Source organism: Acidovorax sp., assembly GCF_046314175.1.
Classification (GTDB): domain Bacteria; phylum Pseudomonadota; class Gammaproteobacteria; order Burkholderiales; family Burkholderiaceae_C; genus Acidovorax.
The window spans coordinates 1-54,007 of the sequence record NZ_JBKBXG010000032.1; the positions used below are offsets into that span (position 1 = coordinate 1).

General features: G+C 60.8%; 51 protein-coding genes, 1 tRNA gene and 2 pseudogenes. 20 read left to right on the top strand and 34 right to left on the bottom strand.

Annotated features, from left to right (window positions below; translation table 11 throughout):
• The 6 genes and pseudogenes from ACK4OE_RS11065 to ACK4OE_RS11090 all read left to right on the top strand — a co-directional run.
• A partial coding sequence (locus ACK4OE_RS11065; protein WP_409884866.1) for an RHS repeat-associated core domain-containing protein occupies nt 1-511 on the top strand: 511 nt, incomplete at its 5' end.
• A 4-nt stretch (nt 512-515) separates the two neighbouring features.
• On the top strand, nt 516-923 hold the full coding sequence (locus ACK4OE_RS11070) for a hypothetical protein (protein WP_409884867.1): 408 nt from the start codon (nt 516-518) through the stop codon (nt 921-923).
• 291 nt (nt 924-1,214) lie between these two features.
• Nucleotides 1,215-1,460 (top strand): annotated as a pseudogene (locus tag ACK4OE_RS11075) (NTF2 fold immunity protein).
• 28 nt (nt 1,461-1,488) lie between these two features.
• Nucleotides 1,489-1,947, top strand: coding sequence for a hypothetical protein (locus tag ACK4OE_RS11080; RefSeq protein WP_409884868.1), 459 nt, complete (start codon nt 1,489-1,491; stop codon nt 1,945-1,947).
• 49 nt (nt 1,948-1,996) lie between these two features.
• The gene (locus ACK4OE_RS11085; RefSeq protein ID WP_409884869.1) at nt 1,997-3,091 is read left to right on the top strand and encodes a PLP-dependent cysteine synthase family protein; all 1,095 of its coding nucleotides are present in this window, start codon (nt 1,997-1,999) and stop codon (nt 3,089-3,091) included.
• A gap of 9 nt (nt 3,092-3,100) precedes the next feature.
• Nucleotides 3,101-4,219 carry a lipocalin-like domain-containing protein gene (locus ACK4OE_RS11090; RefSeq protein WP_409884870.1) on the top strand — a complete coding sequence of 373 codons (1,119 nt, stop codon included), beginning with the start codon at nt 3,101-3,103 and terminating at the stop codon, nt 4,217-4,219.
• 126 nt (nt 4,220-4,345) lie between these two features.
• Here the strand turns inward: ACK4OE_RS11090 and ACK4OE_RS11095 are convergent, their stop codons facing one another.
• From ACK4OE_RS11095 to ACK4OE_RS11115, 5 genes are all read right to left on the bottom strand, one after another.
• A complete protein-coding gene (locus tag ACK4OE_RS11095) occupies nt 4,346-5,338 on the bottom strand; it encodes a branched-chain amino acid ABC transporter permease (RefSeq protein ID WP_409884871.1) in 993 nt (330 codons plus the stop codon).
• 12 nt (nt 5,339-5,350) lie between these two features.
• The gene (locus ACK4OE_RS11100) at nt 5,351-6,235 is read right to left on the bottom strand and encodes a branched-chain amino acid ABC transporter permease (RefSeq protein WP_409884872.1); all 885 of its coding nucleotides are present in this window, start codon (nt 6,233-6,235) and stop codon (nt 5,351-5,353) included.
• A gap of 99 nt (nt 6,236-6,334) precedes the next feature.
• A complete protein-coding gene (locus ACK4OE_RS11105) occupies nt 6,335-7,531 on the bottom strand; it encodes an ABC transporter substrate-binding protein (RefSeq protein ID WP_409884873.1) in 1,197 nt (398 codons plus the stop codon).
• A 61-nt stretch (nt 7,532-7,592) separates the two neighbouring features.
• On the bottom strand, nt 7,593-8,327 hold the full coding sequence (locus tag ACK4OE_RS11110) for an ABC transporter ATP-binding protein (protein ID WP_409884874.1): 735 nt from the start codon (nt 8,325-8,327) through the stop codon (nt 7,593-7,595).
• A 162-nt stretch (nt 8,328-8,489) separates the two neighbouring features.
• Nucleotides 8,490-9,260: an ABC transporter ATP-binding protein gene (locus tag ACK4OE_RS11115; protein ID WP_409884875.1), complete on the bottom strand. Its 771-nt coding sequence runs from the start codon at nt 9,258-9,260 to the stop codon at nt 8,490-8,492.
• A 414-nt stretch (nt 9,261-9,674) separates the two neighbouring features.
• On the opposite strand from ACK4OE_RS11115, the gene ACK4OE_RS11120 reads away from it, so the two are divergent.
• Complete coding sequence (locus tag ACK4OE_RS11120; RefSeq protein ID WP_409884876.1) at nt 9,675-11,489, top strand: ABC transporter transmembrane domain-containing protein; 1,815 nt, start codon at nt 9,675-9,677, stop codon at nt 11,487-11,489.
• Between the two features lie 226 nt (nt 11,490-11,715).
• Here the strand turns inward: ACK4OE_RS11120 and ACK4OE_RS11125 are convergent, their stop codons facing one another.
• From ACK4OE_RS11125 to rpsO, 22 genes are all read right to left on the bottom strand, one after another.
• On the bottom strand, nt 11,716-12,222 hold the full coding sequence (locus tag ACK4OE_RS11125) for a DUF1178 family protein (RefSeq protein ID WP_409884877.1): 507 nt from the start codon (nt 12,220-12,222) through the stop codon (nt 11,716-11,718).
• A gap of 27 nt (nt 12,223-12,249) precedes the next feature.
• A complete protein-coding gene (locus ACK4OE_RS11130; RefSeq protein ID WP_409884878.1) occupies nt 12,250-12,555 on the bottom strand; it encodes a DUF2818 family protein in 306 nt (101 codons plus the stop codon).
• A gap of 43 nt (nt 12,556-12,598) precedes the next feature.
• The gene (nuoN, locus tag ACK4OE_RS11135; RefSeq protein WP_409884879.1) at nt 12,599-14,092 is read right to left on the bottom strand and encodes an NADH-quinone oxidoreductase subunit NuoN; all 1,494 of its coding nucleotides are present in this window, start codon (nt 14,090-14,092) and stop codon (nt 12,599-12,601) included.
• 27 nt (nt 14,093-14,119) lie between these two features.
• A complete protein-coding gene (locus ACK4OE_RS11140; protein WP_409884880.1) occupies nt 14,120-15,595 on the bottom strand; it encodes an NADH-quinone oxidoreductase subunit M in 1,476 nt (491 codons plus the stop codon).
• Between the two features lie 13 nt (nt 15,596-15,608).
• A complete protein-coding gene (gene nuoL / locus ACK4OE_RS11145) occupies nt 15,609-17,666 on the bottom strand; it encodes an NADH-quinone oxidoreductase subunit L (protein WP_409884881.1) in 2,058 nt (685 codons plus the stop codon).
• A 31-nt stretch (nt 17,667-17,697) separates the two neighbouring features.
• Nucleotides 17,698-18,006: an NADH-quinone oxidoreductase subunit NuoK gene (gene nuoK, locus ACK4OE_RS11150; RefSeq protein WP_094285673.1), complete on the bottom strand. Its 309-nt coding sequence runs from the start codon at nt 18,004-18,006 to the stop codon at nt 17,698-17,700.
• A complete protein-coding gene (locus ACK4OE_RS11155; RefSeq protein WP_409884882.1) occupies nt 18,003-18,671 on the bottom strand; it encodes an NADH-quinone oxidoreductase subunit J in 669 nt (222 codons plus the stop codon). Before ACK4OE_RS11155 ends, nuoK begins: the two co-directional genes overlap by 4 nt.
• 52 nt (nt 18,672-18,723) lie before the next feature.
• Nucleotides 18,724-19,236, bottom strand: a complete 513-nt coding sequence (gene nuoI / locus ACK4OE_RS11160; protein WP_409884883.1) for an NADH-quinone oxidoreductase subunit NuoI — start codon at nt 19,234-19,236, stop codon at nt 18,724-18,726.
• Nucleotides 19,237-19,248: 12 nt separating this feature from the next.
• On the bottom strand, nt 19,249-20,325 hold the full coding sequence (gene nuoH / locus ACK4OE_RS11165) for an NADH-quinone oxidoreductase subunit NuoH (RefSeq protein WP_409884884.1): 1,077 nt from the start codon (nt 20,323-20,325) through the stop codon (nt 19,249-19,251).
• Complete coding sequence (gene nuoG / locus ACK4OE_RS11170) at nt 20,322-22,460, bottom strand: NADH-quinone oxidoreductase subunit NuoG (RefSeq protein WP_409884885.1); 2,139 nt, start codon at nt 22,458-22,460, stop codon at nt 20,322-20,324. The genes nuoH and nuoG overlap by 4 nt, the downstream gene beginning before the upstream one ends.
• Before the next feature lie 15 nt (nt 22,461-22,475).
• Nucleotides 22,476-23,837 (bottom strand): NADH-quinone oxidoreductase subunit NuoF, encoded by a 1,362-nt coding sequence (gene nuoF, locus ACK4OE_RS11175; protein WP_409884886.1) that lies wholly within the window; start codon nt 23,835-23,837, stop codon nt 22,476-22,478.
• Nucleotides 23,834-24,343, bottom strand: a complete 510-nt coding sequence (gene nuoE / locus ACK4OE_RS11180; RefSeq protein WP_409884887.1) for an NADH-quinone oxidoreductase subunit NuoE — start codon at nt 24,341-24,343, stop codon at nt 23,834-23,836. Before nuoE ends, nuoF begins: the two co-directional genes overlap by 4 nt.
• Nucleotides 24,340-25,593 carry an NADH-quinone oxidoreductase subunit D gene (locus ACK4OE_RS11185; protein WP_409884888.1) on the bottom strand — a complete coding sequence of 418 codons (1,254 nt, stop codon included), beginning with the start codon at nt 25,591-25,593 and terminating at the stop codon, nt 24,340-24,342. The genes nuoE and ACK4OE_RS11185 overlap by 4 nt, the downstream gene beginning before the upstream one ends.
• Nucleotides 25,594-25,619: 26 nt before the next feature.
• Nucleotides 25,620-26,228 carry an NADH-quinone oxidoreductase subunit C gene (locus tag ACK4OE_RS11190; RefSeq protein ID WP_409884889.1) on the bottom strand — a complete coding sequence of 203 codons (609 nt, stop codon included), beginning with the start codon at nt 26,226-26,228 and terminating at the stop codon, nt 25,620-25,622.
• A gap of 8 nt (nt 26,229-26,236) precedes the next feature.
• Complete coding sequence (locus tag ACK4OE_RS11195) at nt 26,237-26,716, bottom strand: NuoB/complex I 20 kDa subunit family protein (RefSeq protein ID WP_007849129.1); 480 nt, start codon at nt 26,714-26,716, stop codon at nt 26,237-26,239.
• Between the two features lie 27 nt (nt 26,717-26,743).
• Nucleotides 26,744-27,103 carry an NADH-quinone oxidoreductase subunit A gene (locus tag ACK4OE_RS11200; protein ID WP_409884890.1) on the bottom strand — a complete coding sequence of 120 codons (360 nt, stop codon included), beginning with the start codon at nt 27,101-27,103 and terminating at the stop codon, nt 26,744-26,746.
• A 74-nt stretch (nt 27,104-27,177) separates the two neighbouring features.
• Nucleotides 27,178-27,262, bottom strand: a tRNA-Leu gene (locus ACK4OE_RS11205).
• A gap of 114 nt (nt 27,263-27,376) precedes the next feature.
• Nucleotides 27,377-27,751 (bottom strand): preprotein translocase subunit SecG, encoded by a 375-nt coding sequence (gene secG, locus ACK4OE_RS11210; RefSeq protein WP_409884891.1) that lies wholly within the window; start codon nt 27,749-27,751, stop codon nt 27,377-27,379.
• A 39-nt stretch (nt 27,752-27,790) separates the two neighbouring features.
• A complete protein-coding gene (tpiA, locus tag ACK4OE_RS11215) occupies nt 27,791-28,540 on the bottom strand; it encodes a triose-phosphate isomerase (RefSeq protein WP_409884892.1) in 750 nt (249 codons plus the stop codon).
• Between the two features lie 2 nt (nt 28,541-28,542).
• Entirely contained in the window at nt 28,543-29,529 is a 987-nt protein-coding gene (locus ACK4OE_RS11220) for an NAD(P)H-quinone oxidoreductase (RefSeq protein ID WP_409884893.1), read from the bottom strand.
• A gap of 94 nt (nt 29,530-29,623) precedes the next feature.
• A complete protein-coding gene (gene pnp, locus ACK4OE_RS11225) occupies nt 29,624-31,870 on the bottom strand; it encodes a polyribonucleotide nucleotidyltransferase (protein WP_409884894.1) in 2,247 nt (748 codons plus the stop codon).
• Nucleotides 31,871-32,077: 207 nt separating this feature from the next.
• Nucleotides 32,078-32,344, bottom strand: a complete 267-nt coding sequence (gene rpsO, locus ACK4OE_RS11230; RefSeq protein WP_005793232.1) for a 30S ribosomal protein S15 — start codon at nt 32,342-32,344, stop codon at nt 32,078-32,080.
• Between the two features lie 346 nt (nt 32,345-32,690).
• On the opposite strand from rpsO, the gene ACK4OE_RS11235 reads away from it, so the two are divergent.
• The 10 genes and pseudogenes from ACK4OE_RS11235 (at nt 32,691) to ACK4OE_RS11280 (ending at nt 44,452) form a co-directional block, all read left to right on the top strand.
• The gene (locus ACK4OE_RS11235; RefSeq protein ID WP_409884895.1) at nt 32,691-33,017 is read left to right on the top strand and encodes a hypothetical protein; all 327 of its coding nucleotides are present in this window, start codon (nt 32,691-32,693) and stop codon (nt 33,015-33,017) included.
• Nucleotides 33,018-33,268: 251 nt separating this feature from the next.
• Nucleotides 33,269-33,844: a GspH/FimT family pseudopilin gene (locus ACK4OE_RS11240; protein WP_409884896.1), complete on the top strand. Its 576-nt coding sequence runs from the start codon at nt 33,269-33,271 to the stop codon at nt 33,842-33,844.
• Between the two features lie 37 nt (nt 33,845-33,881).
• Nucleotides 33,882-34,514, top strand: coding sequence for a type IV pilus modification protein PilV (pilV, locus tag ACK4OE_RS11245; protein ID WP_409884897.1), 633 nt, complete (start codon nt 33,882-33,884; stop codon nt 34,512-34,514).
• A gap of 68 nt (nt 34,515-34,582) precedes the next feature.
• Entirely contained in the window at nt 34,583-35,428 is an 846-nt protein-coding gene (locus tag ACK4OE_RS11250) for a PilW family protein (protein WP_409884898.1), read from the top strand.
• Nucleotides 35,429-35,430: 2 nt separating this feature from the next.
• Complete coding sequence (locus ACK4OE_RS11255) at nt 35,431-36,195, top strand: PilX N-terminal domain-containing pilus assembly protein (RefSeq protein WP_409884912.1); 765 nt, start codon at nt 35,431-35,433, stop codon at nt 36,193-36,195.
• Nucleotides 36,196-36,206: 11 nt separating this feature from the next.
• On the top strand, nt 36,207-39,536 hold the full coding sequence (locus tag ACK4OE_RS11260) for a pilus assembly protein (protein ID WP_409884899.1): 3,330 nt from the start codon (nt 36,207-36,209) through the stop codon (nt 39,534-39,536).
• A gap of 28 nt (nt 39,537-39,564) precedes the next feature.
• Nucleotides 39,565-40,002 carry a type IV pilin protein gene (locus tag ACK4OE_RS11265; protein WP_409884900.1) on the top strand — a complete coding sequence of 146 codons (438 nt, stop codon included), beginning with the start codon at nt 39,565-39,567 and terminating at the stop codon, nt 40,000-40,002.
• Nucleotides 40,003-40,043: 41 nt separating this feature from the next.
• Nucleotides 40,044-41,150, top strand: a complete 1,107-nt coding sequence (gene ribD / locus ACK4OE_RS11270; RefSeq protein ID WP_409884901.1) for a bifunctional diaminohydroxyphosphoribosylaminopyrimidine deaminase/5-amino-6-(5-phosphoribosylamino)uracil reductase RibD — start codon at nt 40,044-40,046, stop codon at nt 41,148-41,150.
• Between the two features lie 21 nt (nt 41,151-41,171).
• Nucleotides 41,172-42,077 (top strand): annotated as a pseudogene (locus tag ACK4OE_RS11275) (transposase); the annotation flags it as partial.
• Nucleotides 42,078-42,535: 458 nt separating this feature from the next.
• Nucleotides 42,536-44,452 (top strand): phospholipase D family protein, encoded by a 1,917-nt coding sequence (locus ACK4OE_RS11280; protein ID WP_409884902.1) that lies wholly within the window; start codon nt 42,536-42,538, stop codon nt 44,450-44,452.
• Between the two features lie 69 nt (nt 44,453-44,521).
• On the opposite strand, the gene ACK4OE_RS11285 is transcribed toward ACK4OE_RS11280, so the two are convergent.
• A complete protein-coding gene (locus tag ACK4OE_RS11285; RefSeq protein WP_409884903.1) occupies nt 44,522-45,484 on the bottom strand; it encodes a tRNA dihydrouridine synthase in 963 nt (320 codons plus the stop codon).
• Between the two features lie 274 nt (nt 45,485-45,758).
• Between ACK4OE_RS11285 and ACK4OE_RS11290 the strand changes: the two genes are divergently transcribed.
• Entirely contained in the window at nt 45,759-46,325 is a 567-nt protein-coding gene (locus tag ACK4OE_RS11290; RefSeq protein WP_409884904.1) for a hypothetical protein, read from the top strand.
• Between the two features lie 111 nt (nt 46,326-46,436).
• On the opposite strand, the gene ACK4OE_RS11295 is transcribed toward ACK4OE_RS11290, so the two are convergent.
• From ACK4OE_RS11295 to ACK4OE_RS11305, 3 genes are all read right to left on the bottom strand, one after another.
• Nucleotides 46,437-47,612: a methyltransferase gene (locus ACK4OE_RS11295; RefSeq protein ID WP_409884905.1), complete on the bottom strand. Its 1,176-nt coding sequence runs from the start codon at nt 47,610-47,612 to the stop codon at nt 46,437-46,439.
• A gap of 17 nt (nt 47,613-47,629) precedes the next feature.
• A complete protein-coding gene (locus ACK4OE_RS11300) occupies nt 47,630-48,151 on the bottom strand; it encodes a GNAT family N-acetyltransferase (protein WP_029414078.1) in 522 nt (173 codons plus the stop codon).
• Between the two features lie 200 nt (nt 48,152-48,351).
• The gene (locus ACK4OE_RS11305) at nt 48,352-48,954 is read right to left on the bottom strand and encodes a hypothetical protein (RefSeq protein WP_409884906.1); all 603 of its coding nucleotides are present in this window, start codon (nt 48,952-48,954) and stop codon (nt 48,352-48,354) included.
• 163 nt (nt 48,955-49,117) lie between these two features.
• On the opposite strand from ACK4OE_RS11305, the gene ACK4OE_RS11310 reads away from it, so the two are divergent.
• Complete coding sequence (locus ACK4OE_RS11310; protein WP_409884907.1) at nt 49,118-49,753, top strand: response regulator; 636 nt, start codon at nt 49,118-49,120, stop codon at nt 49,751-49,753.
• A complete protein-coding gene (locus ACK4OE_RS11315; RefSeq protein WP_409884908.1) occupies nt 49,740-51,608 on the top strand; it encodes a hybrid sensor histidine kinase/response regulator in 1,869 nt (622 codons plus the stop codon). The genes ACK4OE_RS11310 and ACK4OE_RS11315 overlap by 14 nt, the downstream gene beginning before the upstream one ends.
• Here the strand turns inward: ACK4OE_RS11315 and ACK4OE_RS11320 are convergent.
• The 3 genes from ACK4OE_RS11320 to ACK4OE_RS11330 form a co-directional block, all read right to left on the bottom strand.
• Nucleotides 51,580-53,019: a coniferyl aldehyde dehydrogenase gene (locus ACK4OE_RS11320; RefSeq protein WP_409884909.1), complete on the bottom strand. Its 1,440-nt coding sequence runs from the start codon at nt 53,017-53,019 to the stop codon at nt 51,580-51,582. The two genes, ACK4OE_RS11315 and ACK4OE_RS11320, sit on opposite strands and share 29 nt — an antisense overlap.
• Nucleotides 53,020-53,115: 96 nt before the next feature.
• Nucleotides 53,116-53,469 (bottom strand): hypothetical protein, encoded by a 354-nt coding sequence (locus tag ACK4OE_RS11325; protein WP_409884910.1) that lies wholly within the window; start codon nt 53,467-53,469, stop codon nt 53,116-53,118.
• Nucleotides 53,470-53,524: 55 nt separating this feature from the next.
• On the bottom strand, nt 53,525-54,007 hold a 483-nt coding region (locus ACK4OE_RS11330; RefSeq protein ID WP_409884911.1), incomplete at its 5' end, for an AAA family ATPase.

Genomic DNA, 54,007 nt, shown 5'->3' on the forward strand with positions numbered 1-54,007 from the left:
CCACCAACCGATCCGGTTCCAGGGGCAGCAGCTGGACCACGAGACGGGTCTTCACTACAACAGGTTCAGGTACTACGACCCGATGGTGGGGCAGTATGTGACTCAGGATCCTATTGGTCTTAGAGGTGGGACCAATAAATTGGTTTATCCAATTAATCCTACCATTTGGGTAGATCCTCTTGGCCTGGAGAAAGAAGGCGGCGGGATATGGGGATTGGGCCAGAGTATATTCAAATGGGCCGAGCGCAAGGAGAAAGCAGAAGACGCCATCGATGTTGGAAAATTGGCGCTAGAAAATAAAAAACTTGAAAAAGAATTGAATAAAAAAGAAGAGGAGCTAATGATGTGCCTAATGAAAACCCCAACGTGTCCAACTCATGAGATGAGTAAAATTGAGGACAGAACTTCTGAAATCAAGAAGAAAATTATTAAAAATACCGCCAAGATTACCAAGGTGCTCATGGAAACACCGGGGACGTCCGCTGGCGGTCCAATTTATAGTCCAAAATAATATCGTGAAAAAATCAAAAATATTTCTTTTGAGCGGTGCACTATTTTTTGGCGGGTGCCTTTCATATCTTATGGTTATAAAAATTTTGCTAATAGATAATATTCCGAAGCCGATTTGCGTGCGATCGGCATATGACTCGCTAGCGCGTTGGAATCGTGTTTCCATAAACTGCCAAGATGAAATTGGCAAGGTGCATACCGTAATTTTGCGTAGGGTGGGCTTTTTAAAGGAGCGGGTGTGGATCGAGCAGTCATTTGCGGACCAAGCTGAATCAGTAGATAGATTCCAATGTAAAAAATTTGGTGGGTTATATGCATGTTTTAATTTGCAAGAGAGATTGATGGTGACGGCGTCCAACAGAGAATCGGTGTTGTTTTTCTTGAAAGCTTTTGAGCGTAACGCTTTGCGCTAAAAAATATTCACCGCACAGGGGATTCTGCGGAATAGAATATTATTCCGAGATGAATATGTAATTCATACTCAGCAATGATAAAATAGCCGTCAGCAAAATTATCAAAATTTTTGGTGAATAGAAAATTTGAGATTATCAAACCGATCATTCAACTGGGCACGCAAATTTACGAAACAACGGGGTCAGTTCTTGCCTTTTTTTCAATTAGAACTGCAAAGATAAAATGAAATACCTATTCATCGTAATATTTTTTGGCTCATTTATTTCACCCCCTCCGCTGAAGCGCGCGATATGCGACACTTCTCACCTAAGGAAGGCTTCCTGCCTGATAAAGAAACTGCAATTGCAGTTGCAGAAATTATTCTGACCAAAATTTACGGGTCCGACCAAATAAAAGAGCAACGTCCTTTTTCCGCAAATTTGAAAGGTGATAAATAGGAGATATCGGGCTCCCTCCCCGCAAACAAAGTAGGTGGCACTGCGTATATAGAATTAAAAAAGAATGGGCAAGTAGTTCGCTTGAGTCACTCAAGGTAAACGGAGGTGGTGGAAGATATTGAGCATCATGATTTACTCATTCCCAATTATTTTCTGTGCCATTTTTGGATTGTCTTTCCCCACAGCTGCAGCCTCGAAAGATTGCACGTCTTGGCGCGGGATGCGCCAGCAGTTGTATAGCGCGACATCGCACTGGAGTGCACGCTGGCACAGTTCCGAGGACCCCACGCCTATCCACATTCACAAGAAAGGCGCAGAAATCACTGTCGAAGATCGCAATGGGCAGCGCACACTGGCGTGGAAAGACGCCGTCGAGGGACTTCATTTGCTGGCGTTGGAGTTTCACTTTCCCGCAGATCTGGCAACGTGCCCTCTCCCGAGACACGAAGCGATCCATGCTGACGGGGATATCACTATCACCATCAAAACCGCTTCCAACGGTGTTTTTGAATCGACACTCACGTTGAAGGGGCGGGCTGTTGGCTCTGCGACGCTGACGTTGCAAGAGGGGCTTCCACGCAGGTAACCAGATGGTCCGGGCAGAGGTAGTTGGGCGTCGCTGCGACAATCAGTCCATGAGCACGCCTATCCAGCACAAAAAAGCCTCCGAGCTCCTCGCCTTAAACGCCCCCTGGCTCCACGAAGCCATCGCCCGCATCGAAGCCGACTACCAGCGCAGCGCAGATACCCACCTGATCCCGCTGCGTCTGCCCGCTTTTTCCAAGCACGGTATCGACCTGTACCTCAAGGACGAATCGACCCACCCCACAGGCAGCCTCAAGCACCGCTTGGCGCGGTCGCTGTTTTTGTATGCGCTGTGCAATGGCTGGGTGCGTGAGGGCTCAACCATCGTGGAGTCGTCCAGCGGCTCGACGGCGGTGAGCGAAGCCTACTTTGCGCGGCTTTTGGGCCTGCCTTTTGTGGCGGTGATGCCACGCACCACGTCGCCAGAAAAGATTGCGCAGATCGAGTTCCATGGTGGGCGTTGCCACTTTGTGGACAGTGCGGGCGCGGTGTACGAAGCCGCCCGCACGATTGCCGCAGAGACGGGTGGGCACTACATGGACCAGTTCACCTATGCCGAACGCGCCACCGACTGGCGCGGCAACAACAACATTGCCGAGAGCATGTTCACGCAGATGGCGCGCGAGCCGCACCCGGTGCCGCGCTGGATTGTGGTGGGCGCGGGCACGGGCGGCACTAGCGCAACGATTGGGCGTTATGTGCGCTACCAGCGCCATGCCACCGAGGTGTGTGTGGCCGACCCGGCGGGTTCGGTGTTCAGCGCTTACCACCGCACGGGCGATACCACGCTGACGGCGCCGGGGTCGCGCATTGAGGGCATTGGCCGCCCGCGCGTGGAGCCGAGCTTTATCCGCACGCTGGTGGACCGCATGGTCGATGTGCCCGATGTGGAATCCGTCGCTGCGATGCGTGCGCTGTCGCAGTTGCTGGGGCGGCGCGTGGGGCCGTCTACCGGTACCAACTTTGTGGCCATGCTCGCGCTGGCCAGCGAGATGCGCGAGCGGGGCGAGCGCGGCTCGATCCTGTCGCTGCTGTGTGATGCGGGTGAGCGGTATCTGCCCACGTATTTCGACACGGAGTGGGTAGACCGGAGTTTTGGCGATTGCTCCGCAGCGCAGCAGAAATTGGATGCCTTGATCGGCTGAGCGCCCACCATGCACAGCACCACACGCCGCCAGTGGCTGATGTTGTCCAGCCTGCAAGCCGCCGGGTTGTGTGCGCTGTGGCCCGGTGGGGCACACGCCCTGCCCGCCCGCGCGCTGACCTTTCCACGTGACCATGGCAGCCACCCCGAACTGCGCACCGAGTGGTGGTACATCACGGGCCATGTGCAGGCGCAGGGCCAGCCCTGGGGCTTTCAGCTCACGTTCTTTCGCTCGCGGGTGGATGCTACGCAAAACCTGAAGTCGGCATTTGCTGCCAAGCAGCTGCTGTTCGCACACGCAGCGGTGACGGATGTGCAGGGCCAGCGCCTGCAACACGACCAGCGCATTGCGCGCGCGGGGTTTGGCGTGGCGCAGGCGAGCGAGGCAGACACCCGCATCCGCCTGCAAGACTGGACGCTAGTGCGCAGCGACACGGCGGGCAGCCAGGACGAACGCGGTGGAAGCCGGTATGCGGCGCAGATCAACAGTGGCGAGTTTGCGCTGGACCTGCAGTTCGACAGCACCCAGCCGGTGCTGCTGCAGGGCCAGCAGGGCCTGTCGCGCAAGGGGCCCGATGCGGAACAGGCCAGCTACTACTACAGCCAGCCGCAACTCGCGGTAACCGGGGCGCTGACGGTGGGCGGCAAGCGCATGGCCGTGACCCCGGGCAGTGGCCGCGCGTGGATGGACCACGAGTGGAGCGAAGCCCTGCTACACCCCGAGGCGCTGGGCTGGGACTGGATTGGCATGAACCTGAACGATGGCAGCGCGCTGACGGCGTTCCGGTTGCGCAGGGTCGATGGGTCGGCATTGTGGGCAGGCGGGTCGTTCCGCGCGCCAGGCCAGGCTGCGCAGATTTTTGAAGCGAACGCGGTGGCTTTTACCCCCGAGCGGTTCTGGACCAGCCCGCAAAGTGGCGCCCGCTACCCCGTGCAATGGCGGGTGGCCACGCCCGCGGGCGTTTTCAGCGTGCACGCGGTGCTGGACGCGCAAGAGTTGGACAGCCAGGGCTCCACGGGCGCCATCTACTGGGAGGGCTTGAGCGACCTGCGCGACGCGGGTGGCCGCACGGTGGGGCGTGGCTACCTGGAGATGACCGGGTACGCGAAGCCGATCAAGCTGGGGTAAACCACCGGCCTACCGGAAGGCGCTACTCCTTTGATAGCTGGTAGCGCTCATAAAAAAAGGACTTCAGATGGTTTTTTATCTGAAGTCCTTTGATATCAATCGCTAGCAGCTACCTATTCGATAGCATCATCCCCCGCTGGCACTGCGCCGTGCCATCCACGCAATGATCTCGCCCATGATGCCTCGGCGGAAGGCCAGCACGCAGATCACGAAGATCAGGCCGGTGACCATGGTGACCGATTCGCCCAGGGTTTTGAACCATTCGACGCTGGTCAACGCTGCGAGCAGGTTGCCAAACTCACCGATCTTGTTCTCCAGCAGCACCACCACGGCCGACCCGATGAGCGGGCCCGACAGCGTGCCCAGGCCGCCCACCAAAGTCATCAAGATGACCTGGCCAGAGGCCGTCCAGTGCACATCCGACAGCGTGGCAAAGCCCAGCACCAGGGTCTTGAGCGAACCCGCCAGCCCTGCTAGCGCAGCCGAGAGCACAAAGGCCAGCAGCTTGAAACGGTGCGTGTCGTAGCCCAGCGAGATGGCGCGCGGCTCGTTCTCTTTGATGCCCTTGAGCACCTGGCCAAACGGCGAATGGATGGTGCGCACGATGACAAGGAACGCCGCCACCACGATGACCAGCGCCACGTAGTACATGACCAGATCGTCCTTCAGATCGATCAAGCCAAAGAGCTTGCCGCGCGGTACGCCCTGCAATCCGTCTTCGCCACCGGTAAAGGGCGCCTGCAAGCAGACAAAGAACAGCATCTGGGCCAGCGCCAGCGTGATCATGGAGAAGTAAATGCCCTGGCGGCGAATGGCCAGCCAGCCAAACAGCAGGCCCAGCAGTGCGCCGCCGCCCGTGCCCAACAGCAGGCCCACCTCAGGCGTCAGGCCCCAGACCTTGATGGCATGGCCCGCCACGTAAGCGGCACCACCCAGAAACGCGGCATGGCCAAACGACAGCAGGCCCGTGTAGCCCAGCAGCAGGTTGAAGGCAGAAGCAAACAGTGCAAAGCACATGAGCTTCATCACAAAGATGGGATAGGCGCCCAGGAATGGCGCTGCGATCAGAGCCACCAAAAGCAGGCCGTAACCGATGAAGGCAAGATTCTTGGTATTCATGCTGGCAGCCCCTTATTTCTCTTTGCCGAACAGGCCGGCGGGGCGGATGAGGAGAACGATGACCATGATGACGAACACCACGGTGGACGATGCTTCGGGATAGAACACCTTGGTAAAGCCTTCGATGACACCCAGGCCCAACCCGGTCAGGATGGAGCCCATGATGGAACCCATGCCACCAATCACCACCACGGCGAACACGACGATGATGAGGTTCTGCCCCATGAGCGGTGTGACCTGATAGACCGGTGCGGCCAGCACGCCCGCAAACGCGGCAAGGGCGGCGCCAAAGGCATAGGTCAGCGTGACCATGACGGGCACGTTGATGCCGAACGCCTCAACCAGGCGGGGGTTCTCGGTGCCAGCGCGCAGGTAGGCGCCAAGCTTGGTTTTTTCGATCACATACCAGGTGGCCAGGCACACGACCACCGAGGCGACGACGACCCAGGCCCGGTAATTGGGCATGATCATGAAGCCGAGGTTGGTGGCGCCTTCTAGCAGCTCAGGCGTGTCGTAACCCAGGCCCGACACACCGTAGATGGAGCGGAACACGCCTTCAATCAGCAACGTGAGGCCGAGGGTGAGCAGCAGGCCATAAAGATGGTCGAGCTTGTAGATCCAGCGCAGCAGCAGGCGCTCGATCAACACCCCAAACAAGCCCACCACCAGCGGTGCCAACACCAGCATCAACCAGTAGTTGATGCCGAAGTAGTTCATGGCCATCCAGGTGATCAGGGCCCCGGTCATGAACAGCGCGCCATGCGCGAAGTTGATGACGTTCAGCAGGCCAAAGATCACGGCCAGCCCCAGGCTGAGAATTGCGTAAAACGATCCGTTGACCAGCCCTAACAGGAGCTGGCTCAACAGGCCGGGCAATGAGACACCAAAGATTTCCATGGGAGGCAGCAGCAGATGGAGAGAGTTCAGATCAGAGGGCCACAACCCGCCCGGCCAACCCATGGGGATGGCTGGGCGCGTTGACGATGCCTCAGGGGTTTACTTCCAGAGCGGGCACTTGCTCTCGGCCTTGGTGGTGAACACCGTGTCGCCGGGCAGCTTCTTGATCAGCTTGTAGTAGTCCCAAGGCTTGGTGGACTCCGAAGGCTTCTTCACTTCCATCAGGTACATGTCATGCACATAACGGCCATCGGCGCGGATCTGGCCTGAGCCGAAGAAGTCATTCATCTTCATGCCCTTCCAGGTCGCCATGACCTTGTCGGCATCTACCGTCTTGGCAGCTTCCACGGCCTTGAGGTAGTTCATGGTGGCAGAGTAATCGGCTGCCTGGATTTCGGTAGGCATGCGCTTTGTCTTTTCGAAGAACTTGGCAGCGAACTTGCGTGTGTCGTCGTTCAGGTCCCAGTACCAGCTGGTGGTGAACTGCAGGCCTTCGGTGTTGCGCAGGCCCAGACTGTGCACGTCGCTGATGAAGATCAGCAGGCCGGCCAGCTTCATGGTCTTGCCAATGCCAAACTCTTTGGCGGACTTGATGGCGTTGATGGTGTCGCCACCTGCATTGGCCAAGCCGAGGATCTGCGCCTTGGAGTTTTGCGCTTGCAGCAGGAAGGACGAGAAGTCCGACGCATTGAGCGGATGGCGCACGGTGCCCACCACGGTGCCGCCCTTGCCCTTGACCACCGTGCTGGTGTCGGCCTCCAGCGCATGTCCGAAAGCGTAGTCAGCAGTCAGGAAGTACCAGCTCTTGCCGCCCGAGTCCACGATCGCAGACCCTGTGCCTTTGGCAAGCGCGACGGTGTCGTAGGCATAGTGCACGGTGTAAGGCGTGCACTGGTCATTGGTCAGCGCCGAGCTGGCAGCGCCGTTGTTGATGTACACCCGCTTCTTCTCTGCAGCGACCTTGGCAGACGCCAGCGCCGTGCCGGAGTTGGTGCCACCGAACAGCATGGTCAGCCCTTGCGTATCGATCCATTCGCGCGCCTTGGAGGCTGCAATATCTGCCTTGTTCTGGTGGTCCGCGGTGAGCAGTTCAATAGGCATGCCCAGCACCTTGCCGCCAAAGTCGTCGATCGCCATCTGAATGGCGACCGCTCCGTTTTTGCCTTCCACGTCCGCGTACAGGCTGGACATATCGGTGATAAAGCCGATCTTGACCTTGTCTTGCGCGTGCGCGGCCGATGTGGCCAGGCCCGCCGCGCCCAGCATCAGTGCCAGCACTTTGAGTTGTTTCTTCATGGATTTGTCTCCTGTTGGTGTGGTGGAAGAAAACGGTGAGGGATTGGTGTGCAGACGGGGCTTAGACGCCCAGCAGCTCAGTCAGCACGGGCATCTTTTCTTCAAGCTCAGACGCGCCGAACTTCTCGACGATGCGGCCGTGCTCCATCACATAAAAGCGGTCGGCCAGCGGCGCGGCAAAGCGGAAGTTCTGCTCCACCATGACCACGGTGTAGCCTTTTTCGCGAAGCATCTTGATCATGCGGGCCAGGGCCTGCACGATGACCGGCGCCAAGCCTTCAGAAATTTCATCGAGCAGCAACAGGTTGGCCCCGGTGCGCAGAATGCGGGCCACGGCCAGCATCTGCTGCTCGCCACCCGACAGGCGCGTGCCCTGGCTGTTCTTGCGTTCTGCCAGGTTGGGGAACATGGCATAGATCTCTTGCACCGACATGCCGGGCGTGCCTGTCTTGAGGGCCGGTGGCAGCAGCAGGTTTTCTTCGCACGACAGGCTGGAGAAGATGCCGCGCTCTTCCGGGCAGTAGCCCACGCCCAGGTGCGCAATGCGGTGCGTGGCCATGTTCACGGTCTCTACGCCGTTAATCTTGACCGACCCCTTGCGCGCACCGGTGAGGCCCATGATGGCGCGCATGGTGGTGGTGCGGCCCGCGCCATTGCGCCCCAGCAGCGTGACGACTTCGCCAGGTTGCACAACGATGTCCACACCATGCAGCACATGCGATTCGCCGTACCAGGCTTCGAGGTTTTTGATTTCGAGGGCAGGCACGCCGTTGTTGTTGTTTGAAGGATTAGCCATCTCAGTTGTCCATTGCGTTCCGCGCTGTCTGTAGAAACCGGCACGCGCAAAGCCAGTGCCCCCGTGCAAGGGCCGCCCCGCCGCACTGGGGGCGTCCCCCTCCCGCATCGCGCAGCGAGGCGAGAGAGGGGGAAGGCGCGAAGCGACTAAGGGGGTGCTTCATTAATGCGCTCCCTGCAGTTGGCCATCTGTGGTGCCCATGTAGGCTTCCATCACCTGCGGGTTGTTTGAGACTTCCGCGTACGGCCCTTCGGCTAGCACCGCGCCACGCTGCAGCACGGTGATGCAGTCAGCTATTGTTGAGACCACCTTCATGTTGTGCTCCACCATCAGGATGGTGCGGCCCACAGAGACCTTTTTGATGAGCTGCGTAACGCGGTCCACGTCTTCATGGCCCATGCCCTGGGTGGGCTCGTCGAGCAGCATTAGCTCGGGCTCCATGGACAGCGTGGTGGCGATCTCCAGCGCACGTTTGCGGCCATAGGGCAGGTTCACGGTCACCTCGTCGGCCATGTCTTCCAGACCGACTTCGGTCAGCAACTGCATGGCCCGGTCGTTCAGCTGGTTCAGCGTGCGCTCGCTGCGCCAGAAGTGGAACGAGGTGCCCAGCTTGCGCTGCAGGCCCAGGCGCACGTTCTCCATCAGCGTGAGGTGAGGAAACACTGCCGAGATCTGGAACGACCGGATCACGCCGCGTCGAGCAATCTGTGCTGGTTGTTCGCGGGTGATGTCATGCCCGTTGAACCGGATAACGCCCGAGGTGGGCTCCAGAAATTTGGTCAGCAGGTTGAAGCACGTGGTCTTGCCTGCGCCATTGGGGCCGATCAGCGCATGGATGGATCCCCGGCGGACGGACAGATTCACATCACTGACAGCGGTGAAGCCTTTGAACTCTTTGGTCAGGCTGGTGGTTTCGAGGATGACGTCGCTCATTGCGCCTTGGCCGCTCCGTAGGGTGCTGAGGAAAGAGGAGCCTTGCTGCAAGGTCTCCGAGGATGTGTCTTTGTGTCGAATCGCAGTGCATGGTATGTCTCGTTACCCGTCGGTAGATACTGGGACTAATGCCTATGTATTAATGCCTAAGGGTCTTGCCCCACGCGCTCTCAACCAGGCGCGCAAAGGCCCTGCAGGGCCTACCAGCGCTTGTTTTGGTGGCGTGGCGAACGGCAGGCAGCACGGTGCACCCCGGCCCTCGGCGCTGCAGCTGACTGACTTTTTGCTTACATATTGCGGCGCCTGGAGCCGTGTGGTCATTCGGTGACGGGTAGCCATTGGCCTGCACCGGCTACAGCGACCCCTTAACCGACCAGGCTGCGCTGCACAAGCCCCGGGCCCTACACTGGCTGCATGGCATCTACCCCACCCAACCCTGCCCGCGGGGCGCCCCGCTCCCTGTCCGGCCTTCTCCCATTTCTGCGCCCCTACCGGCTGCGCATTGCGCTGTCAGGGGTGTTCCTGGTGCTTGCTGCGCTGGCCACGCTGGCGTTCCCACTCGCCTTGCGCAACCTGGTGGATGGTGGCCTGGTCAATGCCGACAAAGGCGAGCAGACCATGGCGCTGCGCAATCACTTCGAGGCGCTGTTTGCCGTGGCCGTCGCGTTGGGCGTGTTTTCGGCGGCACGCTTTTACATGGTCAGCTGGCTGGGCGAGCGCGTCACCGCCGACCTGCATGATGCGGTGTACAGCCATGTACTCAAACAAAGCCCGCAGTTTTTTGAAACCACGCAGACCGGTGAAGTGCTGTCGCGGCTGACGGCGGACACCACGCTGGTCCAGACAGTGGTGGGCTCATCCCTGTCGATGGGGCTGCGCAACGCGGTGATGGGCGTTGGTGCCTTGATCATGCTCGTGTGGACCAATCCGTATGTCATGTCGATCGTGATGCTGGCCGTGGTGCTGGTGGTGCTGCCCACCATGTGGATCGGGCGCCGGGTGCGGCGCCTGTCGCGTGACAGCCAGGACAGGGTGGCGGACTCGAGCGCCATCGCGGCCGAGGTGCTGAACGCGGTGCCCGTGGTGCAAAGCTACACGGCCGAGCCACGGGAGTCGGCACGCTTCAGACAGGCCACAGAAAACGCGTTCCAGGTGGCTGTCAAGCGCACCAAGGCACGGGCCGTTCTGGTCGCGTTCATCATCATCGCCAACGCGGCATTGTTGCTGTGGGGCCTGTACCGAGGCACTGAGGCCGTGCTGGCGGGGCAGATGACCGCCGGGCACCTGGGACAGACGGTGGTGTATGTCATCCTGCTTGCAGGTTCTGTGGCGGTGCTGGGCGAGGTGTATGGCGACCTGCTGCGTGCGGCCGGGGCCACCGAGCGGCTGATGGAATTGCTTGCCAGCCGATCACCCGTGGCAGACCCGGCCACGCCCCAAGCGCTGCCCACCTCTGACAAGGGGCTGGAGGTGGAGTTTGTGAACGTGCAGTTTCACTACCCCTCGCGCCCAGACCAACCCGCGCTGCATGATTTTTCGCTGCACCTGGCCCCCGGCGAAACGGTGGCCCTGGTGGGAGCCAGCGGCGCGGGCAAGACCACAGTGTTCCAGCTGCTGCAGCGTTTTTATGACGTGGACGCAGATGGTGACGGCAAAGCGCTGGGGCACATTCGGTTCAATGGCGTGGACATCCGCGACATGCGACTGGACACGCTGCGGGCCCACACGGGCACCGTGCCACAAGACGCGGTGATCTTCTCTGCATCGGCGCTGGAAAACATCCGCTACGGCAACCCCGACGCAACCGATGACGAGGTCAAGGCGGCCACCCGGTCTGCGTTTGCGCATGACTTCATCATGGCGTTGCCCGAGGGCTATGACACTTTTCTGGGAGAGCGCGGCGTACGCCTGTCGGGCGGCCAACGCCAACGCATTGCGATTGCCCGTGCCATGCTCAAGAACCCGCCGCTGCTGCTGTTAGATGAAGCCACCAGCGCGCTGGATGCCGAAAGCGAACGCATGGTGCAGGCTGCGCTGGACACTGCCATGCAGCGACACACAGGCCGCAGAACCACGCTGGTGATTGCGCACCGGCTAGCGACGGTACAGAACGCAGACCGCATCGTGGTGCTGGAACATGGCCGCATCGTTGAGCAAGGCACCCACACCGCGCTCATGGCGCAAGGCGGTGTGTATGCACGTCTTGCGGCGTTGCAGTTCACGGCGTGACATCGCGGGGCACATTTGCAAGCGGCAGACGCTGATGACAAGAGCGCTAGCCGCTACCCGGCCGCAAGCTGGGCAGCCGGCAACCCGGACAGGAAACCAGATCGCTACAAATAATATAGCTGCCAACGCTTATAGACAGAGCGCTAGAGCCCAAAAACACCAATACCACTGACCGACACACCCGCGGCGCAAGCCGTTTGCGGCCTTAAGCCTCAAGCCCTGATCCCTACTGCAGGGTCTCCTTGGCAGCGGCTGGCAACGGCAACGGCATCACAGCGATGCCTTCCTCCAGCAGCTCCACAGCCTCTTCGGCGGTAGCCTGCCCGCGGATGGCACGCTCCTCCACTTCGCCGTGGTGCATGCGGCGGGCTTCCTCGGCAAAGCGCCCTCCCACATCCTCGGTGCTGGCAACGATCTTACGCGCCAGTTGCATCCAAGCCGCCTGCAGGGCTGGTGGAAGCACGCTTGCATCCACCGGTAGCTGGGTGGATAAGGGTGCGCCAGAAGGTACTGGATTGGGTGACGCAGGTGTGCCGGACGAACCTGTCGCGGCCACAGGCTCACGCGCACCCAGGTTCAGCCGCGGGGCGCTCAAGCGTTTCTCGATGTGGTCATCCCCACACAACGGGCATTGCACCAAGCCACGTTGCCGCTGGTCCTGAAAGTCGTCTTCAGACCCGAACCAGCCCTCGAACACATGGGCCTGCCGACATTGGAGGTCGAGCACCTTCATCGCATGGGACGCAAATGGCTGCAGCCGTCAGCCGTGGCGGCGCAGCAGGTACCGGTAGATAAAACCTGGGAAGGCCAGGGTCACAAACAGCGTGCCGGTTATCGCATAGAACTCCCAGCCTTGTGGGGCAATCTGCCCCGCGCGCCGTTCCAGCAACAGCGCGAGACCGCCCACCACAAAGTACAGCAGGACCAGCTCCGCCAAACGCGCGACAAGCGCCTTGCGCTCACCGGCCACCGGTCCCACAACCAGCCAGCGGTGGTTGACAAACGGCAGGTTGGCAGCAATGAAGGCTGCCACGATGACCAGCCAGATAGAAGCAGTGAGCGACACAGATCAGCGAATCGTAAGCCGGGGAATCCTGAAGCGGGCTGCTTCAAGTCGCCAAGGCGCGCACTACGGCGTCAGCGCACAGGGTCATCAAACCACCGGGCAACAGACCCAGGCCGAGGATGAGTGCACCATTGATCGTGAGCACCACCCGCACATCCACCGGGGCAGACACGGTAGACGCGGTAAGGGGCGCGTCGAAATACATCACCTTGACCACACGCAGGTAGTAGAACGCACCAATCAACGACATGATCACCGCGAACACCGCCATGGCGATGTACAGGCTCTGGCCCGATGCTACCAGTGCCTGCAGCACCGACAGCTTGGCGTAAAAGCCCACCAGCGGCGGGATACCAGCCATCGAGAACAGGCATACCGCCATCACACCTGCATACAGCGGACTGCGTTGGTTGAGGCCCGCAAAGTCCGAGATCTCTTCACTCTCAAAACCTTCACGCGCCAGCAGCAGGATCACACCAAAAGCGGCCAGCGTGGTCAGCACATACGTCACCACATAGAACATGGACGCGCTGTACGCGTTCTCCACGGCTGTGGCGTCAACATTGCCGTTGATTACGCCCGACATCAAGCCCAGCAGCACAAATCCCATCTGAGAGATGGTCGAGTACGCCAGCATGCGCTTGAGGTTGGTCTGTGCGATAGCCGCCAGGTTACCCACCAGCAAGGAGCCAATCGCCAGCACTGCCAGCATCTGCTGCCAGTCAATCGCCAGGGGCAGCAGGCCGTCCACCAGCAGGCGGATGGTGATGGCGAACGCTGCCAACTTGGGGGCGCCACCGATCATCAAGGTAACCGCCGTTGGTGCGCCCTGGTAGACGTCAGGAATCCACATGTGAAATGGCACCACACCCAGCTTGAAAGCCAGGCCGGCCACCACGAACACCAGGCCGAACACCAGCACCTGGTGCTTGATCTGACCGGAGTTGACGGCCTTGAAAACCTGGCCGATATCGAGCGAGCCTGTAGCGCCATACACCATCGACAGGCCATACAACAGGAAGCCGCTGGCCATGGCGCCAAGCACAAAGTACTTCATGGCGGCTTCGGTGGCTGTGGCGTTGTCACGGCGCAATGCCACCAGGGCGTAACTCGACAGAGTCAGCAGTTCCAGGCCGAGATAGATCACGAGGAAGTTGTTGCCCGAGATCATGATGAACATGCCCAGCAGCGCAAACATTGACAGTGTGAACATCTCCCCGCCACGCAGCATGTCTCGGTCCGCCGCGTAAGGACGGCCATAGACCAACGTGATCATCATGGCCACGGTGGCAAAACATTTGAGCCAGTTGCCCATGGCGTCGCTCACCACCATGTTGCCAAAGCCATAAAACGTATTACCGCTGCTTGCGTACATGGCCTGCAGGGTTGCCACCACGGCCAGCGTGAGCATGGTCAGCACATAGGTACCCGTGCGGCGCGGGCTGTTCACGCCCAAATCGACCAGCGCAATCACGCAGGCCATGGTCACAAGCACAATTTCGGGGTAAATCGCTAGCCAGCTGATGTTGTCAATCATCTTCTTGAATCTCTCAGTTCAGTCTGGTCAGTTCAGCTTGGTCAGTGCGACATGCTTGAGCAGTTCCGCGACCGAAGTGTCCATCACATCCGTGAACGGACGTGGGTACAGGCCCATGGCAAGCACGGCAATCGCCAGCAGCGACATCACGAGGAATTCGCGGCTGTTGATGTCCTTCAATTCCTTGACGTGGTCATTGGCCACCGGGCCCAGGTACACACGCTTAAACATCCACAGCGTGTAAGCCGCACCAAAAATCAGGGCGGTGGACGCTGCCATACCAATCCAGAAGTTGGCCTTGACCGCACCCAGAATGACCATCCATTCGCCCACAAAACCAGCGGTGCCCGGGAGGCCGCAGTTGGCCATGGCGAACAACAACGCAAACGCGGTGAAGTTGGGCATGGTGTTCACAACGCCGCCATAGGAAGAGATCTCGCGGGAATGCACGCGGTCGTACAGCACACCAATGGACAGGAACATGGCGCCCGATACGAAGCCGTGGGCAATCATCTGAACAAGCCCGCCGGATACGCCCAGGTCATTGAAGATGAAGAAACCGAGTGTGACAAAGCCCATGTGCGCCACGGACGAGTAAGCCACCAGCTTCTTCATGTCCTTCTGGACCATGGCCACCAGGCCCACGTAGATCACGGCGGTCAGCGACAGGGCAATCATCAGCCAAGCCCATTCGCGAGACGCGTCAGGAGCGATGGGCATCGAGAAACGCAGAAAACCGTAGGCACCGAGCTTCAACATGATGGCCGCCAGCACAGCGGAGCCACCGGTGGGCGCCTCCACGTGAACGTCAGGCAGCCACGTATGAAACGGGAACATCGGCACCTTCACTGCAAACGCTGCAAAGAAGGCAAAGAACAGCATCGTCTGCGCCGTGCCGCTCAATGGCAACTGGTGCCAGGTGGCAATGTCAAAGCTGCCGCCCGATTGGTTGTACAGGAAGATCAGCGCAATCAGCATCAACAGCGAGCCGAGCAACGTGTACAGGAAAAACTTGAATGCCGCGTAGATCTTGTTAGGGCCACCCCAGATGCCGATGATCAGATACATCGGGATCAGCGTGGCTTCAAAGAAAACGTAGAACAGTATGCCGTCGAGCGCAGAGAACACGCCGATCATCAAACCCGACAGGATCAGGAACGCGCCCATGTACTGGTTCACGCGTTCGGTGATGGACTCCCACGACGCGATCACCACGATCACGGTGATGAAGGCGGTCAGCGGGACAAACCAGAACGATATGCCATCCACGCCCAGGTGGTAGTGCACATTGAAGCGTTCGATCCAGGCCGCCTTCTCGACGAACTGCATGGCCGCGGTTCCGATCTGGAAACCGTCATACAAAGGCAGCGTGACGAAGAAACCGATCAGCGCGCCTACCAGTGCCAGCCACCGTACGGCGCGGGCATGTTCATCCCGCCCCACGGCAAGCAGCAGCACACCGAAGGTAATCGGTGTCCAGATTGCAAGACTCAACAGACCCATTTTGTTGTTTTCCTTATTTGATGAGCTGCAGGATGACGTCGCCCCAGACGAACCAGGTCATCAGTGCGAACACGCCCAGGATCATGACCAGCGCGTAGTGGAAGATGAACCCGGACTGGAACCAGCGAACCACGCCAGACACACCCCGCACCAGCTTCCACGAGCCGTTCACTAAGCCCCCATCAATGATGGCTTGATCGCCGCCCTTCCACAGTCCCATGCCCAGCGCACGCGCTCCACGGGCCAGAATGTTTTCATTGATCCAGTCGAGGTAGTACTTGTTTTCGAGCAGGTTGTACAAGGGCATAACGCGCGCCTTGATGCCCGCGGGCAGCGCCGGGTTGACCATATACATGTAGTACGAGGCTGCGACGCCAGCCAGCGCCAACCAGAACGGTGCGGTCTGCAAGCCATGCAGCGCCATGCCGACAGGGCCATGGAAGATTTCAGCCAGCTTGACCATCGCGGGGTGCTTGGCTGCGTCCACAAAGATCACGTCCTTGAAGAAGTCTCCAAACAGCATGGGCTGGATGAACATGAAGCCCACCACCACCGAGGGAATGGCCAGCAGCACCAGCGGCACCGTCACCACCCAGGGGGATTCGTGCGGTTTGGCATCGTGCCCGTGGTGATCATCATGGCCGTGGTGGTCGTCGTGGTGCCCACCATGGTGTGCTTCGGGGTTCTGGTCGTAGCGCTCCTTGCCGTGGAACACCAGGAAGTACATGCGGAACGAATAGAACGCCGTGATGAAGACACCGGCCAACACCGCGTAGTAAGCAAAGCTTGCTGCTGGTAGGTTGCTGAAATGCACGGCCTCGATGATGCTGTCCTTGGAGTAAAAACCCGAGAACAGGGGTGTCCCGATCAGCGCCAGCGAACCCAGCAGCGAAGTGATCCAGGTGATGGGCATGTACTTGCGGACACCGCCCATCCAGCGGATGTCCTGGTTGTGGTGCATGCCCATGATGACTGAGCCCGCACCCAGAAACAGCAATGCTTTGAAGAACGCGTGCGTCATCAGGTGGAACACGGCCACCGAATACGCCGATGCGCCCAGGGCAACCGTCATGTAGCCGAGCTGGGACAGCGTGGAGTAAGCCACCACGCGCTTGATGTCGTTCTGAATGATGCCCAGGAAGCCCATGAACAGCGCCGTGATAGCACCAATCACCAGGATGAAATTGAGGGCTGTGTCAGAAAGCTCGAACAGGGGCGACATGCGCGCCACCATGAAGATGCCAGCTGTCACCATCGTCGCCGCGTGGATCAGCGCGGAGATGGGTGTTGGCCCTTCCATGGAATCAGGCAGCCAAACGTGCAGCGGAAACTGGGCAGACTTGCCCATAGCTCCAATGAAGAGGCAGATACAGATCACGGTGATCAGCATCCAATCGGTGCCAGGAAAAGCCGTTCCACCCAATTCGCCGGACTTGGCAAACACTTCGCCGTAGTTCAGGGTACCTGCGTAGGCAGCAATCAGGCCAATACCCAAGATGAAGCCGAAATCGCCAACGCGGTTGACCAGGAACGCCTTCATGTTGGCGAAGATGGCCGTGGGCTTATTGAACCAGAAGCCGATCAGCAGGTAGGACACCAACCCAACGGCTTCCCAGCCAAAGAACAACTGGAGCAGGTTGTTGCTCATGACCAGCATGAGCATCGAGAACGTGAACAGAGAGATGTAGGCGAAAAAGCGGTTATACCCTTCGTCTTCTTCCATGTAGCCGATGGTGTAGATGTGCACCATCAACGACACGAAGGTCACCACGACCATCATCATTGCGGTGAGGCTGTCCACCAGGAAGCCCACTTCCATCTTCAGGCCACCCACCACCATCCAGGTGTAGAGGGTTTCATTGAAACGGGCGCCATCCACGGCAACGCTCTTGAGCGTCATCGCCGACAGAATAAATGCCACGAGAACACCGAGGATCGTCAGGGTATGGCTCAGGCGGCGGCCGATCCAGTTACCACCGAAGGTCGTACCGAAGATACCGGCCAGCAAAGCGCCCGCCAGCGGAGCCAGCGGCACGGCCAGGAGCGTTGAAGCAGAGAGGGTTTGACTCATTCTTGAGAACCTTGGGAATACAGGTGGCTCATCAACCCTTGAGGGTGTTGAGATCTTCCGCGTTGATGCTGGACTTGTTGCGGAACAACAGCACCAGAATGGCCAGGCCAATGGCCGACTCGGCGGCGGCGACGGTCAAGATGAAGAACACGAACACCTGCCCGTGCATGTCTCCCAGGTAATAGGAGAAAGCAACGAAGTTCATGTTGACGGCCAGCAGCATCAGCTCGATGGCCATCAGCAGCACGATCAGGTTCTTGCGGTTCAGGAAGATCCCGATCACAGCTAACGCGAACAGCATCGCGCCCAGCGAGAGAAAATGTCCCAAGGTCAGTGTCATGGCTTCTTCTCCTCCGCTGAGGGCTCGGTCAACGCTGCAGGCGCAGGCTTCTGGGTTGCCGTCACTTTCACCAGTTCGAGACGATCACTGGCGCGCACGCGAACCTGCTGCGATGGATTGATGGCCTTGCTGTCCTTGCGCTGGCGCAGTGTCAATGCAATCGCGGCAATCATCGCCACCAGTAGGATCACAGCGGCAATTTCGACAGGGTAGAGATACTCGGTATAGAGCAATATGCCCAGCGCCTTAGTGTTCGAGTATTGAACAGCCTGGCCTGCTGCATTCACCGCGGCGACGGCCGCCTTGGGCTCATCCATCCCGCGAAAACCGCCCATGAGCACAGCAGCCATTTCCAGAGCAATCAGCGCGCCTATGGTGGCAGCCAGCGGAAAGTGTTTCCAGAACCCTTTGCGAACGGAGTCGATGTGGACATCCAACATCATCACCACAAAAAGGAACAGCACCATGACCGCTCCGAGATACACCAGCACCAGTGCAATCGCCAGAAACTCTGCCTTGAGCAACAGCCATACCGCGGCGGCTTGCGAGAAAGCGAGGATGAGGTACAGCACTGCATGCACGGGATTGCGCGCAGTGATAACCCGGAAGGCTGCAAAAAGCAGCACGACCGAGAAAAAGTAAAAGAAACCAGTCTTGGCGTCCATGAATCGGGTCTTTATAGAAGTCTGGCGGAAGGAGATTGGGGCTCGCTACCGCTCAGCGGTACTTGGCGTCTGCCGCCTTGGCCGCAGCAATCTCACCCTCGTACCGGTCACCGACGGCCAGAAGCATGTCTTTCGTGAAGTACAGGTCCCCACGCTTTTCACCGTGGTACTCAAAGATGTGCGTTTCGACAATCGAATCCACGGGGCAGCTTTCTTCGCAGAAACCGCAGAAGATGCATTTGGTCAGATCAATGTCGTAGCGTGTGGTGCGACGCGAACCGTCACTGCGTACGTCCGACTCGATCGTGATCGCCATGGCGGGACACACCGCTTCGCACAGCTTGCAGGCAATGCAGCGTTCCTCGCCGTTGTCATAGCGGCGCAACGCATGCAAGCCGCGAAAACGTGGCGACAGGGGCGTCTTTTCTTCGGGGAACTGCACGGTCACCTTGCGGCGGAACGCGTAGCGACCCGTCAGGGCCATGCCCTTGAGCAGCTCCACGAGCATGAAGCTCTTGAAGAAATCCTTGAACGAAAAAGGTGCAGCAGCAGCAACAGCAGTCATATGTGTCCCCGCTTATTTCCAGATATTCCAGGGCGAGAGCAACCACCCGCCCACGATGACCAGACACACCAATGTGACTGGGATAAAGATCTTCCAGCCCAGACGCATGATCTGGTCATAACGGAAGCGGGGGAAGGTCGCACGGATCCAGATGAACATGGACACCACGAGGAATGTCTTGAGACCCAGCCAGATCCAGCCCGGAATGAACGAGAGCATCTCGAACGGAGGCAGCCACCCGCCCAGGAACATCAACACGGCCAGGATGGACACCAGCCACATGCTTGCGTATTCAGCCAGGAAGAAGATCGCAAAGCCCATGCCGGAATACTCCACCATGTGGCCCGCCACAATTTCCGCCTCTCCTTCAACAACGTCAAACGGGTGACGGTTCGTTTCAGCGACACCCGAGATCAGGTAGACCAGAAAAATAGGCAGCAAGGGCAGCCAGTTCCAGGACAAGAAGTTCAGGCCCTGGTCTGCGGCCATTCCACGCGCCTGCCCCATCACGATTTCGGTCAGGTTCATGCTGCCTGACACCATGATCACGACCAGGAAGCAAAATCCCATCGCGATTTCATAGCTCACCATCTGGGCAGAAGCGCGCAGGGCGCCCAAGAACGCATACTTGGAGTTCGATGCCCAGCCGGCGATGATCACACCATAGACCTCAATGGAGGTGATCGCCATCACCAGCAGCAAGCCAGCGTTGACGTTGGCCAAAGCCACATCGGGACCAAACGGAATCGCAACCCAGGCGGCGAGCGCAGGCATGATGGCCATAACCGGCCCCAGCACGAACAAGCCCTTGCTTGCAGCGGCGGGCTGAATAATTTCCTTGGTCAGCAGCTTTAAGGCATCGGCAATAGGCTGCAGCAGACCCAAGGGCCCCACCCGGTTGGGACCATGGCGCACTTGCATGAAACCCAGCAGTTTGCGTTCCCAGAGCGTAAGGTAGGCAACGGCCCCCATCAGCGGCGCCAGAATACAGACGATCTTGAGCAGGATCCAGAGCACAGGCCAGGCCGCGCCCGTCCACCATGCGAAGGGCAGGAGGTTCAGCCCGCCGTTGTACAGCGCATCAATCATGCTGCCACTCCTTCGCCAGCGGCCATGCGCGCGTCTGCCGTCAGTTGCAGCGACGTGGCGCGGCGCACCAGGCCATCGAGCTGGTAAATCGAAGCGACAGCGGGCTCGGCCACGCTGGCCGCACCTGCTGCGGGCGGGTAGCCTACGGCGTTGGACAGCTGCTCGGCCGCCAGCATGGCCAGTTGGCCCGCCGGGGCGTTGGTGGCACGCGCCAGCACGTCCTGCGAGGTCTCAAAGTCGAAGCCCGGCACGCCAAGCACGTTGGCCAGTACGCGCAGCACCTTCCAGGCGGGGCGCGTGTCGCCCAGCGGGCGCACCACGGCGTGGAAGCTCTGCAGGCGCCCTTCGGCGTTGACGAAGCTGCCCGAGGTTTCGGTGAACGGCGCGATGGGCAGCAGCACGTCGCTGATGTCCATGTTGGCCTTGAAGGGGCTCAGGGTCACAACCATCTGCGCCTGGCCGATGGCGGCGCTGGCCTGGGCACCGTTGGCCGCGTCGAACGCGGGTTCGGTGTTGAGCAGTAGCACGGCCTTGAGGCCGCCGGCCAGCATCTGGCCTGCGTTCAGGCCGCTGCCCACTGGGTGGGCGCCAGCGAACTGGGCACCCACGGTGTTGGCGGCCTCGGTGAGGTAGCCGACGGTGGCGCCGGTATGCTCGCCGATCCAGTTGGCCAGGGCCAGCAGCGCTGTGGCCTGGCCGTGGTGCGCAGCAGCGTTGCCCAGCAGCACGGCCTTGCGTTCACCACCCAGCAGCGAGCGGGCGATGGCCAGGCTGGCCTCGGAGGCTTCGGCTGCACACTGGGGGGCAACGACGTTCTTTTCCTGGGCGATGGCCGAGGCGATGGAGCCGAGGGCTTGCACCCAGTGGCTGGCGTTCTGCAGCAGTTGGTGCTTGATGGGCATGGCCCAGTCGCCCACGGAGGAGTCGACCACGCTCAGTTGGGCACCGTGGCGCACGGCATGGCGCACGCGCAGGGCGAACAGCGGATGGTCCTTGCGCAGGTTGGAGCCCACCACCAACACGCGTTGCAGCGTGGACAGAGAGGCGATGGAGGTGCCAAGCCAGCGGATACCTTCGGGCGCAGCGAATTCGGCGTTGCGCAGGCGGTAGTCGATGCTGTCGCTGCCCAGGCCACGCACTAGGGCGGAGGCGAGGTACAGCTCTTCGAGCGTACTGTGCGGGCTGACCAGGGCACCAATGCTGTTAGCGCCGTGGTCGGCCTTGATGTTCTTCAGGCCGTTCGCCACGTATTCCAGCGCGGTCTGCCAGTCGACGCTCTTCCAGACGCCACCCTGCTTGAGCATGGGCTGAGTCAGACGTTCGTCGCTGTTGAGCGATTCGTACGAGAAGCGGTCGCGGTCAGCGATCCAGCATTCGTTGACGGCTTCGTTCTCGAACGGCACGACGCGCATGACCTTGTGGTTCTTGACCTGAACAATCAAGTTGGCACCAGTGGAATCGTGCGGGCTGACCGAGCGGCGGCGCGACAGTTCCCAGGTGCGGGCGCTGTAGCGGAATGGCTTGCTCGTGAGCGCGCCCACGGGGCATATGTCGATCATGTTGCCCGACAGCTCGGAGTCGATCGTATCGCCCACCACGGTGGTGATCTCGGAGTGCTCGCCGCGGTGGATCATCCCCAGCTCCATCACGCCGGCCACTTCCTGGCCAAAGCGCACGCAGCGGGTGCAGTGGATGCAGCGGCTCATTTCCTGCATGGAAATCAGCGGCCCCACATCCTTGACGGGCACCACGCGCTTTTCTTCCTCGTAGCGCGAGGAGGAACCGCCATAGCCCACAGCCAGATCCTGCAGCTGGCACTCACCGCCCTGGTCGCAGATGGGGCAGTCCAGCGGATGGTTAATCAGCAGGAATTCCATGACCGACTGCTGCGCCTTGATGGCCTTGTCGCTCTTGGTGCGCACGATCATGCCCTGCGTCACCGGCGTGGCGCAGGCGGGCATGGGCTTGGGCGCCTTTTCCACGTCCACCAAGCACATGCGGCAATTGGCGGCGATGGACAGCTTCTTGTGGTAACAGAAATGGGGAATGTAGGTGCCGGCCTTTTCGGCTGCATGCATCACCATGCAGCCTTCGGCGACTTCTACCTTCTGTCCGTCGAGTTCGATTTCAACCATATGCGTTTCTCGCGATCAGGCGGAGGCAGAAGCCTGCGGGGTCTCTTTGCGGATCAGGGCTTCGAATTCCGGACGGAAGTGCTTGATCATGGCGCGCACCGGCATGGCCGCTGCGTCACCCAGCGCGCAGATAGTGCGCCCCTGGATGTTGTCTGCCACCGAATTGAGCAGATTCAGGTCGCCGTCGCGCCCCTGTCCATGCTGGATCCGGTCGATCACGCGCCACATCCAGCCCGTGCCCTCGCGGCACGGCGTGCACTGTCCGCAGGACTCATGCGAGTAAAAATAAGACAGACGCAGCAAGCTCTCGACCATGCTGCGGGAGTCGTCCATCACGATGACAGCGCCCGAGCCCAGCATGGAGCCAGCCTTGGCGATGGAGTCGTAATCCATCGTGCATTCCATGATGATGGAAGCAGGCAGCACCGGGGAGGACGAGCCGCCGGGAATCACTGCCTTGAGCTGGCGGCCCTTGCGCACGCCACCAGCGAGTTCGAGCAGTTTTGCAAACGGCGTACCCATCGGCACTTCGTAGTTGCCGGGCTTTTCTACGTCGCCCGAGACCGAGAAGATCTTGGTGCCGCCGTTGTTGGGCTTGCCGCATTCAAGGTAGGCCTGGCCACCATTACGGATGATCCAAGGCACGGCCGCGAAGGTTTCGGTGTTGTTGATGGTGGTGGGCTTGCCATACAGGCCGAAGCTGGCCGGGAACGGCGGCTTGAAGCGCGGCTGGCCCTTCTTGCCTTCGAGTGACTCGAGCAGCGCAGTTTCTTCGCCGCAGATGTAGGCACCGAAGCCGTGCGCCGCATGCAGCTGGAAACTGAAGTTGCTGCCCAGGATCTTGTCGCCCAGGTAGCCGGCAGCACGCGCCTCTTCGAGCGCTTCTTCGAAACGGTCGTAGGTCTGGAAGATTTCGCCGTGGATGTAGTTGTAGCCCACGGAGATACCCATCGCGTAGGCCGCGATGATCATGCCTTCGATGACGATGTGCGGGTTGAACTGAAGGATGTCACGGTCCTTGCAGGTGCCTGGCTCGCCTTCGTCGGAGTTGCACACGAGGTACTTCTGACCAGGGAACGAGCGGGGCATGAAGCTCCACTTGAGGCCGGTGGGAAAGCCTGCGCCACCACGGCCACGCAGGCCCGATTCCTTGACGGTGGCGATCACCTGGTCCTGGGTCAGGCCTGCGCCTGCGCCTTCGCCCTGCACCAGGATCTTGCGCAGCGCTTCGTAGCCGCCGCGCGCTTCGTAGTCCTTGATGCCCCAGTTCGTGCCGTCGAGCCCCGCAACGATCTGCGGGTTGATGTGGCGGTCGTGAAAGCAGGTCTGGACGCCCGTGGCCTGGAACTGCGAGAGGATCTGTGCGGCGGTGGTCATGCTTGTCCTTCCGCAGCCTTGAGGCCATCGACCAGCTGGTCGAGCTTGTCGTTGTCCATGAAGCTGCACATGGTGCGGTCGTTGACCAGCATCACAGGCGCATCGGCGCAGGCACCCAGGCATTCGCACTGCTGCAGCGTGAACAGGCCGTCCGGCGTGGTCTCGCCCATGGTCACGCCGAGTTTCTTCTCGAGGTGGTGCAGCGCCTTCTGGCCGTCCCGCAGCTGGCAAGGCAGGTTGGTGCAGACGTTGAGCTTGTACTTGCCCGTCGGCTGCTGGTTGTACATGTTGTAGAACGTGGTGACTTCGTGCACCGCGATCTGGGCCATGCCCAGGTAGTCGGCGATCACGGCCTCGCTCTCTGCGCTGACCCAGCCCTGCTCCTGCTGCACGATGGACAGGCAGGCCATCACGGCCGACTGCTTCTGCTCGGGCGGGTACTTGGCCACTTCGCGCGCAAAGCGGGCCAGCGTGGCATCGGTGATCTTGGTATTGCTGCTGTTCATCGGTCGATCTCCCCGAACACGATATCCATGGTGCCGATGATGGCCACGGCGTCGGCGATCATGTGACCGCGGGCCATTTCATCGAGCGTGGCCAGGTGCGCAAAGCCGGGCGCACGGATCTTCAGGCGGTAGGGCTTGTTGGCGCCATCGCTGACCAGGTAGATGCCAAACTCGCCCTTGGGGTGCTCCACGGCGGCATAGGCTTCGCCTTCGGGCACATGGAAACCTTCGGTGAAGAGCTTGAAATGGTGGATCAGCTCCTCCATGTTCGACTTCATGGATTCACGATCGGGCGCAGCCACCTTGTGGTTGTCGGTGATGACCGGGCCGGGGTTAGCGCGCAGCCAATCCACGCACTGCTTGATGATGCGGTTGGATTCGCGCATCTCCTGCACGCGCACGAGGTAACGGTCGTAGCAGTCGCCCGTCTTGCCCACCGGAATGTCGAAGTCCATGCGGTCGTAGACGTCGTAGGGCTGCGTCTTGCGCAGATCCCACGCGATGCCGGATCCGCGCAGCATGGGGCCAGTCATGCCCAGGTTTAGCGCGCGCTCTGGGGGCACCACACCAATGCCCACAGTGCGCTGCTTCCAGATGCGGTTGTCGGTGAGCAGTGTTTCATACTCGTCCACACAAGCTGGGAACCGCTGCGTGAAGTCGTCGATGAAATCGAGCATGGAACCCTGACGGTTCTTGTTCATGGCCTCCAGGGCCTTCGCGTTCTTGATCTTGCTGACTTTGTACTGCGGCATGGAATCCGGCAGGTCACGGTACACGCCGCCTGGACGGAAGTACGCCGCGTGCATACGTGCGCCGGAGACAGCCTCGTACATGTCGAACAGGTCTTCGCGCTCGCGGAAGGTGTAGATCAGGATCGTGGAGCTGCCGCAATCGTTGCCGTGCGAACCCAGCCACATCAGGTGGTTCAGCAGGCGGGTGATTTCGGAGAACATCACGCGGATGTACTGCGCGCGCTCAGGCACTTCCAGGCCCAGCAGCTTTTCGATAGCCAGGCAGTAGGCGTGCTCGTTGCACATCATGGACACATAGTCCAAGCGGTCCATGTAGGGCAGCGACTGGATATAGGTCTTGTGCTCGGCCAGCTTTTCAGTGGCGCGGTGCAAGAGGCCGATGTGCGGGTCGGCGCGCTGGACGACTTCGCCATCGAGCTCGAGCACCAGACGCAGCACGCCGTGCGCTGCAGGGTGCTGCGGCCCGAAGTTCAGGGAATAGTTCTTGATTTCAGCCATGGTGGGTCACGTGGGGCGCGGGCGCCTTAGTGCAGGCCTCCGTACTTGTCTTCGCGGATGATGCGCGGCGTGATCTCGCGCGGCTCAATCGAAACAGGCTCGTAGACCACCCGGCGCTGCTCTGCGTCGTATCGCATCTCGACATGGCCGGAAAGTGGGAAGTCCTTGCGGAAGGGATGGCCGATGAAGCCGTAGTCGGTCAGGATGCGGCGCAGGTCGTTGTGACCATCGAACACGATGCCGAACAGGTCGAACGCTTCGCGCTCGTACCAGTTGGCCGAGCTCCACAGCTCAGCAACCGAGGCTACCACCGGAAAATCGTCATCAACGCAGAACACCTTGACGCGCAGGCGCTGATTCAGGCTGACCGACAGCAGATGCGACACCACGCAATAGCGAGCGCCTTCATTGACTTCGTCGGCATAGGCCGAATAGTCCACACCGCATAGATCAATCAGTTGCTCAAACTGGCAGCCGGGCGCGTCGCGCAGCTGCTGCATGGCAGCCAGGTAGTCTGCGGCGGAGACTTCGACGGTGACCTCACCGAGGGCCACATGGATCTTGCGGACCTTGTCGCCCAGCACGGCGGCGACGGCTTCCTGGATTGCTTCAGGGCGAATGGCAACAGAAGTCATCATCAACCTCAGACGCGCGCAATGGTGTTGGTGCGGCGGATCTTCTGCTGCAACTGGATGATGCCGTAGATCAGCGCTTCGGCCGTGGGCGGGCAGCCAGGCACATAGACATCCACAGGCACGATGCGGTCGCAACCGCGCACCACGGAGTAACTGTAGTGGTAGTAGCCACCGCCATTGGCGCAAGAGCCCATCGACAGCACCCAGCGGGGCTCCGACATCTGGTCGTACACCTTGCGCAGGGCAGGCGCCATTTTGTTGCACAAGGTACCGGCCACGATCATCAGATCGGACTGACGGGGGCTGGCACGGAACACCTCCGCGCCAAAGCGACCGATGTCGTAGCGGGCAGCCGCTGCATGCATCATTTCGACCGCGCAGCAGGCCAGACCAAAGGTCATGGGCCACAGCGAACCGGTCTTGGCCCAATTCACCACAGAGTCATAGCTCGTGGTGATGAAGCCTTCCTTCATCACGCCTTCAATCATTGCATCAGTCCTTGTTGAAGTCCGCTGTCATTCCCAGTCGAGGGCGCCCTTTTTCCACTCGTAGACAAAGCCCACGACGAGGATAGTTAGGAAGATCAATACAGCAACAAAACCGGCGCCCCCCACCTCGTGGAGCGCCACAGCCCACGGTAGAAGAAACGCGATTTCGAGGTCAAACAAGATGAAGAGAATGGCAACAAGGTAGTAGCGCACATCGAATTTCATGCGCGCATCCTCGAAGGCTTCAAACCCACACTCGTAAGGGGAATTCTTTGCATCATCCGGCCGATTGGGACCCAGTATGTAACCGAGAACCAGAGGAACAACGCCTACAGCGATGCCAACCAAGATGAACAAAAGGACGGGGAGGTACTGATCGAGGTTCATCTTGAGGATGTGCTCACCGCTGTGGCCTTGCCCATCAAGACCCATGACTGGGTCCAGCGGGAAGGCCTTTGTTTTGGTGCCGTCGGCGAGACTCGAACTCGCACAGCTTTCGCCACTACCCCCTCAAGATAGCGTGTCTACCAATTTCACCACGACGGCTGATTTTTTTGTCCGAATGGCATGAGGAACCTTGCGGTTTTAGCTTTCCAGACAATCACGGATTCTACTCCGGAAAAACCCTGCTTCGACTTACGAAGCCCAATTTCAAACAGATTATTTGGTCGGAATCTGAGCTGCGCCCGAGGCTGGAACAGCAGGCGCAGCCGCAGCATCAGACGCCACTCCCGCAGGGGCACCAGCTGGCACTGCCGCGGCGGGCGACTCCAACACACTACCCGAACTGGCGGGACGCGCATTGCCAAAATACGCCAGCGCCAACGTCGCAACGAAGAACACCGCCGCAAGCACTGCGGTTGTGCGGGACAGGAAATTGGCACTGCCACTTGCGCCGAACAAACTGCCGGAGCTACCGCTTCCAAAGGCCGCGCCCATGTCCGCACCCTTACCGTGCTGAATCAGAATCAGGCCAATCATCGCCAGCGCCGTCAACATCTGCACGGCCAACACCACATTCACGATCGCATTCATTCTCTGTTCACTCCTGATTGATTAGATTCGAGCGCGGCCTCAACAGGCCGCCGCAATGATTTGTAGAAAGTCGGACGCTTTCAGCGACGCACCACCGACCAGACCGCCATCGATATCGGGCTGCGCCAGCAATTGCGCCGCGTTTCCAGCATTCATGCTGCCGCCGTACAAGAGACGAATGCGATCCGCGTGCTCACTTGCCGCCGACAACTGGGCGCGCAGCACTGCGTGCACCGCCTGCGCCTGCTCTGGCGAGGCAGTGCGCCCTGTGCCAATGGCCCAGACCGGCTCATAAGCCACCACCACCTCGCTGATGCAATGGCCATTGAGATGAATAACCGCCGCCAACTGCCGCTTGACTACGGTTTCGGTCTGCCCAGCTTCACGCTCTTGCAAGGTTTCCCCCACACAGACGATGGGCGTGATGCCCGCAGCCAGCGCACGCTGGGTTTTCTCTGCCACGGCCACATCGGTTTCGCTGTGGTACTGGCGGCGCTCCGAGTGCCCCACGAGCACATAGCACACTCCAAAGTCTTTCAGCATGGCTGCCGAAATCTCCCCGGTGTAAGCACCAGCTTCGTGTTGCGATACATCCTGCGCAGCCACCGCAATGCCAGACCCAGCAGCCAGAGACTGCACTTGTGCAAGGTAGGGCGCGGGCACAGCCACCGCGACATCGCACGCAGTGTTACCAATTTCAGCAATGAGCGCCTTCAGCAAGGCCTCGTTAGCAGCCAAGCGGCCATTCATCTTCCAGTTGCCCGCGATGAGTTTCTTCTTGCTGTTCATAATTACCAAGTCAAAACAATCTTGCCGATATGCTGGTTCGATTCCATCAGCGCATGGGCTTGCGAAGCATCGGCTGCCGCAAACGTGCTGTGAATGACAGGACGCACTTGACCAGAGGCAAGCAAGGGCCACACCTTCTCACGCAACGCGCTTGCAATCGCGCCCTTAAAGGCAACAGGACGCGGCCGCAAAGTCGAACCCGTGATCGTGATCCGGCGCCTAAGTACCAAACCGGCATTGAACTCGCTCTTGATGCCACCTTGTACAGCAATGATGACAATGCGGCCGTCTTCAGCGACACAGTCCACCTCGCGCGCCACATAATCACCCGCCACCATATCGAGTACCACGTCAACGCCTTTGCCCTCTGTGATGCGTTTGACCTCCGCCACAAAATCTTGCGACTTGTAGTTGATGGCGTGATGCGCTCCCAAATCCAGACACGCTGAGCATTTCTCATCGCTGCCGGCAGTAGCAATCACCGTCGCGCCAAAGGCACGCGCGAGCTGGATTGCGGTAACGCCGATCCCGCTGGTGCCGCCCTGCACCAAGAGGCTTTCGCCCGATTGCAGGCGACCTCGGTCAAAAACATTGCTCCACACGGTGAAGAACGTCTCGGGCAACGATGCGGCATCCACATCACTGAACCCGTCAGGCACCGGAAGGCACTGCGCCACAGGTGCGACACACCACTCGGCATAGCCCCCACCAGCGACCAGCGCGCAGACCCGGTCACCAACACGAATGCCCGCCTCTGCCATGGCAACTGCGTCACCCGACTCCACCACGCCGGCCACTTCGAGCCCCGGCAAATCCGAGGTACCCGCAGGGGGTGCATAGTGCCCCAGCCGCTGCAACACGTCCGGACGGTTGATACCACTGGCGCTCACGCGGATCAACAACTCCCCCGCACTGGCCTCGGGCATCGGGCGCTCGCCCATACGCAACACCTCAGGGGCGCCGAAGGATGTGATCTCAATAGCGCGCATATTCCGGCCCATTGAAGAAATATTGAACGATTTTGGGCGCTAGCGCTTTCTCACAAAGCGCTAGCAGCTATTAAATCAATAGCAATTCAGCGGTTTACCCGACCACCTGATCAGACGAACCGTCCGATGGCTGGGCCTGCTGTTGCTGCTGCTCAGCTGGCTGCCGACCGCCATCACGGCCATGGTCGCGCCGTGGCTCGCGGTCACCACGCTCAGCCGGTGCTGGACGATCGCTGCCGCCACCGGCAGGACGGTCGGCCAAGACCTTCATCGACAGCTTGACGCGACCCTTTTCATCAGTCTCCATGACCTTGACCTTGACGATCTGACCTTCGGTCAGGTAATCGCCCACGCGCTCGACACGCTCGTGCGCAATCTGGCTGATGTGCAGCAGGCCGTCCTTGCCGGGCAGCAGGTTGATCAAGGCGCCGAAGTCCAGAATCTTGGTCACAGGGCCTTCGTAGATCTTGCCGATCTCGACTTCTGCGGTGATCTGCTCGATGCGCTTCTTGGCGATTTCTGCCTTGTCAGCATCGGTCGCAGCGATGGTGATCGTGCCGTCTTCTTCGATGTTGATCTGGCAACCGGTCTCTTCGGTCAGCGCACGAATCACCGCCCCACCCTTGCCGATCACATCACGGATCTTCTCAGGGTTGATTTTCATGGTAAAAAGCTTGGGCGCGAAGCTGGAGACTTCGGTATTGGCCGTGCCCATGGCTTCTTGCATCTTGGACAGAATGTGCATGCGTGCTTCTTTGGCCTGGGCCAGAGCGACTTGCATGATCTCCTTGGTGATGCCCTGGATCTTGATGTCCATCTGCAGGGCAGTGATGCCGCCCGTGGTACCGGCCACCTTGAAGTCCATATCGCCCAAGTGATCTTCATCACCCAGGATGTCGGTCAGCACAGCAAAGCGGCTGGCATCCTTGATCAGGCCCATGGCAATACCTGCCACGTGCGCCTTCATAGGCACACCAGCGTCCATCAGCGACAGGCAACCGCCGCAGACCGAAGCCATGGACGAGGAGCCGTTAGATTCGGTGATTTCCGACACCACACGCATGGTGTAGGGAAACTCTTCCTTCGTGGGCAGCACGGCCACGAGCGCGCGCTTGGCCAGACGGCCATGACCGATTTCACGGCGCTTGGTCGAGCCCATGCGACCCACTTCGCCGGTGGCGAAGGGAGGCATGTTGTAGTGCATCATGAAGCGGTCTTCGTACTCGCCAGCCAGCGCATCAATGCGCTGTGCATCGCGCTCGGTGCCCAGCGTGGTCACGACCAGCGCCTGGGTCTCGCCACGCGTGAACAGCGACGAACCGTGGGCGCGCGGCAGCACGCTGCTGCGGATTTCGATAGGGCGCACGGTACGGGTGTCACGGCCATCAATACGGGGCTCGCCAGCCAGAATCTGGCTGCGAACAATGCCCGCTTCGATGTCAAACAACATGCCTTCGACCTTGACGGCGTCGAACTCGACACCTTCGGCCTTGAGACCGGCCATCACAGCGGCGTAGGACTCACGGCAAGCCTGGGTGCGGGCTTGTTTGTTGCGGATCTGGTACGCAGCACGCAGCTTGTCGTCGGCCAATGCGACCACCTTGGCAATCAGGGCTTCGTCCTTGGCGGGTGCTTCCCACTGCCACAGCGGTTTGCCCGCATCGCGGACCAATTCGTGGATGGCGTTGATGGCCACATTGCCCTGCTCGTGGCCAAACACCACGGCGCCCAACATGATTTCTTCGGACAGCTGCTGCGCTTCGGATTCGACCATCAGCACGGCAGCTTCGGTACCTGCAACGACCAAGTCCATTTGCGAGCTCTTGCGAGCCGTCTGGCCGGGGTTGAGCACGTATTCGCCATTGATGTAACCCACGCGGGCCGCACCGATGGGGCCATTGAACGGGATGCCGGAGATAGCCAGGGCAGCGCTCGTGGCAATCAAAGCCGCGATGTCAGCATCTACTTCGGGGTTCAGCGACACCGTGTGGATCACCACATGCACTTCGTTGAAGAAGCCTTCAGGAAACAGGGGGCGGATCGGACGGTCGATCAGGCGACTGGTCAGCGTTTCGTGCTCGCTAGGCTTGGCTTCGCGCTTGAAGAAGCTGCCGGGGATCTTGCCTGCGGCGTATGTCTTCTCGATGTAATCCACCGTCAAGGGGAAAAAGTCCTGGCCGGGCTTGGCGCCCTTGGATGCAACCACGGTGGCCAACACCACGGTGTCGTCAATATTGACCAGCACAGCGCCAGAGGCCTGGCGGGCGATCTCACCCGTTTCCATGATGACAGTCTTGTCACCCCATTGGAAAGTCTTAGTGACTTTGTTGAAAATGCTCATGTTCAGCTCCTGTTTTAATAGCTGGCAGCTCACTACCAGCTTGTTCTGGAGGGCAATTCAGAACACGATGCCATTCCAGTGAGGATGCCTGCCAGCGAGCGGCAGCAACCTCATTGGAATGACACAGCTTCGCTCTGTTTTGCATCTCCGAAGTAAAAAACGCCTGAGCTAGCGGACTAACCCAGGCGTTTTTGCATGCAATGAAGATTACTTACGCAGACCCAGCTTCGCGATCAGCGCGGTGTAACGGTCGGCGTCCTTGGCCTTGAGGTAGTCCAGCAGCTTACGACGACGGCTCACCATGCGCAGCAGGCCACGGCGACCGTGGTGGTCCTTGGCGTGTGTCTTGAAGTGGGGGGTCAGTTCGTTGATGCGTGCGGTCAGAAGGGCCACTTGAACTTCTGGGCTACCAGTGTCATTGGCAGCACGGGCGTTGGCCTTGACGACTTCGGCCTTGATGGAGGATGCGATCATTTATTTCCTTCAATAGTCCACGAACATGGCGTCGCGGAGGGAGTTTTACTTGCGCAAACGGCTGGAACGGCTGATTGCGTGCGTCTTACACGATGCAAAACCCTCGTATTATAACGCGAATGATGTGTCCGCGCACCTACACATGAAGTTGCTATCCGTAAGCAGCCTCCCCGGAAAGCCTGGCAGGCAGCTCTCGCAACGGCGCTGGGTGCGAACGTTCGATTCATCACCGCCATGCTTGAAGTTAGACGTAAATCTGACCCTCCGCAAGGGAGGGTGCGGCGACATCACTCAATCCGCCACACCGTGATTCAATTATCAACACTTTCAACATTCAAGAGGCTTCATGCATTCGATTAAAAACACCAATGCCGACATCGAGATCGACACTCAAAAATTAACCGACGTGCATTTACAAATTATTTTCGTGGCAGCCTGGCTGGCCCTGTGCCTCCTCGCGGGGCCCAATGCGGCACACGCAGCAGGGACCCACAGCGACACAACTAAAAAGACATCGGATACATCCCGATCCGACGCCCGAAAAAAAACCGTGAGCAAGGTCACCTACCAACGCAGTTCGTCGGAGGAGACGCCTGCCCAACGCGACCGCAGAATGCACCGGGAATGCAAAGGCATGCACAACGCTGGAGCCTGTCGGGGGTATACGCGGTGACTCGGCTATTCAGGCGTGGCTGCTGCCCACAGGGCGCATAAATCAGCCTAATTGGCAACTCGTGCGTTACGCGCACACGAGCAATGCACTAGTGCCGCCAAATGTCAATGATCGTTTCCGTGACATCGGTTTGCAACTACCGAGGGAGGTCGTGAACAAAGCCCACGGAAAACGCGCCGTTTATCCACAGGGAAACGCCATCCGTCCCCCTACTCACAGGTGGAACCAAGTTGAATTTTATGATTCAACACATGACCAACTGCACTACCGCCAACCAGCCTGAAATGTTGGCACGTGAGCGACAACCTCGCTACCGCCAAGATGGGTTCACCATGATTGAACTCATGGTGGTCGTGGCCATTTTGGCGGTATTGGCATCCCTCGCTGCCCCCAGTTTTCGCGACATGGTTGAGGGCTACCGCGTCCGGCAAGGCATTGAGGAGATGACCAGCACCATCTACTTTGCCCGGTCTGAGGCTATCAAACGGGGTGGCAACATTTCTGTAAGGCGCAACTGTGCTACTGGCGACGCCGATGATTGGGATTGCGGGTGGATCGTGTTCACAGATGCAGACAACAATGGCTCCCTGAATGGAACGGATGTCATCCTCCAGACTTTCCCCGTCTTAAACAACATGAATGTTGTGAACATCGGCGGCGGCGCGTTCTTCAGGGTAAACCGATGGGGCCAGCCCAACAGTTTGGGGGCTGCCAGTTTCGCAATCAACCCCAAACCCACGGGCGTATCTTCCCGACATGCGTCAGCCCTTTGCATGTCGTCCGGAGGGCGACTGCGTGTCGAAAAGAACACGGCAACTTGCGCCTGACGGAAATCTTCATTGCCACTTAGAGCCGTTTAACACCATGTTTTCACCACAAGGACCTCTACGCCAGCGCGGCTTCAGCCTGATTGAGTCGCTTGTTGCCATCGTCGTCATGGCCCTCGGAATCCTGGGCATCCTGGGGGTTCAGATGCGAACGCTAGCCGATACACAGACGGGTGTGCGCCGCGCCCAGGCCATTCGACTGATCGAGGATCTCAGCGAGCGCATCAAGCTCAACCCCAATGCTTTGGGCGCGACGGTCGTCACCAACCTGACCACGGGCCTGGGCGCAGTCAGTGGCATCATTCCCAATTGTTCGGCCGGCTGTACCGCAGAAGATTTCGCGCGATCTGAGTTGTCACGCTGGAAGACAACGGTGCAAAACACACTTCCACTGGGCGACGCTGTGGTTTTCACGGTGGCTGATGAAACCGATGTGAATAACCGTCGCCAACTGGGGGTCATGATCAGCTGGCGCGAAAACGAGCGCAATGCGGACTTGGCTCCTGTGTTCACCCCTGACAGCACGGGAACTGCGGGCGTTGCCTGCCCCGCAAATCGGATTTGCCACTTGCAGTACATCCAGCTGACTGCCCGCTGCGCTACCTACAACCTTTCCGGCGCTGCAACTCCCTTGGTGTTTTGCCCTCTTGCCCGCGGCGAGTTCACCTGAACTGCGCGCACCGTGCTGACCGGCGCCAAACGTACAACCCATCGGACCAGTCTCCCCTGCAAATTGCCATGACACGCACACGCCCCTCCCTTGCAGCCCGTACCGCTCCTTTCGTTGTGTGCACCCGCAGGCAGCGCGGCGCCACACTGATTGAGCTCCTGGTCGGCATAACCATCGGTTTGATGACCATCGCAGTGGCGGTCGGCGCCTTGATGGTGTCTCGCGGCGTTTCCGGCACCGTCAGTGACGCCAGCCAGATACAGCAACAGGCTGCATACGCTTTCCGGGTCATCGGGCAGCAACTGCGTCAAGCAGGGTCGATCCGGCTAGACTTGGCTTCGAACAAGGATGACAGCCAGTCGATCGACCCTGCCGACGTGGTGGCGTTTGAAACAACGTTCAACACCGTAACGCAAACCGTCAGCGGGCTCGATAGCCCAGGCGCAGGACAATTCAAGCTCTCAATGGGGTATCAGAACTACGCCGAACCCAGCTTCAATTCAGCGCTTCCTGCATCTCTTTTTCGGGATTGCCTGGGCGCACAGCCATCGGCAACAATCATCCGGAGTCAGTTCGTGCTAACTGCCAACGAGTTGCGTTGCGCAGGAAACGATAACGTTTCGCAGGCCGTCATTCGCAATGTGAATGCATTCACAGTTAACTACTTAATCCAGACCGATGCCCTCACCGGAATGCCGCGGATTCGGTCAGTGAATGCTGCAACGGCAGCGGCGGACTGGTCCCGGGTGTTCGGGGTGGAGGTATGCCTGGATCTGATGAGCGATGAACGCGTAGACGTTCCCGCAGGAAGCACCTATGTCAACTGCGATGGAACCGCAACAGCCTTTGGCGGACGCCTGCACATGGTGTTTCGCAACGTGTACCAGCTACGCAGCCAAGGACTGGCAGGATGACCATGTACGAACAAGCCCCCCCTCCAACGCAACCCCTGTCTTTTCCGCGAGTTAGACAGCGAGGTATTTCGCTGTTCGTAGTTATCGTCATCGTGCTGCTGTCCACACTGCTTTCCCTATGGGCAGCACGGACCTCGCTCTTCAACGAGCTCATCGTCGGCAACGATGCCGATTACCAGCGGGCGTTTGAGGCGGCGCAAGCGCTCATGCAAGACGCAGAGCTGGACATTCGCAGGGCCAAACCCGACGGGAGCGCTTGTGCGCCCGTTGTAGCGAAGCCCAACATCTGCCGTGAGCCTGACGCTGCCACGCTCGTCTGGTATCCAGAAGAAGACCAAGACCTCGCCACTCTGTTTGCCACACTTGACCTCCAGGCAACGAAGTGCCTTAACGGCATGTGCCTCAAACGCACGGGCAATCAGGACTTCTGGAGCGACACCACAACGCTCAACGCCATGATTGCCAATAACGTCGGCGCCAGGTACGGACAATTTACAGGCGCTGAGATCGGCTTGGTCGGCAGCAAAGCCAGTCACAGCATTCTAAAGAACACCACGGCAGGACAAGGCGGCTGGTACTGGGTAGAGGTGATGCCATATGACGCCAATGCAGGCAACACGGGCCTTATTACCAACGGCAGCAACAACCTTGCCCTGAATCTCAAGCCCAATGTGGCCTTCCGCATCACTGCCATCGCCCGAGGCTTGCGCCCTGGCACGCAGGTTGTCCTGCAATCGACCTTTGTTCGCCAAAAACTCAAGAATTGATGGAGTCCGACATGAAATCACCCGTGGTTTTCAAGCGCACCTTGCTCAGTGTGCTGATCTCATCAATCGCGCTTCCCCATTTTGCGTTTGCAGCGCCACTGAACTTGGTGCAGTACCCAGCGGGCACGGCCAGCAAGCAGCCCACTCCCAATGTGATCATTTCGGTAGACAACTCCGGTAGTATGGGCGCTGCGGGCATGACCGCACTGAAAAATGCGTTGAAAGATACCTTCGACGCCTCCAATTTGCCTGACGGCTCGCTCCGACTGGCGTACCAAACCATGTGGGGTTGCAACACACTCCCGGGTACACATAGTTCGTGTACGAAAAACGGGGTGTCATGGAACACCATGCGCGAGCTCAAAGGCTCTACCTCCACGGCAGAGGACAGCCACCGAGGACAGTTTTTCCGTTGGATTGATACCTTGGTCGCAGGCGGAAATACCCCTACCCACACGATGATGTGGAGCGCTGGGGAATACATGAAGACTACCGGTGTTAACAGCCCTTGGAATGAAACCCCCGGAACTGCCGACGCGAATCCCTTGACCTGCCGGCGCTCCTACCACATTGCGATGACTGACGGCGGATGGAACAATTTCTCGCCGCCGGCGAATCCATATCTGTCAAGCATGACTGCAATGACGATCAAGAACGATGATGGTACTGACCGCTTGCTCCCCGATGGCACAAGCTATTCCGTGGCATCTGACGAAACCCGTATTTACCGGGATGACTGGGGCGGGGGCACTACCAGTCGAACTGTCAGCGGTATCACTTACAACTTCAACTTTCCGACGCTTTCGGACATGGCGTTTCACTACTGGGCGACGGACTTGCAGCCCGGTATCGCCAATGGCCTTTCGCCTTTGGTTAAAAAGTCCGGCAGTGAGACGTTTGCTGACGGTGCAACGTCGCGCACGGTTTCAGAATACTGGAACCCCAAGAACAATCCTGCAACCTGGCAGCACCTCAACACATACACCATCGGCTACAACAATGCGGCAACCTGGCCCGATATCGCGACGAACCCAATGTTCAACACTGCCGGTGGCATGTACGGTGGCGATTTTTCTCGGGCAATTGTTGGCACCCGCACCTGGCGCGACCCGATAACGACCAATGAGTCGGGCCGCCAGGAGGAGTTGTGGCACATGGCCATCAACAGCCGTGGCAAGTTTTACCCTGCGCAGACATCACAAGACCTGAAAAACGCGTTCCTCGAAATCGTTGGTGGTATCGTGGCCGACAACACCGCGCCGGTGACGAGCTTTGCTGGAACATCTACCACCAATACCCGTTCGGACTTTGGCGTGTTCAAGTCTGGGTATCAGGCGGACGGGTGGACGGGGTACGTGCGCTCTGACATCGTGGCCAAGGGTACGGGTACCGAATCCGCCAACCCTGCCTGGGGAATCAAGACCGGACAGCCGGCCCCCAAAGACCGCGTGACCACAGCCGACAAGCTTGATGCGCTGACAGATGTCACGGGGCGCGTCATCATCACCACCAACGACACGACCAACCTGGGCGCCCCGTTCGAGTGGGATGCCGGTGTGCTTAAGCTAAGCGCGATCCAGAAAACCCTCCTTGATGCTGACGGCAGGGGCGAGGACCGCGTGAATTTTCTTCGGGGCGACCGCACGAAGGAAGGCAGCACAGTGGCCCAGCCATTTCGAGTTCGCCTCTCCCGCCAAGGTGATATCGTGAACTCCAACGTCTGGTTCACGGGGAGCCCGGTTAGCAATTTCAGTTTCAAGGGATACCAGGCTTTTGCGCGCGCCAACAAGGCCCGCAACCCCATGATTTATGTTGGTGGCAATGACGGCATGCTGCACGGATTTTCAGCCCTCACCGGTGACGAGAAGCTGGCATACGTACCCAAAGGCATCTACCCCAATCTCACCGAGTTGTCCAAACCCGGCTATTCGCACCTGTACTACGTAGACGGCTCGCCCTTTACCGGAGACGTTGATGTGGGCGACACTGTCACACCCGACTGGCGCACCATGCTTGTAGGATCGCTGGGTGCGGGCGGCAAAGGATACTTCGTTCTCGACGTCAGCAAGCCCGGCACAACCGACAACTCCATTGCATCCGTATTCAGCACGGCCAACGCCGCATCATTGGTGGTGATGGATAAGACCATGCACAAATTGGAGGTTGTCCTGCCCGCCTCTGATGAGGCAGACATCGGACATATTTTTGCCCCCCCCGTGGTTGAAGACACCAACCCTTTTAAGACTTCACAGATTGCGAAACTCAACAACGGGCGCTGGGCGGTAGTGCTGGGCAATGGCTACAACAGCACCAATGAACGGCCGGTTTTGTTGATTCAGTACCTTGACGGTGACAAGAGTTTGAAAAAGATCGTGGCAGCCACGACGGGTGACAACGTTGTTCAAAATGGGTTGTCTTCTCCGCGCCTGGTGGATATCAATGGCGACGGCAGTCCGGACGTGGCCTATGCCGGCGATCTCAAGGGCAACTTGTGGAAATTTGATATTTCTTCCGCCACGCCGGCGAGTTGGAACGTGGCTTTCAGCGGGCAGCCGCTTTACCAAGCCATCTATACGAGCGGGGGCTCCAGCACCCGACAGCCTGTTACCGCAGCTCCGACCGTGAAAGCCAATGACCGTGGCGCTGGGGGAATGATGGTGGCCTTCGGTACCGGCCGCAATATCACCGAGGGTGACCGTACTGATCAGTCCAAACAAAGCGTGTACTCCATCCTGGACAACACGAAGTACAAGATCACTGCGGGCAAAGTCGTTGTCGATACAGCAGCCGCCACCCCGACCGTCGTCGGGGGCACGACAGACCTGGTTCAGCAGACGATGTTGGGTACCGCAATTGATGGCGGTGGCTCCAGCTCTGGCCGCAAGTTCTGGAGAATGAGCCAGAATCCCGTGCCTTACACCGGCTCCGACGCCAAGAAGGGGTGGTACGTGCACCTCCCTGAGACAGGCGAGCGCCTGCTGAAAACCATTAATTTCTACGACGCCAGCAACAACCTGGAAGTAATGACGCAGATTCCTGCCTCCGGAGGCAATGCGATCGAAGAGACTTGCACACCCTCGCCGCAGGAAGAGCGCCAGTTCCGCACATTTCTGAACATCATGGATGGACGTCGACCCAGTGTGCAAGTGATGGACTCCAACGGCGACGGCCTGTTCAGCGCACTGGACCAGCAAGTTTCGCGGATGCAGACCTCCAAGGGCGCTCAAAGCCCGGTCATCGGCAAGGATCTGATCAAGGTCCGTGGTGCTGATGGCTCGCTGGACACGTTTGCCCGTTTGCCCGAACAACCGCTGCGTCCAAGCTGGCGTCAGATGCAGTGACACGGTGACCTTTATGATGATGACCACCATGAAATCACACACACTGCCAAAAGCCCGGCAACACGGGTTCACGCTGATCGAAGTCATGATCGTCGTGGCTATTGTGGGCATCCTGGCGGCCATTGCTTTGCCAAGCTACCGCGAGTATGTGGCCCGTGGCCACCGCTCAGAGGCGCGCGCCGGGTTGCTGTCAGCTGCGCAGTGGCTTGAGCGCGCCGCCACGGCGACCGGCACCTACCCGCTCACGGCGGCGTTTCCAGCGTCTCTGGCGACCGTGCCCACCAATGGCTACACGATCGCGTTGGCCTCTGCCAACGGCCGCACCTACACGCTCACGGCCACCCGTACAGGGGTCCAGACCAATGACCGATGTCGCAACTACACCCTGACCGAAACCGGTGTGCGCGGAAACGTACCGTTGCCAATGCCTAGCGGCACGACCGTCGAGGAATGCTGGAGACGGTAAACCCAACGGAACGGCGGGGGCTCGGGTACCATTCTGATGCCATGCACGCTGCCCCCCCCCACATCGAACAAGCGCTTGGGCTCGCCACCCAGGCGCTTTTTGTTTCCAGCCCCAACCCGCGCGTTGGCTGCGTCATTGCCACACACGAAGGTCTTGTACTGGGGACGGGCTTCACCCAACTGGCGGGTGGCGCCCATGCAGAAGTCATGGCCTTACAGCAGGCCGCAGAGTCTGGTCACAACGTCCGCGGCGCCACCGCCTACGTCACCCTGGAACCGTGTGCTCACCAAGGCCGCATCGGCCCTTGTTGTGATGCGCTTATTTCTGCCGGGGTTGCGCGGGTGGTTGCGTCGGTACAAGACCCCAACCCCTTGGTTGCAAGCCAGGGTTTTGCCCACCTGCGTGCGGCGGGCGTCGAGGTAGTGGTGGGCCCGGGCGCTGAGGAGTCGCGCGAGCTGAACATTGGGTTTTTCAGCCGCATGATCCGGCGCACCCCCTGGGTGCGGATGAAGGTGGCGGCATCCTTGGATGGCGCGACAGCGTTGCTCAACGGGCAGAGCCAGTGGATTACATCGCCGCAAGCTCGTATGGATGGCCATGCGTGGCGTGCCCGCGCATGTGCGGTGCTAACGGGCATAGGCACCGTACTCGACGACGACCCCCGCTTGGATGTGCGCGAGGTGGAGACACAACGCCAACCGCACTTGGTGCTGGTCGACAGTTCGCTGCAATTGTCCCTTGATGCCCGGCTGCTTCAGGTGCAGCGCACCTGCCTGATCTACACCGCCGTGCCCGACCCCGCCAAGCAGAAGGCGTTACAGGCGCGTGGTGTCACCGTTGTTTCTGTGCCCAACGCAGCGGGCAAGGTGGACCTGGCCGCCATGCTGCGCGATCTGGCTGCCCGCGGCGTGAACGAGCTGCATGTGGAGGCGGGCCACAAGCTCAATGGCTCGCTGCTGCGCGAGGGGCTGGTGGATGAACTGCTGGTGTACTTGGCGCCGTTGCTGCTAGGCCCGGGCATGGGGCTGGCGCACCTGACCCCGCTGGCCAATTTGCAGGAGGGCCAGGCGCTGGAGTTCACGGCCGTAGATCGCGTGGGGCCCGATTTGCGCATTCGAGCGCGCCTACCTGGTCGCGACCGGTTCTGACCGCTAGGAGTCTGGGCGGCAGAAGTCAAGGCCAACGCCAGCCGCCACAAAGCCATGAGCTACGCCCGTATGCAAAGCACCGAGGCCGAGCTCAAAGCTCAGATCGCCGCATTGCTGCACAAAGCAGCGCACATCGATGAGGCCGAGAAGAACGAGCCCGAGTTGGACATCCCCGCAGAGCTGGAGCGCAGGCAAGCCCGACTGGCAGCGATTGAGGCGGCCAAAGCGCGGCTGCAGGAGCGCCAAGCCCAGGCTGACACACAGCGAGGCCGCAGCCCCGGCGATGAGCGCAAGCCCCAGGGCAAAGACGGCAAACCCAAAGCAGGCCGTCCTTACAAACGCGACTTCGGCATCCCCGAGCCCAAGGCCCAGAGCAGCTTCACCGCCCCCGACAGCCGCATCATGAAGCGCGCAGGCGGAGGCTTTGATTACAGCTACAACGCCCAGACCGCAGTGGACGAGACGGCCCACATCATTGTGGCCGCCGAGGTGGTGAACACCAGCACGGACGTACAGCAACTGCCCATGGTGCTGGATGCAGTGCAAACCCACACCGGTGCGCAGGCAGCACAGGTCTTGGCCGATGCGGGCTACCGCAGTGAAGCGGTGATAGCCAAGCTGGCTCAGACGCACCCCGATACCGAACTGGTGATTGCGCTGGGGCGCGAAGGCAAGGCAAGGGCTGTGCCCAAAGACGCAAACCGCTACCCGCACACGAAGGCCATGGCGGCCAAGTTACAAACCGAACAAGGCCAGGGGGACTACAGAAAGCGCAAATGGATCGCCGAGCCGCCCAACGGCTGGATCAAGAATGTGCTGGGGTTGCGCCAGTTCAGCATGCGCGGTTTAGAGAGGGCAAAAGCCGAGTTCAAACTCGTGTGCATGGCGCTGAATCTGCGCAGGATGGGGGCGATGAGGGCTGCTTGAGGGGAAAGGCGGTGACAGGCGCCTGCGGCGACATCTGCGCGCGACTTGATCACTTCAACCGCGCCATGAAGATCGGCGATGGTGAACGCGTCCACCACCGCCTGCGGCGCAAAAAGGCCGCTGGCGGACGTTCGGAGCTTGCTCGGAATGTTCTGCCGCCCAGACTCCTAGCACGTCGAGTGGAGCCCGAACCTCACATATTTCAAACGCAGCTGAAATTACTATATTTTTAATAGCTTAAAAGCTATATTGATCGAGCGATACAGGCATTTTTCTCGGATATTTCTCCTTACAGAGATGTCTTTTGGCTTGCGGTTGGTGTATTGAGAGGTATCGGCCCCATTGGCCGAAACTTTACCCTCACGCAGAACAAGTGGAGTATCTACAGCCTGACTGCCATGCATGTATTGGCGTTGCGTCCGACACCCGCAGCGCCGGTCGGCAGGCACAATCGCGCGATGCCCTCTTCGCCTGCCCCCGCTTTTCTGGCAACCACCGTCCGCTATGGCCGTCTGGCCGTTACGGCCCTGCTTGCTGCAGGGGCCTTCACAGGCTGTGCGGGCCTGCCCAAGGATGTGCACCGGCCCGTTTCTACTGCCCTCACCTCCTCCGCAGAAACCACTTTGGGCCGCACGGTGGATGCGCGGCGTGCAGCTGCACAAGGGCGGCACGCATCGGGGTTTTTGCTACTCAACGGCCCCCAAGATGCCTACAGCAGCCGCCTTGCTTTGGTAGACGGCGCCGAGAAATCGCTGGACCTGCAGTACTACGCCATTCACGCAGACGCCAGCACCGAACGCCTGCTGCTCAGCGTGGTGGCGGCCGCCAAGCGCGGCGTGCGTGTGCGTGTGCTGCTGGATGACTTTCACAGCACGGGGCGCGACGCGCAGGTGATGCGGCTGGCCTTTGTGCCCAATATCGAGATGCGCATGTTCAACCCGCTTGCGGGCGCGCGGGGTTCGTCGCTGGGCCGCATGTTCAGCGTGCTGGGCGACTTCTCGCGGGTGCAGCAGCGCATGCACAACAAGCTCTTCATTGCCGACAACGCCATGGGCGTTACGGGCGGGCGCAATTTGGGTGATGCGTACTTTGGCAACGCTGATACAGGCAATTTTGTGGACCTGGATGTGCTGGCGGTGGGGCCTATCGTGCAGGACCTGTCTCGTAGCTTTGATAGCTACTGGAACAACGAACGGGCCTACCCGGTTCAGTCGCTGATCACGCGGCAAGAACTCAACACCATGCGAGAGTCGATGCGCACATCAGATGCGGCCCGGCGCGAGCGCATTGAAGGCCAGGGTGGTGCCTTGGCGCCCGACAACCAGCCCGTGGGCGATGGCCGACGTGCCACTGCAGCCCAACGCGCGCGCATCTGGGACTACCAGCCGATGGATCTGGCGCAAGCGCAATTCACCTGGGCACCAGCGGCCGTGCTTGTCGACAAACCCGCCAAGATCCCACCGGATGGTGCATCGACGGGCACCTTGCCAGAGAAAGCGCCTGCCCGCGCTACGCCGGTCACCATCACCTCACGGGGCGCGCGGACGGCGACTGCGGCGGGACCTCCGTCTGCGTCACCAGCCTCTACGACGGGGGCTGGCATGGCTCCACCCAACCCGAGCCCAGGCAGTAGCGCGGGTGGCTCTTCACCAGCGCCTGCGCCCAACGGCATCGCCAATGCATCCCCGGACAGCGAAACGCTCGAAGCCCAGACCGACACGGTCGTGGACGGTCTGCTGCAGCTGATGGGCCAGGCGCGGCGCGACCTGCTCATCATCTCGCCGTACTTTGTGCCCGGCCCCGACATGAAGCAGGCGTTTGCCGCCGCGCGTGCGCGGGGGGTGCGGGTGCGTGTGCTTACCAACTCGCTCGCCTCTAACGATGCACCCATTGCCCATGCCGGCTATGCGCGCCACCGCCCTGACCTGCTGGCCATGGGAGTGGACCTGTACGAGATGCGCAGCGAGCTGCCTGGCGTACTAAGGGGCTCGCTGGGTTCAACCGGCAGCACGGGTGGCGGGGGTGGCACGGGATCCATGGGCAGCTCGCGCGCCATGCTGCACTCCAAGCTGCTGATCATGGACGGCCGCCTGCTGGTCGTTGGGTCGATGAACCTGGACATTCGGTCGCAACGCCAGAACACCGAGATAGCCTTGCTGATTCGCAGCACCGACTTGTCCCGCCGTGCCACCGCTCAGATTGAAACCGCTCTGAGAGAGGCAGCATGGCATGTGCAGTTGAAAGAAGGCGCGCTCGTCTGGCGCGCCCCACAAGGCAGCGGGCTGAGCGATGCCACGTCAGAACCCGATGCCAGCATCCCATTGCGGTTGATGCTGCAACTGCTGGGGCCGCTGGCACCCGACCACCTGCTGTAACGCACAGACTGGCACCCGGCGCGCCAAAGGTACCAGCACTCTGCACTCAGCAGCAACCCGCACGCTTCCCTATTCGTGTTGCGCCACCAACGCCGCAACCCATGCCGTGATGGCCCGCTGATCCGTCATCGTGCGCACATGCTGGTAGGCCACCTCGGCCTCGGTGAACCGCCTGCGCAGCAGGTTGAGCCATTGCTTGAGCCGCCCCGCGCGCTGCCGGGGCTCCAGGTCTTCGCAAACCAGCCGCCAGAACGCCGCCAGATGCGGCACCAGATCAGCCCACACCACGGTGTCAGCACCGGGTTGCCCGGCATCGGCTGCGCGAATGGCGCGGGCCAAGCCCGGGTCTGCCACCATGCCACGGCCCAGCATCAGCGCATCGCAGCCTGACACTTCGCGGCAGCGCTGCGCGTCGGCCACCGTCCATATCTCACCATTGGCCACCACCGGAATCTGCACTGCCGCGCGGATGGTGGGAATGTGCTCCCAGTACGCGGGGGGCCGATAGCCGTCGGCCTTGGTGCGGGCGTGCACCACCAGCTCGGCCGCGCCACCCGCCTGCATCGCCTGCGCGCATTCACGCATCAGCCCCGTGTCGTTGAAACCCAGGCGCATCTTGGCGGACACGGGCAAATGCGCAGGTACGGCACGGCGCACAGCGGCCACCACCGTGGCAATGCGCTCGGGCTCTTGCAACAGCGCAGCGCCTCCGCCATGGCGGTTGACCACTTTGGCGGGGCAACCAAAGTTCAGGTCGATCCCCTCCGGCCCCAACGCAGCCAGGCGTGCCGCGTTTTCAGCCATGCAAACCGGGTCGGACCCCAGCAACTGAGCGCGCACCGGCACTCCCGCCAGCGTACGGCTACCGTTGTTCAACTCGGGCACGTAGCGCAAGAAAACCTTGTCGGGCAGCAAGGTACCGGTGATGCGGATGAACTCAGAAACGCAGCGGTCCACCCCGCCCACGCGGGTCAACACGTCGCGCAGAACAAAATCCAGGAGCCCCTCCATCGGGGCAAGCAGCAGGGTCATTGCAAAGCGGTACCAGTGGCTTAACCGGTGTGCAAAACGCAGCACTACCGGGGTAGGCACACATACGAAAATATGAATAAAAACAGACTCTAGCGCTTATCCAATAAGCGCTAACAGCTATCAACAATATAGCATTCACAACTTACGCAAAAACGCTTCGCGCAAGGTGGCTCGCCATTGTGCTGCAGCGGGGTCATCACGCAGTCACGGCAGGCTGCTGCAATTGCGGGCATTGAACCGTCAACCCGGTTGTATCCGTGAACGGAGCCTCACCATGCTGCTACAAAAAACCGAAAAAGCCCGCCTGGAACTCTCACCCGGCGTTCGCACCCTGAGCCTGCGAGAGCGCTCGCTGCTGCTTCTGGCAGATGGCAAATCGCTGTCCGACCTGCAGGCCATGTACAACGGCATTGGCGCACAAATCGTCGACAATCTGATGCGCCAGGGCTACCTCACAGGCCCGACTGCACTCCCCGCCGTGGACGAGCCGTCCCGCAGCGCCAGCCGTAGCCCCACGCCCACGCCATCCATCCAGCGGCCCGAGCCAGGGGAATCATTGCGCTCACTGGCGGGCGCCCGCATGTACCTGTTCGACCTTTGCGAGCGGCTGTTTGCGCGCCGCGACCCCGAGCTGGCGCAGCAGTTTCGCGAGGCACTGCGCGCCGCCAAAGACCGCGTGAGCATGCTGGACGTGGGCGAGGCCATGCTGGAAGAAGTCGCCATGACAGCGGGCGCAGAACGCGCGGCCAGCCTGCGGGAACGACTGGATCAACTGCTGCCGCACACGGCTGCAAATCAATCCGGGCCATTTGAGCTGACACAGCCCGCCGATCTGGCCTGAAATCTTTTGGACTGTTTTTGCAACCGCGATGGGTTGGAGCGAACAGTTGACCAACCCCCACCGCTCAGCCCTCGTCCAATCCCCTATATCCGAGAGCCCGACTGGAGCAGGTCAGGCAGCCGCCAGACGCCAGAGCGACGTCACCTCTGCCGCGCGCGCCGCATGCAGCGCATCGCCTGCATCCGCAACCTTGGTGTGCTGGGGCTTCACATCGTGCCGGCCCTGCACCACCAGGCCCGCTTCGGCGATCCAGCCCAGCAACTGCTCGCGCGGCCGCAGACCCAGGTGTTCGGCCAAGTCCGACAGGATCAGCCAGCCCTCGCCACCGGGTTCCAGATGGTCGGCCAAACCCGCCAGAAAGCCCTTGAGCATGCGACTGCCTTCGTCGTACACCGCGTGCTCGATGGGCGAGCTGGCACGTGCAGGCACCCACGGCGGGTTGCACACCACCAGCGGCGCGCGGCCGGGCGGGAAGAGGTCGGCCTGCAGCAGCTCGACTTGGGGTAGCACGCCCAGTTGCTGCAGGTTCTCGCGGGCGCAGGCCAGGGCGCGCGGGTCCTGGTCGGTGCCCACCACGCGCTGCACGCCGCGGCGCACCAGCACCGCAGACAACACGCCGGTGCCCACGCCAATGTCAAAGGCCAGTGCCTTGCTGGGCAGCGCCATGTCGGCAACCAGGCCCACGTATTCGCCGCGCACCGGAGAGAAAACGCCATAGTGGGGGTGGATGCGGTTTTGCGGAGGTGCGCCCAGGGCGGGCACTTCAACACCCTTTTTGCGCCACTCATGCGCGCCGACAATTCCCAGCAGCTCGCGCAGCGTAGCGACGGATCGCTCGCCCGTCGCGGGGCCCCAGGCTTCAGCGCACGCCTGGCGCCAGTCGGGAGCGCGGCGCAGGCCTATGCTGAAGTCGTCTTCCAGCGGAATCAGCACCGACGCCAGCACCCGCGCGCGCTGCGCCTGCGCCTGGCGGTGCAGGTGAAAGGCTTCAGCGGGGGTAGCGGCCGCGGCTTTTTCAGCAGCCTTGACGGCAGACTTGCTGGGCTTTCCCGACTTCGCGGACTTGGCAGATTTGGCATCAGCCCGGCGCATCAGCGCCTGCAGCAGCATGCGGGCGTTCTGAAAATCGCCCTGCCACAGCAGACCGGTGCCTTCACAGGCCATGCGGTAGGCCGTGTCGGCGGCCAACGTGTCATCGGCAGTGACGACCCGGCGCGGGGCCGGGGCACCGCTCTCGGAGCGCCACTGGGCTTGTTGAATCTGGCCCTGGCGGCTCCATTCGATCATTGAGTGCCTTTGCGTGATTACGCGTTGATGGGGCGCTTCAGGCGCACTTCTTCGATCTTGACGCCACCCACCACAGCCGTCTTGGCGGTGGAGAGCTCCTGCTTGAAGCCCGCCAGTTCGTGGAACCGAATAGCGCGCTCGTTGCGCAGGGGCACCCACGCCGTGACGTTGGTGCAACCTTCTTCCTGCAGGCCGTCGCGGGCGGCGTCCCACAGGGCCAGGCCCACGCCTTGGTTCCAATGCGTGGGGGCGGCGTAGATGGCCCAGATTTCACCGGTGGTGGGGCGGGATTTTTCGTCGCGCGAACGGTCGTAGCCGACAAAACCGACGATCTTCTCGCCGTCGACAGCCACCTGGACCTGGGGTTCGCAATATTCGATGGCCTCGCGCCAGTAGGCTTGGCGCTTTTCGACCGACATGGATTTCAACTGCTCGTCTGGCACCAGCCCTTTGTAGACCTCTTGGGCTGAGACGGTATGGATCTGGGCAATGGCTTTGGCATCGCGAAGCGTGGCGGGACGAACCTGGATACTGGACATGAAAAAACCGAACGAAAACGGGGGATGAAAAAACGAAAGGACCGGCATTGTCGCCGCAAACGGTTTTTCCCCCTGTGCGGACGGCTACTGCGGCCTCAGCAAAACATGCTCCAGACCCTGCCGAACCCCGCGTTTACCCTGCCTCCGCGCGCCCTCCAGCATGCCTTTCACCGCATTGCTGAAAGCTTCGACATTCCCCTTTACGCCATGGCCATGGAGCCGGGGTGCGACGGGCCTACGCCGCTGGCTGACATCCCGGCGCGCTGCGCCAGGGCGCGCTTGTTGCGGGGGCGTGGCACGTGCACTTCAGGCGGCAGGCCGTTGACCGCGCCCAGGCTGAGCACCAGCGTCACCGTGCGCGAACCACCATCGCGCTCGTCAGGTGCATAGGCACGGTAGCTGCCGTTGCCCTGCCCGTGGCTGCGCTGCACGGTGTGAAACGCCACACGCGCACCACTGACCCGGTGGCCGCCAAAGGGCAGTACCCGCAGGCGCGCATCACGGTCCAGCGCCAGGCCCAAGTGCCCTGCGCGGTTGATCAGATCCGTACGAATGGCTCGCCAGGTCTCGCCCTCGTCCGTTGAAAACTGCCAGGTGCCTGCCTGCGCATCCAGGTGTTCAATCACCACGCCTGCCGCCACCAGCAAGTCGGGGCAGTTCTCTTCGACGATGTGGGCCACGGTGTTGCCACCCAGGCCGGTACTCCCGTCGCCCGACTGGTTGGCGGCCGGGCGACGGCCGGTGCGCTGGGAGGACGCGTCCTCGGACGACGAAGGGCGCTGAGCAATGGCATTGGCATTCATGGAAGTCCCTCTGGAAACTTGGGTTGAGATCAGCGTGTGTGCATTGCCGCGCCTTCCAGGTGCATTTCAATGCTTGACGGAAAGTCTAGAAAGTGCACCACCGCGCGTCCATCGCACAAAAGGACTAGTCCGCAACGGTGCGTTGTGCGCAATACTTGGCTGTATGACCGCCCGCCTTTTGCTTGTGGATGACCACGCCCTGTTCCGCACAGGCCTGCGCCTGATCGTTCAGGACCACCCGTCCGTAGGCGTCATTGCCGAAGCCGGCTCCATTGCCGAGGCCTGCGCACTGAAGGCCGCGGACACCGACCTGGTGTTGCTGGACATCCAGCTGCCCGGCATGAGCGGGCTTGACGGCCTCCGACTGTTGCGCCAGGCTTGCCCGGTGGCCCGCATCGTGCTGGTGTCCGCCAGCGTGGCGCCCGACGCGATCCACGAGGCACGGGGGCGCGGCGCCGACGGCTTCCTTCCCAAGTCGGCCAACGCCGAAGACATCCTGGAGGCCATCACCTGCGCCCTGTCGGGCAAGCCGTGCTTTCCCATCAATAGCGGAAACAGCGCCACTACCCGGGGACCGGACACTCCCATACTCACCACCCGCCAGCTGGAGGTGCTATCGCTGCTGTGCACCGGCAAGCCCAACAAGGTCATCGCCCGCGACCTGGGCCTGAGCGAGAACACCGTGCGGGTGCACGTGGCGGCCATCTTTGCGCAGCTGGGCGTGAACAGCCGCAGCGCAGCCCTGCTGGCGGCGCAGCGCCTGGGCCTGTCCACACGACAGCTCCATGACACCTTCTGAGGACGTGGCGGCGCTCGACGCGACCATGCCCCCCACGCGCTGGGGCTGGCGCGTGTGGGAGCGCGATGAAGTGCTGCGCGAGCAGGTGGCCCTGCTGCGACAGAACTTCCCGATGACGCTGCTGGCCTCGTTGGCCACCGCACTGGGAACGCTGTGGGTGATGACACGCGTCGCTGACCCACAGGCCGTCGCTGTCTGGCTCATCACGCACACGCTGGTGGTGACCGGCGTGTACGCCACACTGCGTAGCATTGCCCCGTTTTCTGACCCCGCCCCCCAGGCAGCGCGCAAACTCATTGCCTGCATGGCCGCCATGGGGCTCAGCTGGGGCAGCCTGGGGTACGTGGTGCTCTATTGGGGGACATCCGACAGCGTGATCTATGCCATTGGCATCATCAGCACGGTGTCATCGGGCGCGCTGGGGCTGGGGGCGCCGCTGTACCGCGCCTATGCAACCTACCTGACCTGCGCCATTGGTGGCGTGATGATTGCCGTGGCACTGGCAGGCGGCCCGGTGATGTGGCCCGCGCTGTTTCTGACCACCGTCTACTACACGCTGACTGGCCTGCAGGCACGCACCGCCGACAGCGCCACGCGCCGCAGCATTGCGCTGAAGCTGGAGAACGAACGTCTGGTGACTGAGCTGCGGGCGGAGTCACAGCGCGCGCTGGCCGCGCAGGCAGCCGCCGAGCGGGCCGACCGGGACAAATCGCGCTTTCTGGCCGCTGCCAGCCACGACCTGCGCCAGCCGCTTCACGCGATGGGCCTTTTTCTCGAATCGCTGCACCGCAGCCCGCTCAACGAACACCAGCAGACCGTGCTCAAGCATGCCCATGCCGCATCGGGCGCCGCTGCCGAAATGCTCACCACCCTGCTCGACTATTCGCGGCTGGATGCCGGTGTGGTGAAGGTGCGGCCGGTTGCCTTCGCCGTGCAACCGCTGTTGACGGCGTTGGAGCAGGAGTTTGGTGCGCAGGCCGACACCGCCGGGCTGGTGTACCGCACGCGCGAGACCTCGGCTGCGGCATTTGCCGACCGGTCACTGGTGGGGCTGGTGATGCACAACTTCATCTCCAACGCGCTGCGCTACACCGCACGGGGCGGCGTACTCATTGCCTGCCGCACCCGCGGCAAGCGGCTGGCGCTGGAGGTGTGGGACACAGGCGCGGGCATTCCCGAGCATCAGTGGGACGAGATTTTCAAGGAGTTCCACCAACTGGGCAACCCGGAACGCGACCGCCGCAAGGGCCTGGGACTGGGTCTGGCCATTGTTCAGCGGCTGGCGCGAGAGATGAAGACCTCGGTGGAACTGCGCTCACAGCCAGGCCGTGGTTCGGTGTTTCGGCTGTGGCTTGACCGCTGGCAGGGCGCGCTGGACGACGATGCCGCGCCCGCCCTGGACGCGCGCGGCTTGGTGGGCCTGAGGGTGCTGGCCATTGACGACGACGAAGCCGTGCGCCTGGGGATGCAGTCACTGCTGCAAAGCTGGGGGTGCCAGTGCATCACCGCCGAGTCCAGTGCAGACGCACTGGAGTGCCTGGAGGACATCACCCCCGACATCATCATCACGGACTTCCGCCTGCGCCACGAAGAAACTGGCAAACAGGTGCTGCAGGCGCTGCGTGCCTACCTGGGCACCAATGTGCCCGCGATCATCATGACGGGCGACACGTCGCCCCAGCGCCTGCGCGATGCGCAGTCCACCTCTGCCCTGCTGCTGCACAAGCCCGTGTCCACCGGCCAGCTGCGCGATGCCATCGTGCAGCTCATCACTCACCCGCCGCTCGCCGGCACTGAAGCGCTGGAGCCGCTGGATGACGACGCAGCTACAACCAGCGCCTCAACATCCCCATAACCTGGTCGAACCGGGCGCCATACGGCGGGTAGAACAACGAGCCCATCGCCCAGCGCGACTGCACCAGCACCGACTTCTGGTGGCAAAACCGCAGAAAACCCTGCTCTCCGTGGTAGGCGCCCCAGCCGCTGTCGCCCACGCCACCAAAAGGCAGGTTGTCGTGCGCAATGTGCATCAGCGTGTCGTTCACCGTCACCCCGCCGCTCACGGTGCGGCGCAGCACATCGTCACGTACCGCTTCGCTCTGGCCAAACCAGTACAGCGCCAGCGGGCGCGGCCCTGAATTGATGTGCGCAATGGCGTCATCCAGCCGCTCGTACGAGATCACCGGCAGGATGGGGCCAAAAATTTCTTCCTGCATCAGCTGCATCTGCGACGTGGCGCCGAACACCAGCGTGGGCAGCATCTGGCGGCTGGCACCATCGCCCAGCGTGCCCACGGTGTGGGTCGGTGCCTTGCCCGCTGCGGGGTCGATGGTCTGCACATCGGCCCCTTGCGTCTGCGCCTGCTGCAGCATCGTGCGCAGGCGTGCGTGGTGGCGCGGGGTGATGATGGAAGCGTAGTCGCCATTGCCCTCGATGGTGGGGAACAGCCGCTGCACCGCAGCGCGATAGGCCTGGGTGAACTCGCCTTCGCGGCCCCGGGGCAGCAGCACATAGTCGGGCGCAATGCAGGTCTGCCCGGCGTTGAGTAGCTTGCCGTGCGCAATCTTTAGCGCGGCGTCCTGCATGTCGCAGTGGCCGTCGATGATGCAGGGCGACTTGCCGCCCAGCTCCAGGGTGGTGGGCGTCAGGTTCTGCGCCGCGGCGTGCGCCACCTTGCGGCCCACGGCGGTGGAGCCAGTGAACACCAGGTGGTCAAACGGTAACGAGGCAAACAGGGCCGACAAGTTGGCGTCGCCCTGCACCACACAAAACTCGTCAGGCGAAAAGAACTTCGCCACCAGCAAGGCCAGCTGGGCGGATGTGTGCGGCGTCAGCTCACTGGGCTTGAGCATCACGCGGTTGCCCGCGGCCAGCGCCGTAATGGCAGGCGCCAGCGCCAGCTGCACAGGGTAGTTCCACGGCGCTATCACGCCCACCACCCCCAGCGGTTGCCGCTGAATGAACCCGTGGGCGGGCTGCAGGTACAGCGGCGTGCGGACTTTTTTTGGTTTCATCCACCGCGCCAAATGGCTGAGCGTGTGCGACAGCAAGGTGCGCAGGACCAAAAAGTCAGCCACCTCGGTGAGGCGGGGTGAGCGCATGCCAAAGTCGGCCTGCACCGCGGCCGCCAGCACGGCTCCGTTTTCATCGAGCATCTTGGACAGCCGCAGCAAGCGCTCACGGCGCACCAGCAGGGGCACATCGACATGCTCGCGGCTGGCCTGGCGTTGAAGGTCGAAGTGGGCGTGGATATCGGCAGGTGTCATGGTTTGATCATAGAAGACACCCCGACAGGTGCATCACAAAAAGGAAACGCCCTTCGTGGAGGGCGCTGGGGCAATGGCGGCTGGCTGTGGCGCGTGTCAGCGCACGTCGCGCGCTTCAACGTCTGAAACTTCGGCGGCGCCGGGCAACACACCGCCACGGCGCGACGCGGCCGCGTCATCCGCCGATGCATCCCCCGCTGCAGTGCTGCGGCGGCTGGCAGACCAGCGCTCGGACGAACGGAAAACGGTGCTGAAGCCCGAGCGTGGGTCCATGCGCATCACCCACGGCGTCACGGGCCGACCCGTCAGCCGCGCCCAGCCTGCCCGCAAGGTCCACACCAGCGCCAGCACCATCACTGCAGCCAGCAGGCTCAGGAACAGCACCACGCCGATGGCGACGACCACGACGCGCAGTACAAAACGCAAAAGGCCAGCAACAATTTCGTTCAAACGACACCTCTCATTCACAACAAGGGCCGGGGCCAAAGCCCCTGCCCCACCCCCATCAACCCGGCGAAACAGCGCCGAACTGGAACACGCCGGGCTCCAGCACCGGGTTCACCGTGACCGGAATCACGCTCTTGGGCGGAAAACGCCCTTCCAGCAGCAGCTTGGACAGCGGGTTCTCGATGCGCTGCTGAATCGCCCGCTTGAGCGGCCGCGCACCGTAAACCGGGTCAAACCCCACCTTGGCCAATTCTGCCAAGGCAGCCTCGGACACCTCCAGCTCCAAATCCATCTTCGCCAGCCGGGTTTGCAGCAACTGCAACTGAATCTTGGCAATGGAGGCAATGTTTTGCGCATCCAGCGCATGGAATACCACCGTCTCATCGATCCGGTTCAGGAATTCGGGTCGGAAATGGTTCTTGAGTTCCCCCCACACCGCTTCCTTGATGTCGTCCGAGTCCTGCCCCACCATGGCCTGGATCAGGTGCGAGCCGATGTTGCTCGTCATCACGATCACCGTGTTCTTGAAGTCCACAGTGCG

What these genes read in the sequence shown, in the direction of transcription:
- nuoE (WP_409884887.1), bottom strand. Translation starts at nt 24,343, where the DNA reads ATGAACAGCAGCAATACCAAGATCACCGATGCCACGCTGGCCCGCTTT.
- nuoN (WP_409884879.1), bottom strand. Translation starts at nt 14,092, where the DNA reads ATGATTGACAACATCAGCTGGCTAGCGATTTACCCCGAAATTGTGCTT.
- ACK4OE_RS11155 (WP_409884882.1), bottom strand. Translation starts at nt 18,671, where the DNA reads ATGGACGCCAAGACTGGTTTCTTTTACTTTTTCTCGGTCGTGCTGCTT.
- ACK4OE_RS11080 (WP_409884868.1), top strand. Translation starts at nt 1,489, where the DNA reads ATGATTTACTCATTCCCAATTATTTTCTGTGCCATTTTTGGATTGTCT.
- pilV (WP_409884897.1), top strand. Translation starts at nt 33,882, where the DNA reads ATGTTTTCACCACAAGGACCTCTACGCCAGCGCGGCTTCAGCCTGATT.
- ACK4OE_RS11120 (WP_409884876.1), top strand. Translation starts at nt 9,675, where the DNA reads ATGGCATCTACCCCACCCAACCCTGCCCGCGGGGCGCCCCGCTCCCTG.
- ACK4OE_RS11220 (WP_409884893.1), bottom strand. Translation starts at nt 29,529, where the DNA reads ATGCGCGCTATTGAGATCACATCCTTCGGCGCCCCTGAGGTGTTGCGT.
- ACK4OE_RS11295 (WP_409884905.1), bottom strand. Translation starts at nt 47,612, where the DNA reads ATGATCGAATGGAGCCGCCAGGGCCAGATTCAACAAGCCCAGTGGCGC.
- ACK4OE_RS11125 (WP_409884877.1), bottom strand. Translation starts at nt 12,222, where the DNA reads ATGAAGGTGCTCGACCTCCAATGTCGGCAGGCCCATGTGTTCGAGGGC.
- ACK4OE_RS11100 (WP_409884872.1), bottom strand. Translation starts at nt 6,235, where the DNA reads ATGGAAATCTTTGGTGTCTCATTGCCCGGCCTGTTGAGCCAGCTCCTG.
- rpsO (WP_005793232.1), bottom strand. Translation starts at nt 32,344, where the DNA reads ATGATCGCATCCTCCATCAAGGCCGAAGTCGTCAAGGCCAACGCCCGT.
- ACK4OE_RS11285 (WP_409884903.1), bottom strand. Translation starts at nt 45,484, where the DNA reads ATGACCCTGCTGCTTGCCCCGATGGAGGGGCTCCTGGATTTTGTTCTG.
- ACK4OE_RS11265 (WP_409884900.1), top strand. Translation starts at nt 39,565, where the DNA reads ATGAAATCACACACACTGCCAAAAGCCCGGCAACACGGGTTCACGCTG.
- ACK4OE_RS11095 (WP_409884871.1), bottom strand. Translation starts at nt 5,338, where the DNA reads ATGAATACCAAGAATCTTGCCTTCATCGGTTACGGCCTGCTTTTGGTG.
- tpiA (WP_409884892.1), bottom strand. Translation starts at nt 28,540, where the DNA reads ATGAACAGCAAGAAGAAACTCATCGCGGGCAACTGGAAGATGAATGGC.
- ACK4OE_RS11255 (WP_409884912.1), top strand. Translation starts at nt 35,431, where the DNA reads ATGTACGAACAAGCCCCCCCTCCAACGCAACCCCTGTCTTTTCCGCGA.
- ACK4OE_RS11310 (WP_409884907.1), top strand. Translation starts at nt 49,118, where the DNA reads ATGACCGCCCGCCTTTTGCTTGTGGATGACCACGCCCTGTTCCGCACA.
- pnp (WP_409884894.1), bottom strand. Translation starts at nt 31,870, where the DNA reads ATGAGCATTTTCAACAAAGTCACTAAGACTTTCCAATGGGGTGACAAG.
- nuoI (WP_409884883.1), bottom strand. Translation starts at nt 19,236, where the DNA reads ATGACTGCTGTTGCTGCTGCTGCACCTTTTTCGTTCAAGGATTTCTTC.
- ACK4OE_RS11190 (WP_409884889.1), bottom strand. Translation starts at nt 26,228, where the DNA reads ATGACTTCTGTTGCCATTCGCCCTGAAGCAATCCAGGAAGCCGTCGCC.
- ACK4OE_RS11320 (WP_409884909.1), bottom strand. Translation starts at nt 53,019, where the DNA reads ATGACACCTGCCGATATCCACGCCCACTTCGACCTTCAACGCCAGGCC.
- ACK4OE_RS11105 (WP_409884873.1), bottom strand. Translation starts at nt 7,531, where the DNA reads ATGAAGAAACAACTCAAAGTGCTGGCACTGATGCTGGGCGCGGCGGGC.
- ACK4OE_RS11200 (WP_409884890.1), bottom strand. Translation starts at nt 27,103, where the DNA reads ATGAACCTCGATCAGTACCTCCCCGTCCTTTTGTTCATCTTGGTTGGC.
- ACK4OE_RS11110 (WP_409884874.1), bottom strand. Translation starts at nt 8,327, where the DNA reads ATGGCTAATCCTTCAAACAACAACAACGGCGTGCCTGCCCTCGAAATC.
- ACK4OE_RS11185 (WP_409884888.1), bottom strand. Translation starts at nt 25,593, where the DNA reads ATGGCTGAAATCAAGAACTATTCCCTGAACTTCGGGCCGCAGCACCCT.
- nuoG (WP_409884885.1), bottom strand. Translation starts at nt 22,460, where the DNA reads ATGGTTGAAATCGAACTCGACGGACAGAAGGTAGAAGTCGCCGAAGGC.
- ACK4OE_RS11305 (WP_409884906.1), bottom strand. Translation starts at nt 48,954, where the DNA reads ATGAATGCCAATGCCATTGCTCAGCGCCCTTCGTCGTCCGAGGACGCG.
- nuoK (WP_094285673.1), bottom strand. Translation starts at nt 18,006, where the DNA reads ATGACACTGACCTTGGGACATTTTCTCTCGCTGGGCGCGATGCTGTTC.
- ACK4OE_RS11260 (WP_409884899.1), top strand. Translation starts at nt 36,207, where the DNA reads ATGAAATCACCCGTGGTTTTCAAGCGCACCTTGCTCAGTGTGCTGATC.
- ACK4OE_RS11290 (WP_409884904.1), top strand. Translation starts at nt 45,759, where the DNA reads ATGCTGCTACAAAAAACCGAAAAAGCCCGCCTGGAACTCTCACCCGGC.
- ACK4OE_RS11195 (WP_007849129.1), bottom strand. Translation starts at nt 26,716, where the DNA reads ATGATTGAAGGCGTGATGAAGGAAGGCTTCATCACCACGAGCTATGAC.
- nuoF (WP_409884886.1), bottom strand. Translation starts at nt 23,837, where the DNA reads ATGACCACCGCCGCACAGATCCTCTCGCAGTTCCAGGCCACGGGCGTC.
- ACK4OE_RS11240 (WP_409884896.1), top strand. Translation starts at nt 33,269, where the DNA reads ATGACCAACTGCACTACCGCCAACCAGCCTGAAATGTTGGCACGTGAG.
- ACK4OE_RS11235 (WP_409884895.1), top strand. Translation starts at nt 32,691, where the DNA reads ATGCATTCGATTAAAAACACCAATGCCGACATCGAGATCGACACTCAA.
- ACK4OE_RS11250 (WP_409884898.1), top strand. Translation starts at nt 34,583, where the DNA reads ATGACACGCACACGCCCCTCCCTTGCAGCCCGTACCGCTCCTTTCGTT.
- ACK4OE_RS11140 (WP_409884880.1), bottom strand. Translation starts at nt 15,595, where the DNA reads ATGGGTCTGTTGAGTCTTGCAATCTGGACACCGATTACCTTCGGTGTG.
- ACK4OE_RS11280 (WP_409884902.1), top strand. Translation starts at nt 42,536, where the DNA reads ATGCCCTCTTCGCCTGCCCCCGCTTTTCTGGCAACCACCGTCCGCTAT.
- nuoH (WP_409884884.1), bottom strand. Translation starts at nt 20,325, where the DNA reads ATGATTGATGCGCTGTACAACGGCGGGCTGAACCTCCTGCCCTTCGCA.
- ACK4OE_RS11090 (WP_409884870.1), top strand. Translation starts at nt 3,101, where the DNA reads ATGCACAGCACCACACGCCGCCAGTGGCTGATGTTGTCCAGCCTGCAA.
- ribD (WP_409884901.1), top strand. Translation starts at nt 40,044, where the DNA reads ATGCACGCTGCCCCCCCCCACATCGAACAAGCGCTTGGGCTCGCCACC.
- ACK4OE_RS11300 (WP_029414078.1), bottom strand. Translation starts at nt 48,151, where the DNA reads ATGTCCAGTATCCAGGTTCGTCCCGCCACGCTTCGCGATGCCAAAGCC.
- ACK4OE_RS11085 (WP_409884869.1), top strand. Translation starts at nt 1,997, where the DNA reads ATGAGCACGCCTATCCAGCACAAAAAAGCCTCCGAGCTCCTCGCCTTA.
- nuoL (WP_409884881.1), bottom strand. Translation starts at nt 17,666, where the DNA reads ATGAGTCAAACCCTCTCTGCTTCAACGCTCCTGGCCGTGCCGCTGGCT.
- secG (WP_409884891.1), bottom strand. Translation starts at nt 27,751, where the DNA reads ATGAATGCGATCGTGAATGTGGTGTTGGCCGTGCAGATGTTGACGGCG.
- ACK4OE_RS11315 (WP_409884908.1), top strand. Translation starts at nt 49,740, where the DNA reads ATGACACCTTCTGAGGACGTGGCGGCGCTCGACGCGACCATGCCCCCC.
- ACK4OE_RS11115 (WP_409884875.1), bottom strand. Translation starts at nt 9,260, where the DNA reads ATGAGCGACGTCATCCTCGAAACCACCAGCCTGACCAAAGAGTTCAAA.